The 46,510-nt window shown below is 67.5% G+C and carries 49 protein-coding genes; 18 read left to right on the forward strand and 31 right to left on the reverse strand.

Annotation, left to right across the window (positions count from 1 at the left end):
- From ACEU5R_RS19855 to nhaA, 4 genes are all read right to left on the reverse strand, one after another.
- On the reverse strand, positions 1-232 hold a 232-nt coding region (locus tag ACEU5R_RS19855), incomplete at its 3' end, for a hypothetical protein (RefSeq protein WP_392411352.1).
- 3 nt (positions 233-235) lie between these two features.
- Entirely contained in the window at positions 236-1,024 is a 789-nt protein-coding gene (locus ACEU5R_RS19860) for a PH domain-containing protein (RefSeq protein WP_392411353.1), read from the reverse strand.
- 126 nt (positions 1,025-1,150) lie between these two features.
- Positions 1,151-1,540: a DUF488 domain-containing protein gene (locus ACEU5R_RS19865; protein WP_392411354.1), complete on the reverse strand. Its 390-nt coding sequence runs from the start codon at positions 1,538-1,540 to the stop codon at positions 1,151-1,153.
- Positions 1,541-1,602: 62 nt separating this feature from the next.
- Positions 1,603-2,841, reverse strand: coding sequence for a Na+/H+ antiporter NhaA (gene nhaA, locus ACEU5R_RS19870; RefSeq protein WP_392411355.1), 1,239 nt, complete (start codon positions 2,839-2,841; stop codon positions 1,603-1,605).
- Positions 2,842-3,846: 1,005 nt separating this feature from the next.
- On the opposite strand from nhaA, the gene ACEU5R_RS19875 reads away from it, so the two are divergent.
- A complete protein-coding gene (locus tag ACEU5R_RS19875) occupies positions 3,847-4,953 on the forward strand; it encodes a glycosyltransferase (RefSeq protein WP_392411380.1) in 1,107 nt (368 codons plus the stop codon).
- Between the two features lie 24 nt (positions 4,954-4,977).
- Here ACEU5R_RS19875 and ACEU5R_RS19880 read toward each other — a convergent pair whose 3' ends face one another.
- From ACEU5R_RS19880 to ACEU5R_RS19895, 4 genes are all read right to left on the reverse strand, one after another.
- Positions 4,978-5,442, reverse strand: a complete 465-nt coding sequence (locus ACEU5R_RS19880) for an HIT family protein (protein ID WP_392411356.1) — start codon at positions 5,440-5,442, stop codon at positions 4,978-4,980.
- Positions 5,443-5,491: 49 nt separating this feature from the next.
- A complete protein-coding gene (locus tag ACEU5R_RS19885) occupies positions 5,492-5,941 on the reverse strand; it encodes a GNAT family N-acetyltransferase (protein WP_103271544.1) in 450 nt (149 codons plus the stop codon).
- Between the two features lie 22 nt (positions 5,942-5,963).
- A complete protein-coding gene (gene pap, locus ACEU5R_RS19890) occupies positions 5,964-7,430 on the reverse strand; it encodes a polyphosphate:AMP phosphotransferase (protein WP_392411357.1) in 1,467 nt (488 codons plus the stop codon).
- A gap of 122 nt (positions 7,431-7,552) precedes the next feature.
- Positions 7,553-8,416 (reverse strand): MBL fold metallo-hydrolase, encoded by an 864-nt coding sequence (locus ACEU5R_RS19895; protein ID WP_392411358.1) that lies wholly within the window; start codon positions 8,414-8,416, stop codon positions 7,553-7,555.
- 151 nt (positions 8,417-8,567) lie between these two features.
- Between ACEU5R_RS19895 and ACEU5R_RS19900 the strand changes: the two genes are divergently transcribed.
- The 5 genes from ACEU5R_RS19900 to ACEU5R_RS19920 are packed head-to-tail and all read left to right on the forward strand — an operon-like array spanning position 8,568 to position 11,870.
- Positions 8,568-8,918, forward strand: coding sequence for a helix-turn-helix transcriptional regulator (locus tag ACEU5R_RS19900; protein ID WP_212313607.1), 351 nt, complete (start codon positions 8,568-8,570; stop codon positions 8,916-8,918).
- A complete protein-coding gene (locus ACEU5R_RS19905) occupies positions 8,915-9,346 on the forward strand; it encodes a YeeE/YedE family protein (protein ID WP_392411359.1) in 432 nt (143 codons plus the stop codon). Before ACEU5R_RS19900 ends, ACEU5R_RS19905 begins: the two co-directional genes overlap by 4 nt.
- Before the next feature lies 1 nt (position 9,347).
- Positions 9,348-9,767, forward strand: coding sequence for a DUF6691 family protein (locus ACEU5R_RS19910; RefSeq protein WP_392411360.1), 420 nt, complete (start codon positions 9,348-9,350; stop codon positions 9,765-9,767).
- 34 nt (positions 9,768-9,801) lie between these two features.
- Complete coding sequence (locus ACEU5R_RS19915; protein ID WP_392411361.1) at positions 9,802-11,040, forward strand: FAD/NAD(P)-binding oxidoreductase; 1,239 nt, start codon at positions 9,802-9,804, stop codon at positions 11,038-11,040.
- A gap of 14 nt (positions 11,041-11,054) precedes the next feature.
- The gene (locus tag ACEU5R_RS19920; protein WP_392411362.1) at positions 11,055-11,870 is read left to right on the forward strand and encodes a sulfite exporter TauE/SafE family protein; all 816 of its coding nucleotides are present in this window, start codon (positions 11,055-11,057) and stop codon (positions 11,868-11,870) included.
- A gap of 35 nt (positions 11,871-11,905) precedes the next feature.
- On the opposite strand, the gene ACEU5R_RS19925 is transcribed toward ACEU5R_RS19920, so the two are convergent.
- The 7 genes from ACEU5R_RS19925 to ACEU5R_RS19955 all read right to left on the reverse strand — a co-directional run bounded on the left by ACEU5R_RS19925 (position 11,906) and on the right by ACEU5R_RS19955 (position 20,704).
- Positions 11,906-13,174: a phenylacetate--CoA ligase family protein gene (locus ACEU5R_RS19925; RefSeq protein ID WP_392411363.1), complete on the reverse strand. Its 1,269-nt coding sequence runs from the start codon at positions 13,172-13,174 to the stop codon at positions 11,906-11,908.
- 86 nt (positions 13,175-13,260) lie between these two features.
- Positions 13,261-14,106 carry an ABC transporter ATP-binding protein gene (locus ACEU5R_RS19930; protein WP_103271535.1) on the reverse strand — a complete coding sequence of 282 codons (846 nt, stop codon included), beginning with the start codon at positions 14,104-14,106 and terminating at the stop codon, positions 13,261-13,263.
- A 278-nt stretch (positions 14,107-14,384) separates the two neighbouring features.
- Positions 14,385-15,725, reverse strand: coding sequence for an ABC transporter substrate-binding protein (locus ACEU5R_RS19935; protein ID WP_392411364.1), 1,341 nt, complete (start codon positions 15,723-15,725; stop codon positions 14,385-14,387).
- Positions 15,726-15,889: 164 nt separating this feature from the next.
- Complete coding sequence (locus ACEU5R_RS19940; RefSeq protein WP_212313599.1) at positions 15,890-16,954, reverse strand: branched-chain amino acid ABC transporter permease; 1,065 nt, start codon at positions 16,952-16,954, stop codon at positions 15,890-15,892.
- A gap of 24 nt (positions 16,955-16,978) precedes the next feature.
- Positions 16,979-17,908 carry a branched-chain amino acid ABC transporter permease gene (locus ACEU5R_RS19945; RefSeq protein WP_103271532.1) on the reverse strand — a complete coding sequence of 310 codons (930 nt, stop codon included), beginning with the start codon at positions 17,906-17,908 and terminating at the stop codon, positions 16,979-16,981.
- Between the two features lie 10 nt (positions 17,909-17,918).
- Entirely contained in the window at positions 17,919-18,716 is a 798-nt protein-coding gene (locus ACEU5R_RS19950) for an ABC transporter ATP-binding protein (protein ID WP_212313598.1), read from the reverse strand.
- Positions 18,717-18,727: 11 nt separating this feature from the next.
- Positions 18,728-20,704: an AMP-dependent synthetase/ligase gene (locus tag ACEU5R_RS19955; RefSeq protein ID WP_392411365.1), complete on the reverse strand. Its 1,977-nt coding sequence runs from the start codon at positions 20,702-20,704 to the stop codon at positions 18,728-18,730.
- Positions 20,705-20,868: 164 nt separating this feature from the next.
- Here ACEU5R_RS19955 and ACEU5R_RS19960 point away from each other — a divergent pair, with 164 nt between their 5' ends.
- The 3 genes from ACEU5R_RS19960 to ACEU5R_RS19970 all read left to right on the forward strand — a co-directional run bounded on the left by ACEU5R_RS19960 (position 20,869) and on the right by ACEU5R_RS19970 (position 22,821).
- Entirely contained in the window at positions 20,869-21,576 is a 708-nt protein-coding gene (locus ACEU5R_RS19960) for a Crp/Fnr family transcriptional regulator (RefSeq protein WP_392411366.1), read from the forward strand.
- Between the two features lie 147 nt (positions 21,577-21,723).
- Complete coding sequence (locus tag ACEU5R_RS19965) at positions 21,724-22,200, forward strand: MarR family winged helix-turn-helix transcriptional regulator (protein ID WP_392411367.1); 477 nt, start codon at positions 21,724-21,726, stop codon at positions 22,198-22,200.
- Positions 22,201-22,395: 195 nt separating this feature from the next.
- On the forward strand, positions 22,396-22,821 hold the full coding sequence (locus tag ACEU5R_RS19970) for an organic hydroperoxide resistance protein (RefSeq protein ID WP_392411368.1): 426 nt from the start codon (positions 22,396-22,398) through the stop codon (positions 22,819-22,821).
- A gap of 289 nt (positions 22,822-23,110) precedes the next feature.
- Here the strand turns inward: ACEU5R_RS19970 and ACEU5R_RS19975 are convergent, their stop codons facing one another.
- From ACEU5R_RS19975 to ACEU5R_RS20000, 6 genes are all read right to left on the reverse strand, one after another.
- Complete coding sequence (locus ACEU5R_RS19975; RefSeq protein WP_392411369.1) at positions 23,111-23,833, reverse strand: ABC transporter ATP-binding protein; 723 nt, start codon at positions 23,831-23,833, stop codon at positions 23,111-23,113.
- A 19-nt stretch (positions 23,834-23,852) separates the two neighbouring features.
- Positions 23,853-25,775 carry an ATP-binding cassette domain-containing protein gene (locus tag ACEU5R_RS19980; RefSeq protein WP_103271526.1) on the reverse strand — a complete coding sequence of 641 codons (1,923 nt, stop codon included), beginning with the start codon at positions 25,773-25,775 and terminating at the stop codon, positions 23,853-23,855.
- A gap of 5 nt (positions 25,776-25,780) precedes the next feature.
- A complete protein-coding gene (locus ACEU5R_RS19985) occupies positions 25,781-26,653 on the reverse strand; it encodes a branched-chain amino acid ABC transporter permease (protein ID WP_103271525.1) in 873 nt (290 codons plus the stop codon).
- 335 nt (positions 26,654-26,988) lie between these two features.
- Complete coding sequence (locus ACEU5R_RS19990; protein WP_103271524.1) at positions 26,989-28,152, reverse strand: ABC transporter substrate-binding protein; 1,164 nt, start codon at positions 28,150-28,152, stop codon at positions 26,989-26,991.
- Positions 28,153-28,532: 380 nt separating this feature from the next.
- Positions 28,533-28,850, reverse strand: coding sequence for an antibiotic biosynthesis monooxygenase family protein (locus ACEU5R_RS19995; RefSeq protein ID WP_392411370.1), 318 nt, complete (start codon positions 28,848-28,850; stop codon positions 28,533-28,535).
- Positions 28,851-28,926: 76 nt separating this feature from the next.
- Positions 28,927-29,559, reverse strand: a complete 633-nt coding sequence (locus ACEU5R_RS20000) for a LysE/ArgO family amino acid transporter (protein WP_103271522.1) — start codon at positions 29,557-29,559, stop codon at positions 28,927-28,929.
- A gap of 132 nt (positions 29,560-29,691) precedes the next feature.
- Between ACEU5R_RS20000 and ACEU5R_RS20005 the strand changes: the two genes are divergently transcribed.
- Genes ACEU5R_RS20005 through ACEU5R_RS20015 form a run of 3 tightly spaced genes read left to right on the forward strand, consistent with a single transcriptional unit; the run spans position 29,692 to position 31,300 of the window.
- Positions 29,692-29,853 carry a hypothetical protein gene (locus ACEU5R_RS20005; protein ID WP_158658297.1) on the forward strand — a complete coding sequence of 54 codons (162 nt, stop codon included), beginning with the start codon at positions 29,692-29,694 and terminating at the stop codon, positions 29,851-29,853.
- A gap of 36 nt (positions 29,854-29,889) precedes the next feature.
- The gene (locus ACEU5R_RS20010) at positions 29,890-30,789 is read left to right on the forward strand and encodes a LysR family transcriptional regulator ArgP (RefSeq protein ID WP_103271521.1); all 900 of its coding nucleotides are present in this window, start codon (positions 29,890-29,892) and stop codon (positions 30,787-30,789) included.
- Positions 30,790-30,808: 19 nt separating this feature from the next.
- Positions 30,809-31,300 (forward strand): copper chaperone PCu(A)C, encoded by a 492-nt coding sequence (locus tag ACEU5R_RS20015; protein WP_103271520.1) that lies wholly within the window; start codon positions 30,809-30,811, stop codon positions 31,298-31,300.
- 259 nt (positions 31,301-31,559) lie between these two features.
- On the opposite strand, the gene gdhA is transcribed toward ACEU5R_RS20015, so the two are convergent.
- Together gdhA and ACEU5R_RS20025 are read right to left on the reverse strand one after the other, a co-directional pair.
- Positions 31,560-32,906, reverse strand: a complete 1,347-nt coding sequence (gdhA, locus tag ACEU5R_RS20020; RefSeq protein WP_103271519.1) for an NADP-specific glutamate dehydrogenase — start codon at positions 32,904-32,906, stop codon at positions 31,560-31,562.
- A 486-nt stretch (positions 32,907-33,392) separates the two neighbouring features.
- The gene (locus ACEU5R_RS20025) at positions 33,393-34,181 is read right to left on the reverse strand and encodes an exodeoxyribonuclease III (RefSeq protein WP_392411371.1); all 789 of its coding nucleotides are present in this window, start codon (positions 34,179-34,181) and stop codon (positions 33,393-33,395) included.
- 166 nt (positions 34,182-34,347) lie between these two features.
- Here ACEU5R_RS20025 and pyrE point away from each other — a divergent pair, with 166 nt between their 5' ends.
- On the forward strand, positions 34,348-35,031 hold the full coding sequence (gene pyrE, locus ACEU5R_RS20030; RefSeq protein WP_392411372.1) for an orotate phosphoribosyltransferase: 684 nt from the start codon (positions 34,348-34,350) through the stop codon (positions 35,029-35,031).
- On the opposite strand, the gene ACEU5R_RS20035 is transcribed toward pyrE, so the two are convergent.
- The 6 genes from ACEU5R_RS20035 to gatC form a co-directional block, all read right to left on the reverse strand.
- Complete coding sequence (locus ACEU5R_RS20035) at positions 35,004-35,540, reverse strand: type II toxin-antitoxin system VapC family toxin (RefSeq protein WP_392411373.1); 537 nt, start codon at positions 35,538-35,540, stop codon at positions 35,004-35,006. The genes pyrE and ACEU5R_RS20035 overlap by 28 nt on opposite strands.
- Positions 35,537-35,785, reverse strand: a complete 249-nt coding sequence (locus tag ACEU5R_RS20040) for a hypothetical protein (protein WP_103271515.1) — start codon at positions 35,783-35,785, stop codon at positions 35,537-35,539. Before ACEU5R_RS20040 ends, ACEU5R_RS20035 begins: the two co-directional genes overlap by 4 nt.
- A 23-nt stretch (positions 35,786-35,808) precedes the next feature.
- Positions 35,809-35,976, reverse strand: coding sequence for a hypothetical protein (locus ACEU5R_RS20045; protein WP_392411374.1), 168 nt, complete (start codon positions 35,974-35,976; stop codon positions 35,809-35,811).
- A 187-nt stretch (positions 35,977-36,163) separates the two neighbouring features.
- Positions 36,164-37,621, reverse strand: a complete 1,458-nt coding sequence (gene gatB / locus ACEU5R_RS20050) for an Asp-tRNA(Asn)/Glu-tRNA(Gln) amidotransferase subunit GatB (RefSeq protein WP_392411375.1) — start codon at positions 37,619-37,621, stop codon at positions 36,164-36,166.
- A 1-nt stretch (position 37,622) separates the two neighbouring features.
- Positions 37,623-39,161 (reverse strand): Asp-tRNA(Asn)/Glu-tRNA(Gln) amidotransferase subunit GatA, encoded by a 1,539-nt coding sequence (gene gatA / locus ACEU5R_RS20055; protein WP_392411376.1) that lies wholly within the window; start codon positions 39,159-39,161, stop codon positions 37,623-37,625.
- A gap of 3 nt (positions 39,162-39,164) precedes the next feature.
- Positions 39,165-39,473 carry an Asp-tRNA(Asn)/Glu-tRNA(Gln) amidotransferase subunit GatC gene (gene gatC / locus ACEU5R_RS20060; protein ID WP_103271511.1) on the reverse strand — a complete coding sequence of 103 codons (309 nt, stop codon included), beginning with the start codon at positions 39,471-39,473 and terminating at the stop codon, positions 39,165-39,167.
- Positions 39,474-39,700: 227 nt separating this feature from the next.
- Between gatC and ACEU5R_RS20065 the strand changes: the two genes are divergently transcribed.
- The 5 genes from ACEU5R_RS20065 to rodA all read left to right on the forward strand — a co-directional run bounded on the left by ACEU5R_RS20065 (position 39,701) and on the right by rodA (position 45,344).
- Positions 39,701-40,744, forward strand: coding sequence for a rod shape-determining protein (locus ACEU5R_RS20065; RefSeq protein ID WP_006216320.1), 1,044 nt, complete (start codon positions 39,701-39,703; stop codon positions 40,742-40,744).
- Between the two features lie 84 nt (positions 40,745-40,828).
- Positions 40,829-41,713: a rod shape-determining protein MreC gene (gene mreC / locus ACEU5R_RS20070; protein ID WP_103271510.1), complete on the forward strand. Its 885-nt coding sequence runs from the start codon at positions 40,829-40,831 to the stop codon at positions 41,711-41,713.
- A complete protein-coding gene (gene mreD, locus ACEU5R_RS20075) occupies positions 41,700-42,263 on the forward strand; it encodes a rod shape-determining protein MreD (protein WP_392411377.1) in 564 nt (187 codons plus the stop codon). Before mreC ends, mreD begins: the two co-directional genes overlap by 14 nt.
- Before the next feature lie 19 nt (positions 42,264-42,282).
- The gene (gene mrdA, locus ACEU5R_RS20080; protein ID WP_103271508.1) at positions 42,283-44,211 is read left to right on the forward strand and encodes a penicillin-binding protein 2; all 1,929 of its coding nucleotides are present in this window, start codon (positions 42,283-42,285) and stop codon (positions 44,209-44,211) included.
- Positions 44,208-45,344: a rod shape-determining protein RodA gene (gene rodA / locus ACEU5R_RS20085; RefSeq protein ID WP_103271507.1), complete on the forward strand. Its 1,137-nt coding sequence runs from the start codon at positions 44,208-44,210 to the stop codon at positions 45,342-45,344. Before mrdA ends, rodA begins: the two co-directional genes overlap by 4 nt.
- A gap of 130 nt (positions 45,345-45,474) precedes the next feature.
- On the opposite strand, the gene ACEU5R_RS20090 is transcribed toward rodA, so the two are convergent.
- Positions 45,475-46,038 (reverse strand): DUF2975 domain-containing protein, encoded by a 564-nt coding sequence (locus tag ACEU5R_RS20090; RefSeq protein ID WP_392411378.1) that lies wholly within the window; start codon positions 46,036-46,038, stop codon positions 45,475-45,477.
- Between the two features lie 264 nt (positions 46,039-46,302).
- Positions 46,303-46,510: hypothetical protein (locus ACEU5R_RS20095; RefSeq protein WP_392411379.1), on the reverse strand; the 208-nt coding region annotated here is incomplete at its 5' end.

Genomic DNA, 46,510 nt, shown 5'->3' on the forward strand with positions numbered 1-46,510 from the left:
GCACCTGGCAAGTGTGCGAGTTTTGCCAACTCAGGGTGATGGCGAGCAGTAGCACTGCACCCAGCACAGCGCCGATCGCGCCTAGCCAGCCAAAGGTGAGGCCGATGTACAGCAGCGGGATGCCGAAGACGAAGCTCATCCACCAGAGCAGCAGGAATTTCAGCGCGACGCCCATCCAGAAATAGGCTAGTACGAGCAGGCCGATGGCGAGAATGACGATGAGCAGTTTCATCGATCAGGCGCCCAGAATGCGCGTTTTCTGAGCCGCGAATTCCTTGTCGGTCAGGACGCCTCGGTCGCGCAAGGCAGACAGCCGTTCCAGCTTGCTGATGATCTCGTCATCGCTGCGTACCTGAGAAGCCGGACTTGCCGGCGTCACGGGTGAGGCCGAAGCCTGGGGCGCGTGTGCTGCTTCGGGTATCCCGGCGGCAACGGAGATCGTGTCGTGGGCGCGGGATGCGCCAGCCACTTCCGCAGCCTCGATGATGTCCTCCTCGGCGGCGGCGGGGGCGGCGGGTGGCGCGAGCGCAAGGGGCGCGTCGGACGCCGCGTCGCTGTCGGGTAGCGGGGGCGGCACGAGGTAGACCGGCACGGGGTTGTTGGCTGGCTTGCGCGCGTCCACGGCCTGCTGCACGCGGTTGGTGAACGGCACGATCGATTTCTTCCAGACGTTGGTGATCTGGTAGGTGCCGGAGCTGTCCCGGATGTGGATGTCGCCGAACAGCCAGCGGGTGGTGAAGGAGACGGAGCTGACTTTGTCCAGGTCTATGACGGCCTGGCGCAGCCCATAGACCATGCCCTTGTCCAGGAAAATGATGCGCCGGTCGGTCAGGGTGATGAGCCAGGTGTCGTTGTTCATCAAGCCCGTGGCGAAGGCCAGCACTTGTTCGCCATCCTGCAGGATGTGCGGTACGTGGTCCAGTTCCTTTTTGGAGAGGAACTGGGTCTCGCGCATTTCCGTGGCGATATCGTTGTAGCGCGCCCTGAGTTGTTCTGGCGTAGCGGTCTTGAAGTCGAAGTCCATCGATGCTCTGCGGGGTTGCGGTGCGGGGCTCAAGCCGCGCCTATCTTACGTTAAGGATGTGAAAGATTGCGCCCGCAGGCATAGCGGCGCGAGTGCGCCCGAAGAGTGGCGCTGGCGGAGCGGGTATCAGGCCGCGCGCCCGCCGCCCTTGCGCGCATGCGCCAGCAGCGCTTCGCGCAGCGCCACGGCCTGGTTGTGTTCAGTATTGCGCGCGCCATAGAGCAAGGTCAGCGGCCTCTTGCCGGCGGCTTGCAGCAGCGCGCTCATGCGGGCCTGTTGTTCGGGCGCGGCCAGTTCCGCGTTGTAGCGCTGGCGGAATTCGTCCCAGCGTTCGTCGACGTGGCCGAACCATTTGCACAGTTCGGTGGACGGGGCGATGTCGCGCGCCCACTCGTCCAGGCCCAGGTCGGCGCGGCGCAGGCCGCGCGGCCACATGCGGTCGACCAGGGCCTTGTAGGCTTCGTCCGGGCCGGTGCCTTCGTAGATGCGTTGGAGGGAGATCGCGGGCGCTTTCATGGCCGCTCCTGGGTGGGCGTTGCGGCCAGTCTACCGCAACGCCTGGAGTGCCCGTGATGACGCTAGCGGGCCTGAGCGGTGACGGCGGATGTCGCCGCCGGCGCCGCGCCGCCGCTCGCGCGCAGCAGCGCGAAACCGACGATGGCCGAGGCCAGCGAGCCGGTCAGCACGCCGAGCTTGGTGGCGTCCACGGCGGCCGGATCGGTGAAGGCCAGCGCGCCGATGAACAGGCTCATGGTGAAGCCGATGCCGCACAGCAGCGCCACGCCGTACAGCTGCGCGTAACTGGCGTGGCGCGGCAGGGTCGCCACGCCGGCCTTGATGGCCAGCCAGGCGAAGCCGAACACGCCCAGCTGCTTGCCCAGGAACAGCCCCAGCGCCACGCCCAGCGGCACCGGCTGCGCCAGGCTGTCCAGGCCCATGCCGGCGAAGGACACGCCGGCGTTGGCGAAGCCGAAGATCGGCACGATCAGCAGCGCCACGGGTTTGTGCAGCGCGTGTTCCAGCGCGTGCAGCGGCGAGTGCGCGGCGGGCGCGCCCTGGTTTTGCGGGCGCAGCGGGATGGCCAGGGCCAGCGCCACGCCGGCCAGCGTGGCGTGCACGCCGGATTTCAGCACGAAGTACCACAGCACCGCGCCCAGCAACAGGTAGGGCGTCAGCCGCAACACGCCTGCGCGGTTCAGGCAGAACAGGATGGCCAGCAGCGCGGCGGCCATGCCCAGCGCGAACAGGTTCAGCTGCGACGTATAGAACAGCGCGATGATGATGATGGCGCCCAGGTCGTCCAGGATGGCCAGCGCGGTCAGGAAGATCTTGAGCGAGGTCGGCACGCGGCTGCCCAGCAGCGCCAGGATGCCCAGTGCGAAGGCGATGTCGGTGGCGGCGGGAATGGCCCAGCCGCGCAGCGTGCCGGGGCTGCCCAGGTTGATCAGCACATAGATGAGGGCGGGCATGATCATGCCGCCCAGCGCGGCGATGCCGGGCAGCACGATGCGCGAGGCGCCGCGCAACTGGCCGTCCAGCACTTCACGCTTGATCTCCAGGCCGACCAGCAGGAAGAACACGGCCATCAGGCCGTCGTTGATCCAGTGCAGCACGGATTCCTTGAGGACGACGGGGCCCAGGCTGAAGCCGAGCTTGGCGCCCAGCGCGTCGAAGTAGGCTGGCGCGAGCCCGCTGTTGGCGACGAGCAGCGCCAGCAGGGCGGCGAGCATCAGGACGTAGCCGCCGAGGGCTTCGGATTTCAGGAACGCCTGCAGGAACGAGGCGGACCGCGGGGCGGGAGGGGCCGGATGGCTCACGTGGACTCCTTTACTACCTTTCGGTGAGTGCGCGGCGAACGGCGACGGCGAGGGGCGGCGGCTCCATGCCGTGGTTCGGGTTGAGGATGGCTTGCCGGGCGGATCCGCCGCCTGGGCGGGCGGCAGCCGGAAGGCGCCGGGATCCCTGGCAAAGCTTACTTGGCGCGGCGGGCGCCGGGAATGCGCGTGGTCTGGCGGGACGGCGCGCGAGGCGTCCGGCGCGGGCCGGACGGGTTGCGCCCGCAGTCGGATCGCGGGCGCACGAAAGCTGAATTCTACCTGAAAGATGAAGAATTTGTTCCACAAGATCATGCATGTTCCGTGAAATTTGTGCGAACAGGGCGCTAATTTAATTACGGGTCTCCCGCTACCATCGCCAGCGTTTCCTCTGGGCGCACGCGGCAGGCGGCGGCGCATTCGCCGCGCCTGTCCACGCCGCCCTGGCTTTTTTCAGGACCGCCGCCGATGTCATCCTCCTCCCGCAACCCGCATGCCACCCAGGCGTCAAGGACGCCGCTGCTGGCCCGCCTGCCGGCGATCCAGACGCTCAGCTACCAGCGGCCGGGGGCGCGAGGCGCGCCGCTGCTGGTGGATGCCGGCCCGGAAGTGTTGAGCACAAATGTCGGTTCCGGCGCCGGTCGGGCGCTGTCCGAACTGCCGGGCGGCTATCGCTTGGATACCTTGCTGCCCGGTCCGCGCCTGCAGGCCTGGGCCCGGGGCGGGGCGGGGTTCAGCCTGTCGCGCGACGGCCAGGTCCAGGTGGGATGGGGACGCCGGCTGGCCGCCACGGAGTTCGAGGCGCTGGGCGACGGCCAGCCGGGGCTGGCGATGCTGGAGCCGGAAGAGATCCGTTATCTGGAGGCTTATCTGTTGTGGCAGGGACGACGCTGGAGCGACGCGGAGGACGGGATCGACGCCGGTCCTGGCGAGGCGAGCGCGTTCGATCCGTTCAGCAGCCAGGCGCGGACTCGCGCTTGCGTGGCCGAATCCGCCGGCCTTTCCGGCCTGCGCATCCTGCACACCGAGGCGGCCACCTCGTTCGGCGGGCAGGAGTTCTGCATCTACAAGGAGATGGTGGCGATGCGCGAGCGCGGCCATCACCTGGAGGCCGTGTGCCAGCCGCAGGCCGAGCTGGGCGGCCGGCTGCGCGAGGCGGGCTTCAAGGTCCACAACCTGCTGATGGACGGGCCGGTGAATTTCCTGCGCGGCGTGTCGGCGCTGCGGCGGGTGCTGCGCGGCGGGCGCTTCGATGTGCTGAACACGCACAGCCGGCGCGACACCGTGCTGGCGTCCATCGGCGCGCGGCTAGCCGGCACGCCGCTGATCGTGCGCACGCGCCACCTGGCCAAGCCGATCCACTCGCTGTACGCCTATACCTGGCTGGCGCACCGCGTGATCGCCGTCAGCCGCTATGTGCGCGGCCAGTTGCTGGAAGGCGGCGCGCGGCCCGAGGCGGTCGAGGTGATCCATTCGCCGGTGTCCCTGCCACCGGACCGGCCGGGCGCCTGCCTGCGCCGCGAGTTGTCGATTCCGCCGGAGGCCAAGGTGGTGGGCTGCGTGGCGGTGATGCGGGCGGAAAAAGGGCATGAGGATCTGATCGAGGCCTTCAGCCGGGTGTCTCGCCGCCATGCCGACGCGCATCTGGTGTTGGTGGGCGATGGCATGCCGCTGGCGGAGCAGTTGCGCGAGCGCGTGCGCGCGCTGGGGCAGGCGCTGGCGCGGCGCATCCATTTCGCGGGACGGCGCAAGGATGTGGGCACGGCGTTGCGGGCCTTCGACGTGTTCGCGCTGCCGACACGGCGCGAGGCCTTCGGCACGGTGTTCGTGGAGGCCGCCGCGATGGGGCTGCCGGTGATCGGCACGCAGGTGGGCGGCGTGCCCGAAACCATGATGCCGGGCCGCAGCGGCCTGCTGGTGCCGCCGAATGATCCGGGCGCGCTGGCGCAGGCGCTGGACCTGCTGCTGGGCGACGCGGCGCTGCGCCGCCGCATGGGCGAGGCGGGCCGGGCGCGCGTGCGCGACCTGGGCCTGTTCACGCCGGCGCGCGTGGCGCAGGACGTGGAAAACGTCTACCACCGCTGGCTGAGCGAGCGGCGCGGGACGGCGGCGTAGCGTCGCGCTGACGCTACCCCTGGTTCAATGCCAGAGCAGCGCGTTCATGGCCTCGACCAGGCGGTCGCGGTAGCGCGGCAGCTGCGCCTGCGTGCGCGCCAGCCGGCCCTTCAACTCGGCGGGCTCGGCGCCCTTGGCGATGCGGGCCGGGGCCCAGATCGGGTCGGGGAAATGGCGGTCGCCGCGCCAGCGCGGGATCACGTGCCAGTGCAGGTGCGGCACCATGTTGCCCAGCGAGGCCAGGTTGATCTTGTCGGGCGACAGGATGGCCTGCTGGGTTTCCTCGACCACGTACACGGCCTTCATCAGCAGCTCGCGGCCGTGCGCCGACAGGCTGGTCATCTCGGCCAGGTGGCCGTTCCAGATCACGCGGGTGAAGCCGGGGTAGTCGGGGTCGTTGACCTCGATGACGCGCAGGTGCGGGCCGCGCCACAGCAGCGTGCCGCCGTCTTCCTGGCACAGCGGACAGTCGGGATCGCGGGCGCTCACGGGGCTTTCCTCCGGATCGTGGCCGGGATGCGTGGGATGCGAATGCGGGTCACGGCAGCACCTTGCGATATTGGATGAAGCCGGAACGGTCGGCGATGCGGTCGTACAGCTGCATGGCGGTGGCGTTGGTCTCGTGGGTCAGCCAGTACACGCGCGCGGCATTGTTGGCGGCGGCCTGGGCGTAGACGTGTTCGATCAGCTTGCGGCCCGCGCCGGTGCCGCGCGCCTCGGGCGTTACGTACAGGTCCTGCAGATAGCAATAGTCGCCGGCGGTCCAGGTGGAGCGGTGGAAGATCCAGTGGACCATGCCGATGGCCTTGCCGCCGTCGTAGGCCAGCGCCACGTGCATGGGCTCGGCCGGGTCGAGCAGGCGATCCCAGGTGTTGCGCGTGACGGCGTCGGCGATGTCGACGCGGTAGAAGTCCTGGTAGCCCTTCCACAGCGGCAGCCAGACATCGAAGTCGGCGGCGGTGGCGGGGCGGATTTCCGTGGTGCTCATGGGCAATGCCTCCGGTTGCGGATCAGCGTGGGTTTTCCAGTGCCTCGACGATGTGGCGCAGCACCTGCAGGCGGGCGTAGCGCTTGTCGTTGGCCGATACCAGGTGCCAGGGCGCGTGGGCCACGTCGGTGCGCGTCAGCATCTCGTTGGTGGCGGCGGCGTATTCCTTCCACTTGTCGCGGTTGCGCCAGTCGTCGGGCGTGATCTTGAAGTTCTTGAACGGTGATTTCTCGCGTTCCTTGAAGCGTTCGAGCTGCACGTCGGGCGTGACCGCCAGCCAGAATTTCAGCACCAGCGCGCCGCTGCCCGACAGCTGTTCCTCGAAGTCGTTGATCTCGGCATAGGCGCGCCGCCAGTCGGCGGGGCGGGCCAGCTTCTCGACGCGCTCGACCAGCACGCGACCGTACCAGGAGCGGTCGAAGATGGCGATGCGGCCCCGGCGCGGCAGCTGGCGCCAGAAGCGCCACAGATAGGGGCGCGAGAGTTCATAGCTGTTGGGCGCGGCGACGGGCGTGATGTCGAACTGGCGCGCGTCCAGCGCATGCGTGACGCGGCGGATCGCGCCGCCCTTGCCGGCGGCGTCCTGGCCCTCGAACACCAGCACCAGCGAGCGGTCCTGGAATCTCTTCGAACGCGCGGCGCGGGCCAGCCGGCCCTGCAGCAGGCCGAGTTCGGACTCGTAGTCCTCGCGGTCGATGCGGGCCTCGTAGTCGAGCTGGCCGAGCCGGTCGACGATGCGCGCCGGCCCCGAATGCGCCACGAAGCCGGGCGGGATGCGCGGCACGCTGCGCTGGCGCATGGCGGCCAGCACGGCCTCGGCGGTGCGCGCGGCGCGCATCTGCTCGTCGGCGCTGGGGATCACCACCCAGGGCGCGTGGCCGCAGTCGGTGTGGTTGATGACGATCTGGCCGCCGTTGCGCAGACGGTTGTACTTCTTGAAGACCTTCAGGTCGGCGGGGGCGACTTGCCACGAGGTCTCGGGGCTGCTCAGAAGGCGCTCGGCGCGCGCCTTTTGCGCGTCGGCGGACAGGTGGAACCACAGTTTGACGATCTGCACGCCCTCGGCGGTCAGCATGGCCTCGAAGCGGCGGATGGCGGCGGACAGGGCTTCGATGGTGTCCTGGTTGGGCCGCTTGCGCGAGGTTTCGCGCAGCAGCTGCGCGTACCAGGAACCGAACACGATGCCGGTGCTGCCCTTGGCGGGCAGGTCCTTCCAGTAGCGCCACAGCCAGGGGCGTTCCAGCTCCTCGCCTTCGGGCGGGCCGTAGGCCAGCGTCTTGATGTGGCGCGGGTCCATCCACTCGTTGAGCAGGTTGACCGTGGCGCCCTTGCCGGCGCCGTCGATGCCGGCGACCACCACCAGCAGGGATTTTTCCGCCTTCTGCAGGCGCTGGTACTGCGCGTTCAGCAGGGCGACGCGCAGGCGCGCCTCGATGGGCTTGAAGGCTTCTTTGGACAGGCTGGGGTCGGCTTCGGCTTCGGCGAACATGGCTGGAGTCCGCGGCGGGCGGACAGAGGCGTATCGATCAGGCGATCTTGCGGGATATCCCCGCCGCACGCAAGTGCGCGCGACGCCGGATCCGGGCCGCGCGCCTGCCGTGGGCGCCGGCCTCAGAGCGTGTCGACCGGGATCTTCAGATAGCGCACGCCATTGTCTTCGGCCGGCGGGAAATGGCCGGCGCGGATGTTGACCTGGATGGCCGGCAGGATCAGCGTGGGCATGCCCAGCGTGGCGTCGCGCCGGGTGCGCATGGCGACGAATTCGTCCTCGCTGATGCCGTCGCGCACGTGGATGTTGGCCTGGCGCTGCTCGGCCACCGTGGTCTGCCAGCGCGCCTCGCGCCCCGCCGGCGGATAGTCGTGGCACATGTACAGGCGCGTGACGGCGGGCAGGTCCAGCAGCCGCCGGATGGAGCGGTACAGCTGGCGCGCGTCGCCGCCGGGGAAGTCGCAGCGCGCCGTGCCCACGTCCGGCATGAACAGCGTGTCGCCGACGAAGGCGGCGTCGCCCACCAGGTAGGCCATGTCGGCCGGCGTGTGGCCGGGCACGTGGATGGCGGTGGCCTCCAGCGCGCCAATGCGGAAGGTCTCGCCGTCGGCGAACAGGCGGCCGAACTGCGAGCCGTCCAGCGCGAAGCCCGGCTCCAGGTTGAAGATGCGCTTGAACACGCCCTGCACGGCGCGGATGGCGCCGCCGATGGCGATGACGCCGCCCAGCTGCTTCTGCAGGTAGGGGGCGGCCGAGAGATGGTCGGCGTGGGCGTGGGTCTCCAGCAGCCAGTCGGTCCGCAGGCCATGCTGGCGCACGTACTCGATCACGCGGTCGGCGCCGGCGGTGCTGGTGCGGCCGGACTTGGGGTCGTAGTCCAGCACCGAATCGATGATGGCACAGGCGCCGCCCGGCGCGTCTTCATGGACCACATAGGTGACGGTGGCGGTGACCGGATCGAAGAAGGCCTGGATGATGGCGGGCATGGCGGACGCTCGGATGGGCCGCGCGGGCGGACCGGAATGGGAACGAAGCGCCGGGGCGGCGCTTCAATTTACATTTTTCAATAATATTGTTTGATATTTTATCGGTCAATATAATGATCAAACCCTGCGCTACCGATAGCCCCTCCGTCAAATGAATGCCTCCCTGACCCAATGCGAAGTCGCCGTGCTGCGCGAATCCGCCTCCCAGGCCTGCGCGCTGCTCAAGGCGCTGGCCAACGAAGACCGGCTGCTGCTGCTGTGCCAGCTGGTCGGCCATGAACGCAACGTGGGCGAACTGGAGGCGCTGACCGGCATTCGCCAGCCCACCCTGTCGCAACAGCTGGGCGTGCTGCGCGACGAAGGCCTGGTGGCGACGCGCCGCGACGGCAAATACGTCTACTACCAGATGGCCAGCTTCGAGGTCAGCCAGGTGATGAAGACCTTGTCCAGCCTGTATTGCGGCAAGGCCATGGATGCCCTGCATCAGATGCCCCAATCATGAATCTGGACTGGAGTGCCTTCACGCCGGGACCGGCCGCGGCCGGCGGCCTGCTGATCGGCGCGGCGGCCGTGCTGCTGATGCTGGGGGCTGGGCGCATCGCCGGCATCAGCGGCATCGTCGGCAATTTGCTGCCGCCCGCGCCGGGCGGCGGCTGGCGGCTCGCGTTCCTGCTGGGCCTGTGCGCGTCACCCTGGTTCTATCAACTGTACGCGGCCTTGCCGCCTGCCACGATCGAGGCCGGGCCGCTGCGCCTGGTCGTCGCCGGCCTGCTGGTCGGGCTGGGCACGCGCTATGCCTCGGGCTGCACCAGCGGCCACGGCGTTTGCGGGCTGTCGCGCGGTTCGCGTCGCTCGCTGGCGGCCACCGCGCTGTTCATGGGGGCGGGCTTCGCCGTCGTCTACGTGCTGCGCCACGTGCTGGGCGCCTGACATGAAAATCGCCAGCGCCCTGCTCGCGGGATTGCTGTTCGGCCTGGGGCTGATCGTGTCCGGCATGGCCGACCCGGCCAAGGTGCTGGGCTTTCTGGACCTGGCCGGCGCCTGGGATCCGTCGCTGGCCTTCGTGATGGCCGGCGCGGTGCTGGCCGCGAGTCTCGGCTATGCATGGCTGCGGCGGCGCGGCCGCGCGCTGGACGGCGGACCGCTGCACTGGCCGCCGCCCGCGCGCGTGGATGTTCGGCTGGCCGTCGGCAGCCTGGTGTTCGGCGCGGGCTGGGGGCTGGCCGGCTTCTGTCCCGGGCCGGCGCTGGTCAACGCCGCCGCCGGCCTGCCGCAGGCGCTGATCTTCGTGGCGGCCATGGTGGCCGGCATGGCGTTATTCTCGGCCCTCGACTATCTGAAAAAACGCTAAGACGGCCGCGAGCCGGCCGCGCAGGAGACAAACAATGCAGAAGACGGAGACGGCGCAGCGCGATTTCGATGTGGTGGTGGTGGGAGGCGGATCGGCGGGCATCGGCGTGACGGCCAGCCTGCTGCGGCGCCGCCCCGGCCTGCGCATCGCGGTGATCGAGCCCAGCGACAATCACTACTACCAGCCGGCGTGGACGCTGGTCGGCGGCGGCGCCTTCGATGTCGCCAAGACCGTGCGTCCGACGCAGGCCGTGATGCCCGCGCGCGCGACCTGGCTGCGCGCCGCCGTGGCCGGCTTCGAGCCCGAGTCCGACACCGTGCGCCTGGCCGACGGCCGCGCCGTCAGCTATCGCCAGCTGATCGTGTGCCCGGGACTGCGGCTGGCCTGGGACAAGGTCGAGGGCCTGTCCGACACGCTGGGCAAGCACGGCGTCAGCTCCAACTATCGCTATGACCTGGCGCCCTATACCTGGGAGCTGGTGCGCGGCTTCCAGGGCGGCCAGGCGCTGTTCACCCAGCCCGCCATGCCGATCAAATGCGCCGGCGCGCCGCAGAAGGCCATGTACCTGGCCTGCGACCACTGGCTGCGCAACGGCGTGCTGGGCCGCGCCCAGGTCCAGTTCGACCTGGCCGGCGCGGCGCTGTTCGGCGTGCCGACCTTCGTGCAGCCGCTGATGCGCTATGTCGAGCGCTACGGCATCGCGCTGAACTTCAATTCCACGCTGGTGGCGGTGGACGGCCCGGCGCGCAAGGCCTGGTTCGACGTGAAGAACGCCGAGGGCCAGGTCAGCCGCGTGGAAAAGAACTTCGACATGCTGCACGCGGTGCCGCCGCAATTGCCGCATGACTTCGTGCGCAACAGCCCGCTGGCCGACGCCGCCGGCTGGTGCGAGGTGGATCCGGCCACGCTGCGCCATCCGCGCTACGCCAACGTCTTCGGCCTGGGCGACACCATCAGCGCCAGCAACGCCAAGACGGCGGCCGCCGCGCGCAAGCAGATCGTGGCGGTGGCCGAGAACCTGATCGCCTGCATGGACGGCTACGCCATGCCGGTGAAGTACGACGGCTATGGCTCCTGCCCGCTGACGGTCGAGCGCGGCCGCATCGTGCTGGCCGAGTTCGGCTACGGCGGCAAGCTGCTGCCCACCTTCCCGCTGGATCCGACCGTGCCGCGCAAGAGCGCGTGGTTCCTCAAGGCCACGCTGCTGCCGTGGATCTACTGGAACGGCATGCTCAAGGGCCGCGAGTGGCTGGCCCGGCCGCTGGGCAACTGAAGGGCGGGGCAAGCATGGAAGCAGTATTGGCCGCCAGCGCGGCGCTGGGCGCCTGCGTGGGCCTGATCCTGGGCTTGACCGGCGCCGGCGGCGCCATCATGGCGGTGCCGTTGCTGGTGTTCGGCCTGCATCTGCAAGTGGCGCAGGCCGCGCCGATCGCGCTGCTGGCGGTGGGCCTGGCTGCCGCGCTGGGCGCGGCGCTGGGGCTGCGCGCGGGCAAGGTGCGCTATCGCGCGGCGGGCTTCATCGCGGCCACCGGCATCGTGGTGTCGCCGCTGGGCCTGTGGGCCGCGCGACGGCTGCCGAACGCGCCGCTGGCCGTGATCTTCGCGGGCGTGCTGGGCTGGGTGGCCTGGCGCATGTGGCGCGGCGGCCAGCCCGCCACGGCGGCAGCGCCCGCGCATTGCCCGCCCTGCCTGCTCAACGCCGACACCGGCCGCTTGCGCTGGACCGCGCCTTGCGCGCGGGCGCTGGGCGGCACCGGCGTGACGGCGGGCTTCCTGTCGGGCCTGCTGGGCGTGGGGGGCGGCTTCGTGATCGTGCCGGCGCTGCGCCGCGCCACCGACCTGCCCATGCAGGCCATCGTGGCCACGTCGCTGGCGGTGATCGCGCTGGTGTCGGCCAGCGGCGTGATCGCGGCGGCGGCCGGCGGGCACCTGGAATGGCGCATCGCGCTGCCCTTCACGCTGGCGGCCGTCGCCGGCATGCTGGCCGGGCGCGCGGTGGCCGATCGTTTTCCGCCGAGGCGGTTGCAGCAGAGCTTCGCGCTGTTCGCCGCCGTGGTGGCGGCGGCCATGCTGGTCAAGGGGCTGAGCGGGCTGGCGGGCTGAGGCGTCCGGGGGACGGCCGCGCCCGCCGCGCGCGTCTATTCGTAGGTCCGCACGTCGTCGATGACCTTGCCGTCGTTGGGCAGGCCGCCCACGTCCACCCATTCCACGTCGCCGCGCAGCTTGGTCAGGTCGCGCAGCGAGTCGGCGATGCGCTTGGCCAGGTCCTCGCCGCGCACGCGCGACTCGGTCTTGAGCACCATGCGGTCGGCGCCGGTGGTGCCGCTGATGACCAGGCGCGCGCGCAGGATTTCCGGATGGCGGCGCAGCACATCGGCCACCTGCGAGGGATGCACGAACATGCCGCGCACCTTGGTGGTCTGGTCGGCGCGGCCCATCCAGCCTCGGATGCGGGTGTTGGTGCGGCCGCAGGGCGACACGCCGGGCAGCACCGCCGACAGGTCCCCCGTTCCGAAGCGCACCAGCGGATAGTCCGGGTTCAGCGTGGTCACCACCACTTCGCCGACCTCGCCGTCGGGCACGGGCTCGCCGGTGCCGGGACGCACGATCTCGACGATGATGTCCTCGCCCAGCACCAGCCCCTGGCGCGCCGGCGTCTCGAACGCGATCATGCCCAGGTCGGCGCTGCCGTAGGCCTGGTAGCCCTCGATGCCGCGCGCGGCCAGCCAGTCGCGCAGCGACGGCGGGAAGGCCTCGCCCGAGACCAGCGCGCGCCGCAGCGAGTCCAGCCGCACGCCGAGTTCGTCGGCCTTTTCCAGGATGATCTTCAGGAAGCTGGGCGTGCCGGTATAGCCGCTGGGCGCCAGGTCGGCGATGGCGCGCACCTGCTGCTCGGTCTGGCCGGTGCCGCCGGGAAAGACGGTGCAGCCCACGGCGTGCGCGGCGGTTTCCATCATGGAGCCGGCCGGCGTGAAGTGATAGGAAAAGCAGTTGTAGGCCAGCTCGCCGGCGCGGAAACCCGCCGCGTACAGCGCGCGGGCGAAGCGCCAGTAGTCGGCGCGCGCGCTTTCCGGTTCATAGATCGGGCCGGGCGAGGCGAACACGCGCAACGCCTCGCCCCAGCCGATGGCCGAGAAGCCGCCAAAGGCCTTCACCGGCCCGGCGGGCGCGGCGGCGTCGTCGCGGCTGTGTTGCTGGCGCTCCAGCAGCTCGTGCTTGCGCAGCACCGGCAGCCGGGCCAGCGCCGCGCGCGAATCGACCGTGGCGGGATCGACGCCGCGCAGCTGCTCGGCAATGGCCGGCGAGCGCGCCATCGCGTGGGCGATGGCGCCGGGCAGGGCGGCCATCAGCTCGCGCTCGCGTTGCTCGGGCGCTCGTGTTTCCAGGACATCGAAAAACTCGGACATGGGATCGCACCCTCTCGTGTTCCGTACTGCGGTGTCGTTGCCGGCGGCGCCGGGACGCGCCCGGCAGCCGCCTTGTGGGGGTATCGCTAGGCCAGCCAGCGCTTGCGGCGGCGATAGAACTTGTTGTCGCGGAAGCTCTTGCGCTCGCCGCTGGAAATGCCCAGGTAGAACTCCTTGACGTCCTCGTTCTGCGCCAGGTCGGCGGCGGCGCCATCCATCATGACGCGGCCGTTTTCCAGGATGTAGCCGTAGTCGGCGTAGCGCAGCGCGATATTGGTGTTCTGCTCGGCCAGCAGGAAGCTGACGCGCTCGCGCTGGTTCAGGTCGCGCACGATCTCGAAGATCTCTTCCACGATCTGCGGCGCAAGCCCCATGGACGGCTCGTCCAGCAGGATCATGTTGGGATTGGCCATCAGCGCGCGGCCGATGGCGGTCATCTGCTGCTCGCCGCCCGAGGTGTAGCCGGCCTGGCTGGCGCGGCGCTGCTTCAGGCGCGGGAAATACTGGTACACCCGCTCCAGCGCGGCGGCGGTGTCGCCACGGCTCATGCTGCGCGTATAGGCGCCGGTGAGCAGGTTCTCTTCGATGGTCAGGTGGGCGAAGCAGTGCCGGCCCTCCATCACCTGCACCACGCCGCGCTTGACCAGCTCGGCGGGCGACAGCTTCTCGATGCGCTGGTCGCGGTACTGGATATGACCCTTGGTCACATCGCCGCGCTCGCCCTTGAGCAGGTTCGAAATGGCGCGCAGGGTCGTGGTCTTGCCCGCCCCGTTTGCGCCCAGCAGCGCCACGATGCGGCCTTCCGGCACCTGCAGGGACACGCCCTTGAGCACCAGGATGACGTGGTTGTAGATCACCTCGATGCCGTTCACGTCGAGCAGCACCTTGGGCGTGTCCGCGGCGGCGGCGTTGGCAGTATTGGCGGCGGTCATGATCGTTCCTGCTGCGTGGTGGCGGCCGCCCCGCGTGGGGTCGGCCGCCGGTTCATACGAAAGCTGCAAAGTCGTTGTGTACACATCCGGCCGCATGCGGCCGGAATCAATACAGGCACTGCGAAACTGGCAAGCTGTCCGAAGGCAGGCCCCCTATGGAGACAACCCGGCACGTTCAACAGGTGCTCCACAATCGGGGCCGCCGCGGATCCGGCTTCGCCGGTCCGCGCCCGCGGCGCCCCCTTGGGGGGAGGCGCCGCAGGCGCTTCGGGGGGGATTTACCCTTCACACTTTCTCGGGGTGATGTTCTTTTCCTTGGCGTACTTCGCCGCGGCTTCCGTCACCATCGGGTCCAGGATGGTCTTGTCGGCCTGGTACCAGTCCGAGACCACCTTGAACTTCGCGCCGTCCCACTGCACGATGCGGGCCCAGTCATCACCCTTGTGATTGGCGCACGAGGTCTTGACCGGACGCATGATCTGGCCGAAGCCCAGCTGGTTCAGCCGTTCCTGGGTCAGGTTCAGGTTCTCGAAGCCCCAGCGCACCTGGTCCGGCGTGAGCGCCTTGCCCTTGCCGAACTTTTCCTGCGCGGTGCGGATCGCCTCGACCTGCATCATCGAGATCATCATGCCGCGCGTGTGGGCGATGGTGCCCAGCGTGGTGTTGCCCGACTTGTCGGAGCCCTGGCCCTTGTCGTAGACGTGCTTCTTCAGATCGTCATAGACCTTGTCGTGTTCGGCGCCGCTGTTGTGGATGGTGATGGCGTTGTAGCCCTTGGCGACTTCGCCCAGGTCCTTCACGTCGCCCTCCGAGCCGGCCCACCAGATCGCGTACATCTTGTCGCGCGGATAGCCGCTGGCCTGGGCTTCGCGGATGGCGGTCGGCGTCATGATGCCGGCGCTCCACAGCAGCACGTAGGCGGGACGCGCCTGGCGGATCTGCAGCCAGGTGGACTTCTGTTCCACGCCCGGCGCGGTCACCGGATACAGCAGCAGCTCGAAGCCTTCCTTGGCCGCGCGCTTCTGCAAGAGCGGAATCGGTTCCTTGCCATACGGCGAGTCGTGGTAGACCAGGGCGATCTTCTTGCCCTTGAGCTTGGCCATGCCGCCTTCTTTCTTGGCGATGTCCTGGATCATCACGTCGGCGGCGGTCCAGTAGGTGCCCAGCAGCGGGAAGTTCCACTCGAACACGCTGCCGTCGACCGACTGCGACAGGCCGTAGCCCATGGTCTCGACCGGCACCTTGTCGACGATGGCCTTGTCGCTGACCGCGAAGGTGATGCCGGTGGATTGCGTATCGAAGCCCGATGCGCCCGTGCCCTTGCTCTTCAGGCGTTCATAGCATTCGACGCCACGGTCGGTCGCGTAGGCGGTCTCGCACTCTTCGTACGTGATCTTGACGCCGTTGACGCCGCCGTCGCGTTCATTGACCAGCTTCAGGTAGTCCAGCTTGCCGTCGGCCCAGGGGATGCCCAGGGGCGCGAAGGAACCCGTGCGGTACACCAGCAGCGGAACGAACTGCTCTTCCGCCGCCATCGCGGGGGTGGCCACGGCGCCGACGGCGCCGGCCGCGGCCATCACGGCCGCCGCCAACTTCAGGTTAAGACGCTTCATCTCCATTTACCTCCTGCGTGGTGCTTGGGGCGTAGACCCTGGGACACCGGGATTGGCCCGGTCTGGAGCCGGGTATTCAGGCTGCCTCGGCGCGGGCTCATGGCGCCGCGCCGGGCAATGATCAATACAGACGTAATGCGATACCTGCGATGTCGCAGCGGAGCCCGCCCCTAGTGGGGGAAGGGCCAGATGCGCAATTTCTCCTTGCCGATGCTCCACAGCCGCGCCAGCCCGTGCGGCTCGGCGATGAGGAAGAACACGATCAGCGCCCCGAACACCATGTGCTCGACGTGGGCGGCGGTGTCCACCGACAGCGGCAGGCCCAGCATGTGCGGGATGTTGCTCAGCGCCACCGGCACCAGCACGATGAAGGCCGCGCCGAAGAAGCTGCCGATGATCGAGCCCAGGCCGCCGATGATGACCATGAACAGCAGCTGGAACGAGCGGCTCAGGTCGAAGGCCAGCGGTTCCCAGGAGCCCAGGTGGATGTAGCCCCACAGCGCGCCGGCCACGCCGACGATGAAGGAGCTGACGGCGAAGGCGGTGAGCTTGGCGTACATCGGCCGGATGCCGATGACGGAAGCGGCCACGTCCATGTCGCGGATCGCCATCCACTGGCGGCCGATGGCGCCGCGCACCAGGTTCTTGGCCAGCAGGCTGAACACCGCCACCAGGATCAGCACGAACAGGTACTTTTCCATGGCGCTCTGCACCGGCAGGCCGAAGGCGGTCAGCTGCGGCACCGAGACGTTGCCCGAGGACGAGTAGTTGGTGAAGAACGGGATGCGCAGGAAGGCCCAGTCCACGAAGAACTGCGCCGCCAGCGTGGCCACCGCCAGGTACAGGCCGCGTATGCGCAGGCTGGGAATGCCGAAGATCACGCCCACGATGGTGGCGAAGCAGCCGCCCAGCAGGATCTGCACGATCAGCGGCATGCCGGGAAAGCGCACGCCGAAGTTCCAGGCCGCGTAGGCGCCCACCGCCATGAAGGCGCCGGTGCCCAGCGAGATCTGGCCGCAGTAGCCCACCAGGATGTTCAGGCCCACGGCGGCCAGCGACAGGATCAGGAAGGGAATGAGGATGGCGCGCAGCAGGTAGTCGCTGGCCAGCGCCGGGACAGCGATGAAGGCGACCGCCAGCAGCAGCCCGATGAAGATGCGGTCCTGGCGGATCGGGAAGATCTGCTGGTCGGCGCGATAGCTGGTCTTGAATTGGCCGTTTTCGCGGTAGAACATGGTTTTGTATCCTCTGCCAGTCGGCTAGACGCGGTCGATGATCTTCTCGCCGAACAGCCCTTGCGGACGGAACAGCAGGAACACCAGCGCCAGCACATAGGCGAACCAGATCTCGATGCCGCCGCCCACCAGCGACCCCAGGTAGACCTCGGACAGCTTCTCGCCCACGCCGATGATCAGGCCGCCCAGGATGGCGCCCGGCACGGACGTCAGGCCGCCCAGGATCACCACCGGCAGCGCCCGCAGCGCGGCCGTGGACAGCGTGAACTGCACGCCGAACTTCGAGCCCCAGATGATGCCGGCCACCAGCGCCACCAGGCCGGCCACGCTCCACACGATGACCCAGATGCGGTTCAGCGGGATGCCGATGGACTGCGCGGCCTGGTGGTCGTCGGCCACCGCGCGCAGCGCGCGGCCGGTGGAGGTGAATTGGAAGAACAGCGCCAGCGCGGCCACCAGCAGCGCGGCGATGACCGCCGCCGTCAGATCCTCAAGGTTGATCAGCAGGCCGCCCTCGAACATCGAGTCCAGGATCATCAGCGGATCCTTCGGCATGCCCACGTTGATCGAATACACCGAGCTGCCGAAGGTGATCTGGCCCAGGCCGTCCAGGAAGTAGCTGATGCCCAGCGTGGCCATCAGCAGCGTGGTGGCTTCCTGGTTGACCAGGTGGCGCAGCACGAAGCGCTCGATGGCGACGGCCAGCAGGAACATCACCGCCGCGCTGGCGATGAAGGCCAGCACGTTGGCCAGGATCATGTTGTCAAAGCCCAGCCAGCGCGGGAACCACTCCGAGAAGCGGGCCATCGACAGCGCGGCCACCAGCACCATCGCGCCCTGCGCGAAGTTGAAGACGCCGGACGCCTTGAAGATCAGCACGAAGCCCAGGCCGATCAGCGCGTACAGCATGCCGCTCATCAGGCCGCCGAATAAGGTCTCTAGAAAAAATCCCATGATTTCCGCCTCAGTGCGACACGCCCAGATAGGCTCTGATTACATCTTCGTTGGCCCGGACCTCATCCGGCTTGCCGTCGCCGATCTTCTTGCCGTAGTCCAGCACCACGACGCGGTCGGAGATGTCCATGACCACGCCCATGTCGTGCTCGATCAGCACGATGGTGGTGCCGAACTCGTCGTTGACGTCGAGGATGAAGCGGCTCATGTCCTGCTTTTCCTCGATGTTCATGCCGGCCATCGGCTCGTCCAGCAGCAGCAGGCGCGGCTCCATCGCCAGCGCGCGGCCCAGATCCACCCGCTTTTGCAGGCCGTAGGGCAGGCGGCCCACCGGCGTCTTGCGGTAGGCCTGGATCTCCAGGAAGTCGATGATGTTCTCGACGAACTCGCGGTGCTGGATTTCCTCGCGCTCGGCCCGGCCCAGGCGGAAGGCCTGGGACAGCAGCCCGCACTTCATGCGCAGGTTGCGGCCGGTCATGATGTTGTCCAGCACGCTCATGCCCTTGAACAGCGCCAGGTTCTGGAAGGTGCGGGCGATGCCCATCTCGGCGGCGCGGCGCGGGTTCATGCGCGAGAAGCGCTCGCCCCGGAACGAGATGCCGCCCTGCTGCGGCGTGTAGACGCCGTTGATGACGTTGAGCATCGAGCTCTTGCCGGCGCCGTTGGGTCCGATGATGGCGCGGATCTCGTGCTCGCGCACATTGAAGGAGATGTCCGTCAGCGCTTTCACGCCGCCGAAGGACAGGGAAATGTTCTGCATGTCCAGCATCACGTCGCCGATGCGCTGGTCGCGGTCGATGTCGCTCATGTTTCTGACCTTCAGGCGGCTCGGGCGGTGACGGGGGGGAATTTCTTGACCGGACGGATCTTCAGGTCGGCCGATATCCTGCCGACGCGCCCGTCCTCGAATTTCACTTCGGTCTCGATGAACTGCGACGGCTTGCCGTCGAACAGCGCGTCGATCAGCACGCCGTACTTCTGCGCGATGAAGGCGCGGCGCACCTTGCGAGTGCGGGTCAGTTCGTCGTCGTCCGGGTCCAGCTCCTTGTGCAGGATCAGGAAGCGGCTGACCTGCGAGGCGCACAGCTTGGGATCGCTGGCCAGGTCGGCGTTGACCTGCTCGACGCAGTCGGCGATCAATTGGTAGACCTCGTCCTTGCTGGCCAGGTCGGTGTAGCCGGCGTAGGGCATGCCGCGACGCTCGGCCCAGTTGCCCACGGCTTCCAGGTCGATGTTGATGAAGGCGCAGACGTCCTCGCGGCCGGCGCCGAAGGCCACGGCTTCCTTGATGTGCGGGAAGAACTTGAGCTTGTTCTCGATGTACTTGGGCGCGAACAGGCTGCCGTCGGCGAGCTTGCCCACGTCCTTGGCGCGGTCGATGATCTTGAGCTGGCCGTCGGTGTCCAGGTAGCCGGCGTCGCCGGTGCGGAACCAGCCGTCGCTGCTGTGCGCTTCCTCGGTGGCGGCGCTGTTGCGGTAGTACTCCTTGAACAGGCCGGGGCTCTTGACCAGGATCTCGCCGTTGTCGGCCACGCGGATCTCCACGCCGGCCACGGGCGGGCCGACGGTGTCGTCGCGCACCTGGCCGTCGGGCTGCACGCAGACGAACACGGAGGTCTCGGTGGAACCGTACAGCTGCTTCAGGTTGATGCCGATGGAGCGGTAGAACACGAACAGGTCCGGGCCGATGGCCTCGCCCGCCGTGTAGGCCACGCGCACGCGGCTCATGCCCAGCGCGTTGCGCAGCGGGCCGTAGATCAGCGCGTTGCCCAGCGCGTAGCGCAGCCGGTCCCACAGGCCGACGGATTCGCCGTCCAGAATCCGGGTGCCGACGCGGCGCGCCAGCTTCATGCAGGCATGGAACAGCTTGCGCTTGACGACGCCGGCGTCTTCCATGCGGATCATCACATGCGTCAGCAGCCCTTCCAGCACGCGCGGCGGCGCGAAGTAATAGGTGGGGCCGATGTCGCGCATGTCGATGGAGACGGTGTCGGGCGACTCGGGATGGTTGACCGTGAAGCCCGTGACCAGCAGCTGCGTGTACGAGAACATGTTCTGGCCGATCCAGGCCGGCGGCAGGTAGGCCAGCACGTCTTCGCGGTCGGTCAGCTGCTCCATTTCGGACACGGCGCGGGCGCGGTCGATCAGAGCGTGGTGCGTGAGCACCACGCCCTTGGGCTTGCCGGTGGTGCCGGACGTGTAGAACATGGCCGCCGGATCATGCGGCTTGACGGCCGCGACGGCGCGGGCGAAGAAGTCGGGGTGCTGCGCGGCGTATTCCTGGCCCAGCGCTTCCAGCTGCTCGTAGGACATCAGCATGGGGTCGGCGTAGTGGCGCAGGCCGCGCGGATCGTCGTACACCACGCGCTGCAATGCCGGGCACTGTTCGCGCACCTCCAGCATCTTGTCGACCTGTTCCTGGTCCTCGACCACGGCGACGCTGACTTCGGCGTCCTGCAGCACATAGACCATTTCCTGCGCGACGGCGTCCTGGTACAGCGGCACCGGAATCGCGCCCAGCGATTGCGCGGCCATCATGGCCATGTAGAGTCGCGGGCGGTTCTCGCCGATGACGGCCACGTGCATGCCGGGCCGGATGCCGGAAGCGGCCAGGCCGTGCGCGACCTGGCGCACGTGCTCGGCGACCTGCGACCAGGTCAGCGTCTGCCAGATGCCGAGGTCTTTTTCCCGTATCGCGGGCCGCGTCCCGCGTTGCTGTGCATGCGCGAGCAGCAGCGCCGGGAAAGTGTCCGACGCGGCCGGCATCGATGCGGATGCGGGCGAAGAATGTGCCACGTTGTCTCCTCCGGTTTGGGCGCAAGGGCCGGATGCCGAGTAGGCGACCGGGGCAGAGCGCTTGACCAGTTGGTTTTAGATTTACGGCAGGAGTTAAGGTATAAGGTTGGGTTGCCGCCAACTGTCACCATCGCGACATTCAAGGAACTTTTAGGGTATTCCCGATGCAGCTATCCGACTCCCTGCAACTCGCCGCGGCCTGGTTCCGCGTGCTCGACGACGAGCAGAAGTCGCGGGTCGAGCGGGACCTTACCGTGCAGCAGGCGAGCGCCGGATCGATCATAGAGCGCAAGGGCGAACTCGCCCAGGCCTGGATCGGCGTGCTGGGCGGCCTGGTGAAAGTGTCGGTGGGCAATGCCGAGGGCAAGGTCGCCTCGCTGACCGGCGTGCCGGCCGGCGGCTGGATCGGCGAGGGCTCGCTGCTCAAGCGCGAAGTCCGCAAATATGACATCGTCGCGCTGCGCGATTCGGTGGTGGCGCGACTGCCGGCGGCGACGTTCGACTGGCTGTTGGACACCAGCATCCCGTTCAACCGTTATCTGCTGCATCAATTGAACGAGCGCGTGGCGCAGTTCATCGGCAAGGCCGAGTACGACCGCTTGCTGGATCCGGACGCGCGCGTGGCGCGTTGCCTGGCCGAGCTGTTCAACCCGCTGCTGTACCCGGGCATGGGCATGCGGCTGGCCATCACCCAGGAAGAGGTCGGCTATCTGGCGCGCGTGTCGCGCCAGCGCGCCAACCAGGCCTTGCGCAAGCTGGAAGAGGCGGGGCTGCTGAGCGTGGAATATGGTGCGGTGCGGGTGTTGGACCTGGATGGCCTGAAGCAGTACGGGTCGGACCGCGAGGCGGTCGAGGGCGAGACGGCGGCGTGAGGCGACGGCGCCGGCTGGCGGTGGCAGGCTGAAGCGGCTTCGGGGTTGGTTGCGGGCGAGGCCCGCGCCGCGATGCGCCGGGCGATGAAAAGGAAAATGACGCGGACGGGTGTTGACATTAAATAGCGCGCTATTTAATATTGCGCCATGAAATCCCGATCCAAGTCCCTCGCCAAGCCGGCCAAAGGCGCGTTCAACCCGTTGCTGCTCGACAGCCAGCTGTGTTTCGCGCTGTATTCGACCTCGCTGGCGATGAACAAGGTCTATCGCAAGCTGCTCGGCGGGCTGGACCTGACCTATCCCCAGTACCTGGTCATGCTGGTGCTGTGGGAAGGCGACGGGATCACGGTCACGGACATCGGCGAACGCCTGTTCCTGGATTCGGCCACGCTGACGCCGCTGCTCAAGCGATTGGAAGCGGCGGGGCTGGTCAGCCGCAACCGCGCCCAGGCCGACGAGCGCCAGGTGATCGTGGCGTTGACGCGCCAGGGCCGCGAGCTGCGCGAGCGCGCCGAGGCCGTGCCGCATGCCATCGCCGCCGCCGCGCAATGCTCGCTGGACGAGGCGCAGGACACGATGCGGGCGCTGCACGGCCTGCGCGAGAAGCTGGTCGCCAGCCTGTGATGACGTTGCAGTGAAAGGGAGGTACAACAGGTGTTCGATTTCGTTTTATAAGTAGTGCACGATATAGTCGTTTACTACTGATTTGATCGCGCCAGGCCGCCAGAACGGGCCGGCGCCTTGCGGTCCAGGCAGTGCTCCGCCGATGTGGAATCCTTCCCCGGCGGCTTCGTTTTCCACTTGAACAGGGAATCCATCATGTCCATCGAAAAAGTCCTCTACCGTGCCAGCGCCACCGCCACCGGAGGCCGCGAAGGCCGTGGCGTCAGCGACGATGGCGCGCTCGACGTCAAGCTGACCACCCCGCGCGAGCTGGGCGGCGCCGGCAACGCCGGCACCAACCCCGAGCAGCTGTTCGCCGTGGGCTACTCGGCCTGCTTCCTGGGCGCGATGAAGTTCGTCGGCGGCCGCGACAAGATCGCCATTCCGTCGGACGTGTCGGTCAACGGCGTCGTGGGCATCGGCGCCATCCCGACCGGCTTCGGCATCGAAGTCGAGCTGAAGATCTCGCTGCCGGGCATGGACCGCGCCCAGGCCGAAAAACTGGTGGCCGCCGCCCACATCGTCTGCCCGTACTCGAACGCCACGCGCGGCAACATCGACGTGACGCTCACGATCGTCTAAGCGCCGCAACCACGAAAAGAGGGCGGATCCCGCAAGGGATCCGCCCTTTGCACGCGTAGCATGCACGTCAGCGCAAATAGATGCGCTTCAATAAAGCAGACACGCCCCAATCCGGCAAGCCCGTCCCAAGCGAGGCCACGCGGAGCCGGCTTTGCCGGTCCGCAGTGGCGCCCCCTTGAGGGGGGAGCGCGCAGCGCTCGGGGGTGGGGCTGTCCTTACGCGGAGCCGGCTTCGCCGGTCCGCAGTGGCGCCCCCCTGGGGGGGAAGCGCGCAGCGCTTCGGGGTGGGCTCAATGCCCTCCGCCGAGATAGGCCGCAACCACGGCCGGATCGTGCTTGAGCTTGTCCGCCGAGCCGTGCACCGAGATGCGCCCGTTCTCCAGCACATACCCGTAATCGGCCACGTTGAGCGCGGCGGCGGCGAACTGTTCCACCAGCAGCATGGTCACGCCCTCGTCCTTCAGGCGCGCGATGATGCGGAACACTTCCTCCACCAGGATGGGTGCCAGGCCCATGGACGGCTCGTCCAGCAGCACCAGCTCCGGGTTCAGCATGACGGCGCGGGCCATGGCCAGCATCTGCTGTTCGCCGCCGGACAGCGTGCCCGCCAGCTGCTCGCGCCGTTCCTTCAGGCGCGGGAACAGGTCCATGGCGCGGCCCAGGTCGGCCTGCACGTCGCCCTTGGGGCGGCTGCCGGTCAGGCGCGGAAAGGCGCCCAGCAGCAGGTTGTCGGTGACCGACAGCGTCGGGAACACGCGCCGGCCTTCCGGCGAGTGCGCCAGCCCCAGCCGCGCGATGCGGTGCGATTCCAGCCCGTCGATGCGCTTGCCGCCCAGCGTGACCTCGCCCGCGGTGGGGCGGATCATGCCGGACAGGGCGCGCATGGTGGTGGTCTTGCCGGCGCCGTTGGAGCCGATCAGCGTGACCACCTTGGCCTTGGGCACTTCCATGCTGATGCCGTGCAGCACCTTGACCTTGCCGTAGCCCGCTTCCAGATTCTTGATCGATAGCATCTCGTGTGTCCCCTTGGCGTCAAGCGGTCGCGCCGCCCAGATACGCCTCGATGACCTTGGCGTTGCTCTGCACTTCATTGGGCAGGCCCTCGGCGATCTTCTGGCCGAAGTCCAGCACGGACACGGTGTCGCACACGCCCATGACCACGTCCATGTGGTGCTCGATCAGGATCAGCGTGACGCCGTGGTCGCGGACCTTGCGGATGATGGCCAGCAGCTCGACGATGTCGGGCGCGGTCAGGCCGGCGGCCGGCTCGTCCAGCAGCAGCAGCTGCGGGTCCAGCGCGAGCGCGCGGGCGATTTCCAGCAGGCGCTGCTTGCCGTAGGGCAGGTTGCGCGCTTCCTCGCTGGCCAGGTCCTCCAGGCCGACGAATCCCAGCAGCGCCTGGGCGCGGGCCCGCGCGCGCTGTTCCTCGCGCTTCCAGCCGGGCGTGCGCAGCGCGATGCCGGCCAGCCCGGTGTTGAAGGTATGGTGCAGGCCCACCAGCACGTTTTCCAGCGCCGTCATCTCGCCGAACAGCTGCACGTTCTGGAAGGTGCGGGCCACGCCGGAGGCGGCGATGTCGGCCGGCGCCAGGCCCACCAGCGACTTGCCGGAGAAGTCCACCGAGCCGGCCGTCGGCACGTAGATGCCGGTCAGCACGTTCATCATGGTGCTCTTGCCCGAGCCGTTGGGGCCGATCAGGCCGTGGATGGTGCCGCGCTTGACGGTCAGGTCCACCTGGTTCAGCGCCTTCAGGCCGCCGAACTGCATCAGCACGCCCTTGGCCGCGAGCAGGGTCTCGCCGTTGCCGCGCGCGGCATCCGGCACGGCGTCCTGTTGCTTGACTAGGTCCTTCTTGACGGACAGCGCCGCGCGGCGGCCGGAGAAGAACAGGTTGCGCACGAAGCCGACGATGCCGTCGGGCAGGTAATAGACCACGAACAGGATCATGGCGCCGAAGATGGTCAGGCGCCAGTCGGTGACCGCGTCCAGCCAGTACGAGAACACCGCCAGCGCGATGGTGCCGATGACCGGCACGGCCAGCTTGCGCGCCTCGGTGCGGCCGCGCGCGACGGCCATGGCGCCGCCGACCGTCACCACGACGGCCACGCCCAGCGCGATCAGCCGGAAGGTGGCGATGTCGTCCAGCATCTTGGGCAGCAGCACGATGATGGCCGCGCCCAGCAGCGCGCCGGTGCGGCTCTTGCGCCCGCCCATGATGATGGCCAGCAGGAACAGGATGGTGAGTTCGAAGTTGTAGGTGTTGGGCGAGATGTACTGCTCGGAGTACGAGTACAGCGCCCCGGCCAGACCGGCGAAGCCGGCGCTGATGACGAAGGCGAATACCTTGTGCCGGTAGACCGACACGCCCATGCAGTCCGACGCGATCGGGCTGTCGCGCAGCGCCTCGAACGAGCGTCCCAGGTGCGACTTGAGGATGCGGTGCACCACGATCAGCGACAGCACCAGCAGCGCGGCGACCAGCCAGAAGTACTCGCTCTTGTTCAGCACGTGGCCGCCGATGGACGGCTTGGGGATCTTGATGCCCAGCGGTCCTTCGGTCAGGAAGGTCATTTCGTTGATGAGGATCTGGATGATGGTGCCGAAGGCCAGCGTCACCATCGCCAGGTACGGGCCGGTGACGCGCAGCGCCGGCAACGCCAGCACCGCGCCGAAGGCCGCCGCGATCAGGATGGCGGCCGGCAGCGTCAGCCAGATGGGCAGCTGCAGATGGAAGAACAGCACGCCGGCCACGTAGGAGCCGATGCCGAACAGGCCGGCATGGCCCAGCGAGACCTGGCCGGTGTAGCCCACCACGATATCGAGCCCGAACAGCAGGATCGCGTAGATCATGATGGTTTCGATCAGGTGCAGGTAATAGGTGTTGGTCACGCCCAGCGGCACGGCGGCCAGGCAGGCGACGGCGACGACGGACAGCAGCAGATGCAGGGGTTTCATCGTCGTCACACCTTCTTGATCGCGGTCTTGCCGAACAGGCCGGCGGGTTTGAAGGTCAGCACGAGCAACAGCAGCACCAGTCCAGGCACGTCCTTGTATCCAGTCGAAAGATAGAAGCCGGTGGTGGTCTCGGCGATGCCCAGGATCAGGCCGCCCACCACCACGCCCATGCCGCTGGACAGGCCGCCGATGATGGCGACCGCGAAGGCCTTCAGGCCCAGCACCGCGCCCATGGTCGCGCCGGTCAGCGTCAGCGGCGCCACCAGCACGCCGGCGAAGGCCGCCGTCAGCGACGACAGCGCGTAGGAAAACGTGATCACCATGCCGGTGTTGATGCCCATCAGGCCGGCGGCGTCGCGGTCATTGGACGTGGCGACGAAGGCCTTGCCGTAGATGGATTTGCGGTTGAACACTTCCACCAGCAGCATCATGGCCAGCGCGCCGAACACCACCAGCAGCTCCATGGGCAGCACGTTGGCGCCCAGCACCTGGATCGGCGCCTCGGGCAGCGGCGAGGGAAAGCGCAGGTCGTCGCGGCCCCAGACGTTCTCGGCCACGTTCTTGAAGATGATGCCCAGCGCGATGGTGGCCATGATCCAGCCGAATTCCGACCGCGTCTTGATGGCCGGCCGCACGCCGACCCGCTCGACCAGCGCGCCCTGCGCGAAGCCGAAGATGCAGACGATGGGGATCATGACCCAGTAATTCACGCCCAGGCCCACCAGCGTGAGGCCGACCAGCGCGCCCAGCATCAGGGCTTCGCCCTGACCGAAATTGAGCGTGCCCGACGTGGCGAAGGTGAGCTGGTATCCGAACGCGATGACGGCATAGATCATGCCCAGCGCGATACCGCTATAGATAAGCTGTAGAAGAATCATGGTGTGTCTTCGTGGCGCCGGCGTGCCGTGCCAGATCCCTTGGCCGGAACGCGGTTCTCTGTTGTCCAAGGCGCTGCGCGCCACCTGCATCACATACAACGGCATCAGCCGGCCGCACCGTGGCGAAGCTCCCTCAAGGGGCAGGGCCATGGCACGGCAAGGCTGCTTCAAGCAAGACGACCCGGAATACGCTGTGCCGCTTCGCGACGTTGCCTACGACGCACGGAGCCGCAACATGGCAAAGCCGCTCCCCGATCGGGGCCGCGCGGAGCCGGCTTTGCCGGGCCGCAGCGGCGCCCTTGAGGGAAGAAGCGCGTAGCGCTTCTCGGGTGGGCCTAATTAGCCTTGACCACGCGCCCGCCCTTGACCTCGCCGATCACCACTTCCTTGGCCGTGATCGCATCGTGGTTGTCGTGGCTGAACGGTTTGTTGTAGGTCATCACCACGCCTTCGACCGGCGTTTGCAGGTTTTCCAGCGCTTCGCGGATCTTCGGGCCGTCGGTGGAGTTGGCCTGCTTGATGGCCGCGGCCAGCAGGAAGATCGAGTCATAGCCCTGGGCCGCCGACACCGGCGAGTCGATGCGGTTGTTCTTGGGCTTGAACTTGGCCAGATAGGCGTCGATGAATGCCTTGCGCTTGGGCGTGTCCGGGTCCTGGATGAAGGTCTGCGGCATGCGCGCGCCTTCGCCGTTGGCGCCGGAGTTGTCGATGTAGTTGGCCATGGACAGCGTCCAGCTGCCGATGATGGGCACCTTCCAGCCCAGCTTGGCCATGCCGTTGGCGATCTGCGCCAGCTCGGGGCCGATGCCGTAGGTCAGCACGGCCTCGGCGCCGGCTTCCTTGGACTTGAGCAGCTGGGCCGTCATGTCCACGTCCTTGATGTTGAACTTCTCCACGGCCACCGGCTTGATGCCCTTGGCGGCCAGGGCCTTTTCCAGGTCCTCGCGGCCGAGCTGGCCATAGTTGGTGGAGTCGGCCAGGATCGCCACTTTCTTGAAGCCGCGGCGGGTGATGGCTTCCTCGACGATCATCGGCGCCTGGATGCTGTCGTGGGCCGCGTTGCGGAACACGTAGTTGTCCGGGTACTCGGGCGCCTTGAACTGGTGCGTGATGACGCTGCCCGTGGCCACGTTGTTGAACACCGGGATCTTGGCGTCCTGGTAGAAGCGCTGCGAGGCCAGGGCCACGCCGGTATTGATGTAGCCGACGGTGGCGGTGACCTGTTCCTTGTTGATCAGCTCCTGGGCGATCTGTACGCCGCGCTCGTTCTTGGCCTCGTCGTCGCGCTCCACCGCGACCAGCTGGCGGCCCAGCACGCCGCCGCTCTTGTTGATTTCCTCGATCGCCAGGCGCACGCCGTCGCGCATGCTCACGCCCATCGAGGAGGAGCCCCCGGTGTAGGGGCCGGCCACGCCGATCTTGATGGGATCGGCGGCGTGGGACGCGGCCGACAGGGCAAATGCAAGGGTTCCTGCCAGCAGCTTCAAACGAAAGTCCATGAGTGTCTCCGTTGTAATTGGTGGAACTGCGTCGAAAACCTGTTGCCGGCGCCTGGATGCAACGTGCGGCGCGCATGCTTGTGTTGCGTGGTGTGACTGTCTGCTTAATCTCTTACGCGAATCTGACTCGGCGGCGCACTTCCGTGGAAATCCCTAGGGAGGGTTTTTACGGGAATTGGGTAGCGGCCCGGCACTCGGCCGGCAGACCTAGGGAAAACGCCTGGGTGGCCGGGCCCCGGCGGACGCGGGGATCAGCGGCCGGGCGTGCGGCCAGGGAGAGCGGCTGGGGGGCGGCAGGCGCACGGTTTCGGAAGGGAGGGCCGCGCATGCTCGTCCGCGAACCGGACGGGCATCGGGCCCGGGAGGGGCAACGCGGTCGATTACGGGTGGGCGGGGGCGGGCAGGCGGTCGTCGCCGTATTGCCGGATCACCTGCGCGATGACGACGCGGTAGCCGTCCAGCCAGCGGGACTGGGCGGCCTTGGCTTGCTGGTGCAGCGGGTGCCGGATCAGCGCCTGCAGCGCGTCCAGTGATTCCCAGTAATAGACATTGCTGATCAGTCCGCGCGCCGGGTCTTCCCAGGATTCCTCGCCCAGGTAGCCGGGCAGGGCGCGCGCGGCTTCGGCGATCCGGCCGTCCAGCAGGTGGAAATCCTCGTCGTACTGCTTCTTGGCGAAGATGAAGGTGGCGGTGTACATGGCGGCGCTCCTGGGCACGGGGCGGAGAGAAAGGCGGCGGTGGGGCAGGTCCACCGCCACGCGGGTATCGGGCGGCTCAGATGCCCTTGAGCGCCAGGCTGACCGCCAGCGCGGCCATGATCACGGCGATGATGCCGTCCAGCACGCGCCAGGCCGAGGCGCTGGCGAAGAACGGGGCGAACAGCCGCGAGCCGATGCTGAGCACGGCCAGCCACAGCAGGCTGGCGGTGAGGGCGCCGGCGGCGAAGGCCATGCGGGCGTCGTCGAAGCCGTGCGCCAGCGAGCCGACCACCACCATGTCCAGCCAGAAATGCGGGTTCAGCAGCGAGAAGCCCAGCGCGCCCAGCATGGCCGCGCGGCGCGAGGGCACGGCCTCGCGCGCCGCCGCCAGGCCGCCGTTCGCGCTCCAGGCGCGGCGGGCCGATTGCAGCGCGTACCAGGACAGGAAGGCCACGCCGAACCACAGCACGGCCGTGGTCAGCCAGGGGAACCAGGTGGTCAGGGCCTGCAGGCCGGACACGCTGGCGAAGATGAAGACGGCGTCGATCAGCGCGCAGATGGCGACCACGCTGGCCAGGTGCGCGCGCATCAGGCCCTGGCGCAGGATGAACGCGCTTTGCGCGCCCACGACGGCGAACAGGCCCAGCCCGGTGGCCGTGCCGCTGGCCCAGGCGGTGAAGAAGAGGGGGGATGACAGGGTGGCGAACATGATGCGGATACCTTTGCTGCTGCGCCTGTGCCGGCGCTCGATGGCTACAAATCCCAGGCGCGCGCGAGGCGTTCGGCGCCCGGTCGTTTCCGGTGGTCTCCGGAGACGGCGGGCGCGCGCGTGGTGCGCGGCATGGGTGTTTTCATCGTCAAGCCGGCCCGTTCCGGCGGCGGCAAGCGCATGCCGGAATGGCTTTTTCGTCCTGGGGAGGCTGGCGATGAAGCGGGGCGTCGGCGCGCGCAGGCGTGCCGGCATGATGAATTGTCGCTTGCCGGCCACGTGAAATACAGCTAATTTTCCTTCATTATCTTAAGCAAAACTAATGCAGTCATGAAGATCGATCACGGCAATCTGCGGGCCCTGGCGGCGGTGGTGCGCGAAGGCAGTTTCGAGCGCGCCGCGCTGGCGCTGAGCGTGACGCCGTCGGCGGTGTCGCAGCGGATCAAGGCGCTGGAAGACCGCATGGGCCGGCTGCTGGTGCAGCGCACGGTGCCCGCCGCCGCCACCGCCGACGGCCGGGTGCTGGTGCAGCTGGCCGAACAGACCGCGCTGCTGGAACACGACGCGCTCAACCGCCTGGGCGTGGCCGAGGACGACGTGCCGCACGCCAGCATCCCCATCGCCGTCAACCACGACAGCCTGGAAACCTGGTTCGTCGAGGCGGCGCTGCAGTTTTCGGCGCGCACCCGCGCCACGCTGGACATGCAGTCCGAGGACCAGGATCACACGGCCGCGCTGCTGCGCAACGGCGCCGTGCTGGGCGCGGTGACCACGCTGGCCGATCCGGTGCAGGGCTGCCGCATCCACGCGCTCGGCAGCATGCGCTACGTGGCGACCTGCTCGCCGGACTTCCACAAGCGCTATTTCTCGCAGGGCGTGAACGCCCAGACGCTGGCGCAGGCGCCGGTGCTGGTGTTCAACCGCAAGGACGCGCTGCAGGCCCGCTTCGCGCACAAGATCTCGGATCCCGCGCCCTGGCAGCCGCCGGTCTGGTGGGTGCCGTCCACCCGCGCCTTCGTGCAGGCCACGCTGGGCGGGCTGGGCTGGACCATGAATCCGCTGCCGCTGGTGCAGGAGCACCTTGACGCAGGTCATCTGATGCTGCTGCGGGGCCGCGCCTGGGAGGACGTGCCGCTGTACTGGCAGCATTGGCGGGTAAACTCCGAGGCGATGGAAGCCCTGACCGATTCGGTCCTGTCCGCCGCGCGCAGCCTAGTGCGGCGGCGCTAATCTCCCGGAGGACATACGCATGAAACTACGCAAGTTCGCAGTCATCGCCGCCATGGGCCTGTGCGCGGCCGGTTCCGCCTGGGCCAAGGACTACCAGGCCGGCCAGGTCGAGATCGACGACCTGTGGGTGCGCGCCTCAGCGCCGGGCCAGTCCAATGGCGCGGGCTACATGGAGATCGACAACAAGGCCACGGCCGCCGACCGCCTGTTGTCGGTCAGTTCAAGCGCCGCCGAGCGCGTCGAGCTGCATACCGTGGAAACCAAGGACGGCGTGGCCAAGATGCGCCAGGTCGAGGGCGGCATCGCGCTGCCCGCCGGCGGCGAGGTCAAGCTGGCCCCGGGCGGCTATCACGTCATGTTCCTCAAGCTGAAAGCCCCCTTCGCCGAAGGCGCTGCGGTGCCCGCCACGCTCAAGTTCGAGAAGGCCGGCGAGGTCGCCGTCCAGTTCAAGGTCAAGCCCGCCGCGCACAACCCCGGCATGAGCCACGACCACAGCTCGATGAAGCACTGAGGGACCCGCCCCAATTCGGCAAGTCCTCCCCGACCGGGGCCACGCGGAGCCGGCTTTGCCGGTCCGCAGTGGCGCCCTTGAGGGAAGAAGCGCGCAGCGCTTCCGGGGTGGGTTCTATGCTCCGGTCCGCAGTGGCGCCCTTGAGGGAAGAAGCGCGCAGCGCTTCCGGGGTGGGCTCTATGCTCCGGTCCGCAGTGGCGCCCCCTTGAGGGGGGCCCGCCTAGGGGGAAGCGCCGGAGGCGCTTCGGGGGTGGTCCCTCTAGTACAGCCCTTGCTGACGCATCGCGTCGGCCACCTTGACGAAGCCGGCGATGTTGGCGCCGTCCAGGTAGTTCACGTACTCGCGCTCGCTGTGGCCGTGGCGCACGCAGTTCTCGTGGATGTCGCGCATGATGGCGTGCAGGCGGGCGTCCACTTCCTCGCGGGTCCAGGCCAGGCGGGCCGCGTTCTGGCTCATTTCCAGGCCCGACACGGCCACGCCGCCGGCGTTGCTGGCCTTGCCCGGCGCGTACAGCACGCGCGCGGCGATGAAGGCCTTGGCCGCTTCCAGCGTGGCGGGCATGTTCGCGCCCTCGGCCACGCACAGCACGCCGTTCTTGATCAGCATCTGGGCGTCGGCCAGTTCCAGCTCGTTCTGCGTGGCGCAGGGCAGGGCCACGTCGACCGGCACGTGCCAGGGACGCTTGCCGGCTTCGTACTTCAGGCCGAACTGGCTGGCGTAGGCGTCCAGGCGACCGCGCAGGTCGTTCTTGATGTGCATCAGGGCCAGCAGCTTCTCGTGCGTGAAGCCGGCCTCGTCGACCACCGTGCCGTTGGAGTCGGACACCGTCACGACCTTGGCGCCCAGCGCCATGGCCTTCTCGATGGCGTATTGCGCCACATTGCCCGAGCCGGACACCGACACGCGCAGGCCGTCGAACGAGCGGCCGATGCGCTTGAGCATTTCCTCGGCGAAGTACACGGTGCCGTAGCCGGTGGCTTCGGGGCGGATCAGGCTGCCGCCGAAGGTCAGGCCCTTGCCGGTGAACACGCTGGCGGTGGAGTTGGACAGCTTCTTCATCATGCCGGCCATGAAGCCGACTTCACGCGCGCCCACGCCGATGTCGCCGGCCGGCACGTCGGTGTCCGGGCCCAGGTGGCGGTACAGCTCGATCATCAGGGCCTGGCAGAAGCGCATGACTTCCGCGTCGGACTTGCCCTTGGGGTCGAAGTCCGAGCCGCCCTTGCCGCCGCCCATGGGCAGCGTGGTCAGCGCGTTCTTCAGCGTCTGTTCGAACGCCAGGAACTTCAGGATCGACAGGTTCACCGAGGGATGGAAGCGCATGCCGCCCTTGAAGGGGCCGATGGCCGAGCTGTGCTGGATGCGGAAAGCGCGGTTGACGCGGGCCTGGCCCTGGTCATCGGTCCAGCACACGCGGAACTGGATCACGCGCTCGGGCTCCACCAGACGCTCGAGGATGGCGTGCTCGGCGTAGTGCGGGTGCTTTTCGATGAACGGCCACAGGCTCAGCATCACCTCCTGGACGGCTTGCATGAATTCCGGCTGTTGCGGATCGCGCGCGGCGACGCCGCGCAGGAAGTCGTCCAGACTCTGCACTTTCAACATGATCTCCTTGGGGGCTGCTTCAAAAGGGTGCGAGGTGCGCCGTCATGGGGCGCTCGGGCTTGTTTTGGTGCGTGCTCGCACCGCCCTGGTGCGAAGAATTGTAGGGGCAAATTGTTGCCCTGCGCAAAGCCTGGGTGTGTTCCATCCCCTTGATATGGAAGGGAAATATTGCACCAATAAATAGGGACGCATATAGGCTGGAACTGGGTTGGCCCCAGGTGCGGCTTCCCAGGGAAGGCGTAGGTCTTTGTATTTTCTTGATATTTATTATGTCCCCGTTTTATTGGAAAAATCTCCCGAGCGGCTGCAAGGGGTTTCCATAGGGGAAAGACACCGAAATCAGACGTGGCGAGGGGAGATTCGCCGATGATTTTCCATCTATTTGTCCCCTATTTATTTTTGACGGATATCAGCCGGGGTGGCTGCATGCCGGACGGGCGCAAACCCGTCCGGAGCGACGCCGAGGCCGGTTCCGGCCCGGCAGGGTCAGAGCTTGACGTCGTAGTCGATGGTGAGCGGCGCGTGGTCGGAGAAGCGCTCGTCCTTGTAGATCGACGCGGCGCGGGCGCGGGCCGCGATGCCGGGCGTGGCGATCTGGTAATCGATGCGCCACCCCACGTTCTTGGCCCAGGCCTGGCCGCGGTTGCTCCACCAGGTGTATTGCTCGGCGCGGTCGTCCAGCGTGCGGAATACGTCGACGAAGCCGCGCTTGTCGAAGACCTCGGTCAGCCAGGCCCGTTCCTCGGGCAGGAAACCGGAGTTCTTCAGGTTGCCCTTCCAGTTCTTCAGGTCGATTTCCTTGTGGGCGATATTCCAGTCGCCGCAGACCACGAACTCGCGGCCGCTTTTCTTGTGTTCCTTCATCAGGCCGTCCAGCCACGGGCCGAAGCGGTCCAGGAAGCGGTACTTGGCCTGTTGGCGCTCGTCGCCGCTGGAACCGGACGGCAGGTAGGCGCTGATGACCGACAGGTCTTTCCAGTCGGCGCGGATGATGCGGCCCTCGGGATCGAATTCCTCGCAGTCCAGGCCGATGTTGACGCGCTCGGCGGCGTTGCGCAGGTACAGGCCCACGCCGCTGTAGCCCTTCTTCTCGGCATGATGGAAATGGCCGGTGTAGCCGGGCGGGTGGCGCAGGTCGTCGGTCAGGTCGGCGTCCGCGATCTTGATTTCCTGCAGGCACAGGATGTCGGCGCCGTGCTTTTCCATCCAGGGCTGCAGGCCCTTGCGGAAGGCAGAACGGATGCCGTTGAGGTTTAGCGACGTGATGCGCAGCAAAGCGGTACTCCCAATAAGGCGGCGGCCCCCGCATGGGGCCGGACCATGCCTGGAATTTAACCGACGTCTGGCGCGTGCGCCGATCCGCGCCCGGACTGCCGGCGATCTCCCGCGGTCCGCGCAGCGGATAAAATGCCGGCGTTCGCCACCTATCTGGAATGCCCGCATGCCTGCCGCCCAAACGTCCACCGCCCTCGATTTCGTCCGTTTCGCCCTGAATGAAGGCGTGCTGCGCTTCGGCAGCTTCAAGGTGAAATCGGGACGCATCAGCCCGTACTTCTTCAACGCCGGCCTGTTCAATTCGGGCGCTTCCGTCGGCAAGCTGGCCAGCTTCTATGCCCAGGCGCTGCTGGACTCGGGCGTGGGCTTCGACATGCTGTTCGGCCCCGCCTACAAGGGGATCCCGCTGGCCACCGCCACCGCCGTGGCCCTGGCCGGCCACCCGGCCATGCAGGGCAAGAGCGACGTGCCGTTCGCCTACAACCGCAAGGAAGCCAAGGACCATGGCGAGGGCGGCACGCTGGTCGGCGCGCCGCTCAAGGGCCAGGTCGTGATCATTGATGACGTGATCACCGCCGGCACTTCGGTGCGCGAATCGGTGGAGATCATCCGCGCCGCCGGCGCCGAGCCGGCCGCCGTGCTGATCGCCATGGACCGCATGGAACGCGCCGGCCCGGACGACGCGCTGTCGGCGCACTCGGCCGTGCAGGACGTGGCCAAGACCTATGGCATTCCGGTGGTGTCGATTGCGTCGCTGGCGGACATCCTGGCCTTGCTGCAGGACGACGCGGCGTTCGCCGAGCACCGCGAGGCGGTGCTGGCTTATCGGACCAAGTACGGAGTGAAGTAAGGCGGGGCGGTTGGCCGCTCCGTGTCGGTGTCGGCGGAAGCTTCGGGGTTGCTTCCGTAGGCTGCCCAAGGCTCAGCCATGCCGTGGGGTTGGCCGAACACGGCTACGCCGCAGGCCCGGGCTGCATCCGAGAGCTTGCGATCGAAGGTTGCTAGATCGCTGCCGGAACGAATCGTCAATTCGACATAGGCTGCGTCATACGCGGTCAAGCCGTGGTTTTGTGCCAGTTTGTGAATGGCCGTCGCGCGTTCTGCAGTCGGTGGCGTGTCGGCCAGCAGGGCTAGTCGATCCATCTGCCGTACGAACTTCGCAATCTTCGCCGAGGCCAGCTGTCCAGCGCGTTCCAGACGAAGCATGCCATTGGCAACTTCGATATGCCAATGGGCAGGCACGCGTATCTCGAAGTTGTCGATGGATGCCAGCAGATGCTGGGCAACCATCGCCTCTTGCGCCGCGGCGCGCGTGTACAGGCCGCTCAGTGCAACGGAGGCGTCCAGCACCAACTTCACCTGCGGTCCTCTTCCATCCAGGCGCGCATTTGCTCGCTGTCGAAGTTCGGTGCGACGGGAATGCTCCTGAGCGCCAGCAGAGCCTCGTACATGTCTTCGGACATATTGGGGTTGGCGGGCTGGATGTAGGCTTGGGCAATGCCGTCTTTCTTGATGACGATGCGCGCGCCTTCATGCGCCAGGCGGATCAATGTATCGAGCCGTTCGCCGACTTTTTCCTGAGGGACTTCGAGATAGCGGGACATTTCGGGACTCCTGTTCCAGTGCTTCATACGTGTATGCCCTTGACGATGTACCACCAGGTGGCTTTGTCGGTGTAGGGGCTCCTGGGGAAGTTCTTGAGATCCTCGATCGCCTGATGCGCCTCTTCGGTCAGCAGGGGATTGACCTCGCAAATGCGGGCATGCGCCTGGCCGTCTGCGTAATGACCACGCAAGCGCCATCCCGGGCCGCCTGGATCATTTCATCAAGGCGTGCGGCAACCTGCTCCAGCGGGACGGACAGATAGGGCATCGTCATGGCCCGGGTCTTCAAGCGAATATCGACCCGTCCATTCTTGGCCAACAAAAAGGCCGCGGCAATATGCCGCGGCCCTGAGTTGGTCTGATAAAGCGCTGACCCTGTCAGCCGTCCAGCTTCTGCTTGAGCAGGTCGTTGACCTGTTGCGGGTTGGCCTTGCCGCGGGCGGCCTTCATGATCTGGCCGACCAGGGAATTGAACGCCTTCTGCTTGCCGGCGCGGTATTCCTCGACGATGGCCGCGTTGGCCGCCAGCACCTCGTCGATCATGGCGCCGATGGCGCCCGTGTCGCTGATCTGCTTGAGGCCGCGCGCTTCGATGATGGCGTCGGGCTGGCCGCCGTTCTCGCCGGCCCACATGGCGCCGAACACTTCGCGGGCGATCTTGTTGGAGATGGTGCCGTCGATGATGCGGTTGATCAGCGCGGCCAGGGCCGGCGCCTGCACCGGGGCGTCGGCGATGTCCTTTTCTTCCTTGTTGAGCGTGGCGGCGACCTCGCCCATGATCCAGTTGGCGGCCAGCTTGGCCTGGCCGGCGGGCAGCGCCTGCGCCACGGCCTCGAAGTAGGCGGCCAGGCCGCGGCTGGCGCTGAGCTGGGCGGCGTCGTAGGCGGTCAGGCCGTAGTCGGATTCGAAGCGGGCGCGCAGCGCGGCGGGCAACTCGGGCATGGCGGCGCGGACCTCGTCGACCCAGGCGCGCGAGATCACCAGCGGCGGCAGATCGGGGTCGGGGAAGTAGCGGTAGTCGTGCGCGTCTTCCTTGCCCCGCATGCTGACGGTGACGTCGCGGTCGGAGTCGTACAGCATGGTTTCCTGCACCACCGTGCCGCCGTCCTCGATCAGCTCGATCTGGCGGCGCGCCTCGTACTGGATGGCGCGTTCCAGGAAGCGGAACGAGTTGACGTTCTTGATCTCGGTGCGGGTGCCGAATTCCTTCTGGCCGACCGGACGCACGGACACGTTGGCGTCGCAGCGGAACGAGCCTTCCTGCATGTTGCCGTCGCAGATGCCCAGCCACACGACCAGGCTGTGCAGCGCGCGGGCGTAGGCCACGGCCTCGGCGGCCGAGCGCATTTCCGGCTCGGTCACGATCTCCAGCAGCGGCGTGCCGGCGCGGTTCAGATCGATGCCGCTGGCGGGGGCGCCGTTGGCCAGGAGGAAGGCGTCGTGCAGCGACTTGCCGGCGTCCTCTTCCAGGTGCGCGCGGGTCAGGTTGACGGTCTTTTCCTCTTCGCCGACGAAGAAGGAGAGCGAGCCGCCCACCACCACCGGCAGCTCGTACTGGCTGATCTGGTAGCCCTTGGGCAGGTCGGGGTAGAAGTAGTTCTTGCGCGCGAACACCGAGCGCGGCGCGATCTCGGCGCCCACGGCCAGGCCGAAGCGGATGGCGCGCTCGGCGGCGCCGCGGTTCATGACCGGCAGGCTGCCCGGCAGCGCCAGGTCGACCACGTTGGCCTGGGTGTTGGCGGCCGCGCCGTAGCGGGTGCTGCTGCCCGAAAAGATCTTGGAGTCGGTGGAAAGCTGCGTGTGCGTTTCCAGGCCGATGACGATTTCCCAGTTCATGTTAGGCGTCCTGGAGTGCTGGCGTTTTTTTGTGCCAGTCGGTGACTTGTTGATAGCGGTCGGCGATGGCCAGGAGGCGACCTTCGTCGAAGTAGTTGCCGATGATCTGCAGGCCGACGGGGCGGTTGCCCGCCGCGCCGCCAAAGCCGCAGGGGATGGACATCGCCGGCAGGCCGGCCAGGCTCACGCCCAGCGTGTAGACGTCGGCCAGCCAGTCGGAGGTGGGATCGTCGCGGTTGTCGCCGATGTTCTTGGCGACCGTCGGCGTCACCGGGCCCATGATCACGTCGCACTGGTCGGCATAGGCGCGCTGGAAATCCTGCGCGATCATGCGGCGCAGACGCTGGGCCTGCAGGTAATAGGCGTCGTAGTAGCCGTGGGACAGCACGTAGGTGCCGATCAGGATGCGGCGCTTGACCTCGTCGCCGAAGCCTTCGGCGCGCGAGATGCTGATCATTTTTTCCAGACCGTCGTACTGGGCGGCGCGGTGGCCGTAGCGCACGCCGTCGTAGCGGGCCAGGTTGCTGGACGCTTCGGCGGGGGCGATGACGTAGTAGGCGGGGATGGCCAGCTCGGTGCGCGGCAGCGACACCGGCACGCGCACGGCGCCCAGGGTCTCGAACTGCGCCAGGGCGGCCTCCACGGCGGCGGCCACGTCCGGCGCCAGGCCGGCGCCGAAGTACTCGGCCGGCACGCCGATGCGCAGGCCCTTCAGGGGCTGGCTGCCGGCGGCGTCGAGGCGGGCCTGGGCGGCGTCGAAGTCGCGCCGCACGCGGCCCGGCTCGTTGACGGCGGCATCGCATTTTTCCAGGCTGGTGGCATCGCGCGGGTCGAAGCCGCTCATGACGTCCAGCAGCTCGAGCAGGTCGCGCGCGCTCTCGGCCAGCGGGCCGGCCTGGTCCAGGCTGGAGCCGAAGGCCACCATGCCGAAACGCGAGACGGTGCCGTAGGTGGGCTTGATGCCGCTGACGCCGCACAGGGCGGCGGGCTGGCGCACCGAGCCGCCGGTGTCGGTGCCGGTGGCGGCGGCCACCAGGCGGGCGGCCACGGCGGCGGCCGAGCCGCCCGACGAGCCGCCGGGCACGGCGTTCGTGTCCCAGGGGTTCCGGACAGGGCCGTAGGCGGAGTTCTCGTTGCCCGAGCCCATGGCGAACTCGTCGCAGTTCAGCTTGCCCAGCGACACGGCGCCGGCCGCCTGCAGGCGCTCGACCACGGTGGCGTCGAACGGGCTGACGTAGCCGTCCAGCATCTTGCTGCCGGCGGTGGTGCGCCAGCCGCGGGTGACGAAGGCGTCCTTGTGGGCGATGGGGATGCCGGCCAGGGCGCCGGCGGTGCCGGCGGCCAGGGCGGCGTCGGCGGCGCGGGCCTGGGCCAGCGTCAATTCGGCGTCAATATGTAAGAAGCTGTTCAGGCCGCTGGCGGCCTCGGCGGCGGCCAGCGCGCTTTGCGCCAGGTCGACGGCGCTGACCTGGCGCTGGGCGAGGGCCGCGCGCAGGCCGGCGATCCCCTCGAATTGGGTGTGCAGGGCGGGTTTCGTCATGGCTTACTCGATGACCTTGGGAACCAGGAACAGGCCGTCCTGGGCGTCCGGGGCGTTGGCCAGCAGTTCCTGGCGGCGGGTTTCCGAGCTGGGCTCGGTGACGGCGTCCTCGCGCAGGCGCAGGGTGATGTCCTCGTGGGCCGACAGCGGGTGGGCCAGCGGCTCGACGCCTTGCGTGTCGACAGACTGCAGCCGCTCGATCAGGTGGAGGATGCCGTTCAGTTCGGTCTGCGCGTGGGCGCGCTGTTCCGGGGTCAGTTCGATTCTGGCCAGCCGGGCTATGCGGGCCACATCTTTGTCGTTGAGCGCCATGGGGAGTTCGAAATTCGAATAACGGAAGGCCGGGGGAGGGCCGGGACAGTATGCATACGCCCAACCCGTTACAAAGCTTGAATAGCCTGCATTTATGCGCTATTTCCACGGAAATTATAAGTTATGATTCACGGTTTAATCGCCGTGACGACAGGCGGGTTCGAGTGTATCCGGACCGTGCGCCCCGCGGCCTGACCCAATTCCCCCCCAGAATTTGCTGAGCTCCCATGTTCGGATTCCTGCGCAGTTATTTTTCCAGCGATATGGCGATCGACCTCGGTACCGCCAATACGCTGATCTACGTCCGCGGCAAGGGCATCGTGCTCGATGAGCCCTCCGTGGTCGCGATCCGTCATGAAGGCGGTCCCCACGGCAAGAAGATCATCCAGGCCGTGGGCCACGAAGCCAAGCAGATGCTCGGCCGCGTCCCCGGCAACATCGAGGCCATCCGGCCCATGAAGGACGGCGTGATCGCCGACTTCACCGTGACCGAGCAGATGCTCAAGCAGTTCATCCGCATGGTGCACCCCCGCAACATGCTGGCGCCCAGCCCGCGCATCATCGTCTGCGTGCCCTGCGGCTCCACCCAGGTTGAACGCCGCGCCATCCGCGAATCCGCGCTGGGCGCGGGCGCCTCGCACGTGTTCCTGATCGAGGAACCCATGGCCGCCGCCATCGGCGCCGGCCTGGCCGTGTCCGACGCCAGCGGCTCCATGGTCGTCGACATCGGCGGCGGCACCACCGAAGTGGCGGTGATCTCGCTGGGTGGCATGGTCTACAAGGGCTCGGTCCGCGTCGGCGGCGACAAGTTCGACGAGGCCATCGTCAACTACATCCGCCGCAACTACGGCATGCTGATCGGCGAGCCCACCGCCGAACTCATCAAGAAGGAAATCGGCTCGGCCTTCCCCGGCTCCGAAGTCCGCGAGATCGAGGTCAAGGGCCGCAACCTGGCCGAAGGCGTGCCGCGCAGCTTCACGGTCTCGTCCAACGAGATCCTGGAATCGCTGACCGATCCGCTGAACCAGATCGTGTCCGCCGTGAAGATCGCCCTGGAACAGACGCCGCCCGAGCTGGGCGCCGACATCACCGACAAGGGCATCGCCCTGACCGGCGGCGGCGCGCTGCTGCGCGACCTGGACCGCCTGCTCCAAGAGGAAACCGGCCTGCCCGTGGTGGTGGCCGACGATCCCCTGACCTGCGTGGTGCGCGGTTGCGGCGAAGCGCTGGAACATCTTGAGAAACTCGGCGCCATCTTCATCAACGACTAATTCCTTCCGCCTGCCCGGAGCCCTGTTGTCTTGCGGCTCCGGCCGCGGCGGGGGCTCCGGGCGCGACCGCCCGGGCTGAGATTCATGCAACGACAAGGGACTCCTCCCCTATTCAGGCGCGGCCCGCCGGCAGAGGTGCGGCTGGTCGTCCTGGTCGTCCTGGCCGTGGCCTTGATCATCATGGATTCGCAGCTGCGCGTGCTGGAGCCGGTGCGCAGGGCGGTGTCCGTGGCCATCTATCCCTTCCAGCGCGCCGTCATGGCGCCGCGTGATCTGGTCCAGCAGGTCAATGAATGGGTCAACGCGGCCAACCTCATCCGCAGCGAAAATGAAGCCCTGCAGCGCCAGCGCATCGAGCTGGCCCAGGTGGCGTCTCACGGCGCGCAGTTGGCCGCCGAGAACGCGCAGCTGCGCCGCCTGCTGGGCGTGACCGACACGGTGGCGCAGTCGGCGGTGGTGGTCGAGGTGCTGTACGAGCCCACCAGCGCCTTCAACCAGCGCCTGGTCTTCAACAAGGGCAGCAAGGCCGGCCTGGCGCCGGGCATGCCCGTCATCGACGAAGGCGGCGTGGTCGGCCAGATCGTGCGCGTCACCCCGATGACGGCCGAAGCCGCCCTGGTGACCGACGAGCAGGTGTCCATCCCGGTGCAGCTGCTGCGCAACGGCCTGCGGCTGATCGCCTTCGGCGGGAACTCTCCTGGCAAGATGGAAGTCCGTTATCTGGCGGCCAACGCCGACATCAAGGAAGGCGATACCATAGTCACCAGCGGCGTGGGCGGGCTGTTCCCGGCCGGCCTGCCGGTGGCCAAGGTCACTTCGGTCGAGCGTGACACCGCCTCGGGCTTCGCGCGCGCCGTCTGCGAGCCGCTGGCCCATCCCGAACGCTATCGCCACTTCCTGGTCCTGCAGGTGGATGTGGCCCGCGCCGAATCCAACCGTCAGGAGGTCGATTCCGGTGGATCGGACTAACGCTACGTCACAGCCCCGGCGCCGCCTGGGCACGCCCAGCAACGTCCAGCCCGAGCGGCTGGACGGGCCGGCGCACGGCGTTTTCGTCTGGGCTTCCATCATCCTGGTGTGGCTGGTGTCGCTGCTGCCCTGGCGGCTGTGGCAGGGCGCGCCCGACGTGCTGATCCTGATCATCGCCTTCTGGTGCGCGCACGAGCCGCGCCGCGTCGGCCTGTTCACCGCCTTCACCTTCGGCCTGCTGATGGACGTGCACGACGCCGGCCTGCTGGGCGAGCACGCGCTGTCCTACACGCTGATCGCCTATGGCGCCGTCGCCCTGCAGCGCCGCCTGCAGCGCTTCGACCTGTGGAGCCAGGCCATGCACATGCTGCCGGTGTTCTTCGCCGCGCGGCTGCTGGTGCAGATCATCCACGCCTGGCTGGCGGGCAAGTGGCCGGGCTGGGACTGGGCCGTCAGCGCCGGCCTGACCGCCGCCCTGTGGCCCCTGGCCGGCTGGGTGCTGCACCTGCCCCAGCGCGGCGCCGACGACGCCGAGTCCTCGTCCGCCTGACGGCGGGCGGGCGCAATCGATGTTCGAGTTCAAGAAAACCGGCCAGCAGCAAAAGCAGCGCTTCCTGCTGCGCGCCTGGGTGGGCGGCGTGTTCGCGCTGCTGTGCTTCGGCGTGCTGATCGGCCGCTTCTGGTATCTGCAGGTGGATCGCTACGAGGGCCTGTCCGAACGCGCCGACCGCAACCGCATCGCGGTGGTGCCGATCCCGCCGCGCCGCGGCGAGATCCTGGACCGCAATGGCGAGGTGCTGGCGCGCAACTACCGCACCTACACGCTGGAAGTCGTGCCGGCCCACGCCGGCAATCTGACCGCCTTGTTCGAGCGGCTCAACGAAGTGGTGTACATCAGCCCGACCGACCAGCGCCGCTTCAAGCGCCGCGCGGCCGAGTCCAGCCGCTACGCCAGCCTGCAGCTGCGCAACAACCTGAATGAAACCGAGGCGGCCTGGTTCGCCGCCCATGCCTTCCAGTTTCCCGGCGTCGAACTGCGCGCCCGCTGGGTGCGCGAGTATCCGCAGGGCCTGTCGGCCGCCCACGTGGTTGGTTACATCGGCCGCATCGCCGACGGCGACATCGAGGATCTGGAGCGCGCCGGCCAGCTGGGCAACTACCGCGGCACCGACGTGATCGGCAAGAAGGGCATCGAGAAGACCTGGGAAGAAGCGCTGCATGGACGCACCGGCCTGGAAGAGGTCGAGGTGACGGCGGGCGGACGCCCCATGCGCACGCTGCGGCGCATCGACCCGGTGCCCGGCTCGGACATCATGCTGTCCATCGACATGGGCCTGCAGAAGGTGGCCGAACAGGCTTTCGAGGGGCAGCGCGGCGCGCTGGTGGCGCTGGATCCCGATACAGGCGAGGTGCTGGCCTTCGTGTCGCAGCCCTCGTTCGATCCCAATCTCTTCGTCGACGGCATCGACGTGGACAACTGGCGCATGCTGAACGAGTCACCCGACCATCCACTGATCAACCGCCCGCTGTACGGCACCTATCCTATCGGTTCGACCTACAAGCCCTTCGTCGGCCTGGCCGCGCTGGAACTGGGCAAGCGCCGCGCCACTGACCGCATTTCCGATCCCGGCTACTACGAGTTCGGCGGCCAGAAGTTCCGCAACGCCGGCGGCGCCGCCTATGGCATGACCGATATGCACAAGGCCATCGTGGTGTCGTCGGACACCTATTTCTATTCGCTGGGCCCCGAGATCGGCGTGAACGCGCTGCATGACTTCACCAAGCAGTTCGGCTTCGGCCAGATCACCGGCATCGACCTGGAAGGCGAGAAGCGCGGCGTGCTGCCGTCCACCGACTGGAAGCGCTCGGCCTACAAGGAAAAGGAACGCCAGCGCTGGTACGCGGGCGAGACCATCTCGGTCGCCGTGGGCCAGGGCTACAACTCGTTCACGCTGCTGCAGTTGGCGCAGGGCACGTCGACACTGGCCAACGACGGCCTGTACCGCCGTCCGCACCTGGTGCACGCGGTGCGCGATCCGCGCACGGGCCAGGCCAAGCCCACCGATTCGGTGCCCGACTATCGCATCCCCCTGAAGCAGGCCAACGTCGACGTGATCAAGAACGCGATGGCCGACGTGGTGCGCGCCGGCACGGCGCGGCGCGCGTTCGCCAACGCGCCCTACCAGGCGGCCGGCAAGACCGGCACGGCGCAGGTGTTCAGCCTGCGAGGCGCCCGCTACCGCGCCAGCGCCATCGACGAGCGCCTGCGCGACCACGCCCTGTTCATGGGCTTCGCGCCGCTGGAGCACCCGCGCATCGCCGTGGCGCTGATCGTCGAGAACGCCGGCTGGGGCGCCAGCGTGGCCGCGCCGGTGGCGCGCAAGGTGTTCGACTACTGGCTGGCCAAGGAACGCCGGGACAAGATCGTGCGGCCGGACCGCGCCGATCCGCTGGCCTCGGTCGAGTCCATCGCCTCTGATGTGGTGCGCAAGCCATGAAGCGTTTCGGCCTGATCCTCCTGCGCGTGTTCACGGCCTTCGACTGGCCGCTGCTCGCCATCCTGCTGATGTTCGCGGCGCTGGGCCTGACGGTCATGCATTCGGCCGTGGGCGGCACCGACTGGCGCTTCGCCGACCAGTCGCGCAATTTCGTCATCGCCTTCTTCGCCATGTGGATCATGGCGTTGATCCCGCCCAAGTGGCTGATGAAGCTGGCGCTGCCATTCTATGTGGTGGGCGTGGTGCTGCTGCTGGGCGTGGAGTTCTTCGGCGAGACCAGCAAGGGCGCGACCCGCTGGCTCAACCTGGGCGTGACCCGCATCCAGCCGTCCGAGATGATGAAGATCGGCGTGCCCATGATGCTGGCCTGGTATTTCCAGCGCCACGAGGGCGCGGTGCGCATCCGCGACTTCCTGGCCGCGGCCGCCATGCTGGCCGCGCCGTTCGGCCTGATCGTGCTGCAGCCCGACCTGGGCACGGCGTTGCTGGTGTTCGGCGCTGGCTTCTTCGTGATCTATTTCGCCGGCCTGTCGTTCAAGCTGCTGATCCCGGCCTTGCTGGCCGGCATCATCGGCATCGGCACCCTGATCTACTACGAAGACCAGCTGTGCGAGCCGGACGTGAGCTGGGTGGTGCTGCACGACTACCAGAAGCACCGTGTCTGCACGCTGCTCAATCCCAGCTCCGATCCGCTGGGCAAGGGCTTCCACACCATCCAGTCCATGATCGCGGTGGGCTCGGGCGGCGTGTACGGCAAGGGCTACATGAAGGGCACGCAGACCCACCTGGACTTCATTCCCGAGCGCACCACCGACTTCATCTTCGCCGTCTACGCCGAGGAATTCGGCCTGTACGGCGGCATCGCCATCCTGGTGCTGTATGCGCTGCTGATGGCGCGCGGGCTGACCATCGCCTCGCGCGCCTCGTCGCAGTTCGGGCGATTGCTGGCGGGGGCGATGACCATGATGCTGTTCATCTACGTGTTCGTGAACGTGGGCATGGTCACGGGCATCCTGCCCGTGGTGGGCGTGCCGCTGCCCTTCATGAGCTACGGCGGGACGGCGCTGTTCACCATGGGCATCGCGTTCGGCATCATGATGAGCATCAGCCGGCATCGGTCGGTGAAGTCCTAGTGTGCCGTCCCGCAGATAGGCCCGCACGAAATCCAACCCTGGCCGCCATGGCATCGTTGCAAATCCTCGCGAACCCTTAGGGGTATCGCTGCGGTTTGCGCCTGGCCATGACGTCTATGGATGAATTTCGTCATACGAACGCTTCGTTTTCTTCCGCCAATGACCGGCCGTGGTTGATCATCGCCGCCATCACCCACAGCATCCCCGCGAACGTCAGCGTCAGCCAATGGCCCGAAGACGCAATGGAGAAGAGCACCTGCTGAAAATGTGGGGAAAGCGCCAGCGTGAGCAGGGCGTGACCGACCAGGGCGGTGGCCGCTGACAATGCGGCCCAGATGGAAAACTTGCGCAGGGCCCGAATGGCGGAGGCGGCGAAGAACTCCCCCCTGGCGAACCGCTTGAAGCACGCGCGGGCTGTCCACAAGCCGATAACAAGAAAGATCATGGGCAGGACGTTCAAGATGCCGAGGGTCGCCAGCATCCAGGCGGAGAGTGGTTCCTGGCTTGGCAGGGGCAGGCGCGACGGGACCGGGGCGCCGGTCAGGGCCGCGAGCCCGATGGCGAGCAAGGGCATGAGCGGTATCGCGCAGGCAATTGCCAGGCAGGCATAGCCCAGGATGAGGCTGAGTTTCCTGATGCGTGCGAGTTCCGGCTTGTGATCAGGCGGGGATGAGGGGGAGTGGATCGTCGACATACTTACCTCCAAGTGGGTAAAAGTATTGTTATGCATTAAATATTTTCTGTAAAACGATAAGTTTTGAGAAAAATGCTCGATCTATTCCAGGATTTTTGAGACTCACAGGCATCGCATGCGGTCCGTCGCCGGCGCCGCGCTGTCCGCCATGGGCATCGCGTTTGACACCACGATGGACATCAGCCGGCATTCGCCTGCCAGATACTCGCGAGGGCGACGCCTGTGTTGGCCGCGGCGCCTAAGTCGCGCGGACTTCGTTCAATATCACCGCTCCTTTAAGGACACGATGAGCACGTCATCGACGGTCGGTTTCGAGTAAAGCAGGCGGATGAAAGGGTCGCATAGTGAGCGAACGACAGCTCGTGTGCGAACTGGGACAGTTTTATCCATGCGTGCGCCAGGCGTAAGAACCTCTGCCAGGAGGTTCGCGCCGAGGAAGCGCGCGTTTCCTCCTGGGGGCCCGATGATGAAA

This window comes from Achromobacter sp. 413638 (genome assembly GCF_043119405.1).
Lineage (GTDB): Bacteria > Pseudomonadota > Gammaproteobacteria > Burkholderiales > Burkholderiaceae_B > Achromobacter.

Coding starts and splice junctions, on each gene's coding strand:
- ACEU5R_RS19860 (WP_392411353.1), bottom strand. CDS start 1,024: ATGGACTTCGACTTCAAGACCGCTACGCCAGAACAACTCAGGGCGCGC.
- ACEU5R_RS19865 (WP_392411354.1), bottom strand. CDS start 1,540: ATGAAAGCGCCCGCGATCTCCCTCCAACGCATCTACGAAGGCACCGGC.
- ACEU5R_RS19885 (WP_103271544.1), bottom strand. CDS start 5,941: ATGAGCACCACGGAAATCCGCCCCGCCACCGCCGCCGACTTCGATGTC.
- pap (WP_392411357.1), bottom strand. CDS start 7,430: ATGTTCGCCGAAGCCGAAGCCGACCCCAGCCTGTCCAAAGAAGCCTTC.
- ACEU5R_RS19895 (WP_392411358.1), bottom strand. CDS start 8,416: ATGCCCGCCATCATCCAGGCCTTCTTCGATCCGGTCACCGCCACCGTC.
- ACEU5R_RS19900 (WP_212313607.1), top strand. CDS start 8,568: ATGAATGCCTCCCTGACCCAATGCGAAGTCGCCGTGCTGCGCGAATCC.
- ACEU5R_RS19905 (WP_392411359.1), top strand. CDS start 8,915: ATGAATCTGGACTGGAGTGCCTTCACGCCGGGACCGGCCGCGGCCGGC.
- ACEU5R_RS19910 (WP_392411360.1), top strand. CDS start 9,348: ATGAAAATCGCCAGCGCCCTGCTCGCGGGATTGCTGTTCGGCCTGGGG.
- ACEU5R_RS19915 (WP_392411361.1), top strand. CDS start 9,802: ATGCAGAAGACGGAGACGGCGCAGCGCGATTTCGATGTGGTGGTGGTG.
- ACEU5R_RS19920 (WP_392411362.1), top strand. CDS start 11,055: ATGGAAGCAGTATTGGCCGCCAGCGCGGCGCTGGGCGCCTGCGTGGGC.
- ACEU5R_RS19925 (WP_392411363.1), bottom strand. CDS start 13,174: ATGTCCGAGTTTTTCGATGTCCTGGAAACACGAGCGCCCGAGCAACGC.
- ACEU5R_RS19930 (WP_103271535.1), bottom strand. CDS start 14,106: ATGACCGCCGCCAATACTGCCAACGCCGCCGCCGCGGACACGCCCAAG.
- ACEU5R_RS19935 (WP_392411364.1), bottom strand. CDS start 15,725: ATGGAGATGAAGCGTCTTAACCTGAAGTTGGCGGCGGCCGTGATGGCC.
- ACEU5R_RS19940 (WP_212313599.1), bottom strand. CDS start 16,954: ATGTTCTACCGCGAAAACGGCCAATTCAAGACCAGCTATCGCGCCGAC.
- ACEU5R_RS19945 (WP_103271532.1), bottom strand. CDS start 17,908: ATGGGATTTTTTCTAGAGACCTTATTCGGCGGCCTGATGAGCGGCATG.
- ACEU5R_RS19950 (WP_212313598.1), bottom strand. CDS start 18,716: ATGAGCGACATCGACCGCGACCAGCGCATCGGCGACGTGATGCTGGAC.
- ACEU5R_RS19960 (WP_392411366.1), top strand. CDS start 20,869: ATGCAGCTATCCGACTCCCTGCAACTCGCCGCGGCCTGGTTCCGCGTG.
- ACEU5R_RS19965 (WP_392411367.1), top strand. CDS start 21,724: ATGAAATCCCGATCCAAGTCCCTCGCCAAGCCGGCCAAAGGCGCGTTC.
- ACEU5R_RS19970 (WP_392411368.1), top strand. CDS start 22,396: ATGTCCATCGAAAAAGTCCTCTACCGTGCCAGCGCCACCGCCACCGGA.
- ACEU5R_RS19975 (WP_392411369.1), bottom strand. CDS start 23,833: ATGCTATCGATCAAGAATCTGGAAGCGGGCTACGGCAAGGTCAAGGTG.
- ACEU5R_RS19980 (WP_103271526.1), bottom strand. CDS start 25,775: ATGAAACCCCTGCATCTGCTGCTGTCCGTCGTCGCCGTCGCCTGCCTG.
- ACEU5R_RS19985 (WP_103271525.1), bottom strand. CDS start 26,653: ATGATTCTTCTACAGCTTATCTATAGCGGTATCGCGCTGGGCATGATC.
- ACEU5R_RS19990 (WP_103271524.1), bottom strand. CDS start 28,152: ATGGACTTTCGTTTGAAGCTGCTGGCAGGAACCCTTGCATTTGCCCTG.
- ACEU5R_RS19995 (WP_392411370.1), bottom strand. CDS start 28,850: ATGTACACCGCCACCTTCATCTTCGCCAAGAAGCAGTACGACGAGGAT.
- ACEU5R_RS20000 (WP_103271522.1), bottom strand. CDS start 29,559: ATGTTCGCCACCCTGTCATCCCCCCTCTTCTTCACCGCCTGGGCCAGC.
- ACEU5R_RS20005 (WP_158658297.1), top strand. CDS start 29,692: ATGGGTGTTTTCATCGTCAAGCCGGCCCGTTCCGGCGGCGGCAAGCGC.
- ACEU5R_RS20010 (WP_103271521.1), top strand. CDS start 29,890: ATGAAGATCGATCACGGCAATCTGCGGGCCCTGGCGGCGGTGGTGCGC.
- ACEU5R_RS20015 (WP_103271520.1), top strand. CDS start 30,809: ATGAAACTACGCAAGTTCGCAGTCATCGCCGCCATGGGCCTGTGCGCG.
- gdhA (WP_103271519.1), bottom strand. CDS start 32,906: ATGTTGAAAGTGCAGAGTCTGGACGACTTCCTGCGCGGCGTCGCCGCG.
- pyrE (WP_392411372.1), top strand. CDS start 34,348: ATGCCTGCCGCCCAAACGTCCACCGCCCTCGATTTCGTCCGTTTCGCC.
- ACEU5R_RS20040 (WP_103271515.1), bottom strand. CDS start 35,785: ATGTCCCGCTATCTCGAAGTCCCTCAGGAAAAAGTCGGCGAACGGCTC.
- gatB (WP_392411375.1), bottom strand. CDS start 37,621: ATGAACTGGGAAATCGTCATCGGCCTGGAAACGCACACGCAGCTTTCC.
- gatA (WP_392411376.1), bottom strand. CDS start 39,161: ATGACGAAACCCGCCCTGCACACCCAATTCGAGGGGATCGCCGGCCTG.
- gatC (WP_103271511.1), bottom strand. CDS start 39,473: ATGGCGCTCAACGACAAAGATGTGGCCCGCATAGCCCGGCTGGCCAGA.
- ACEU5R_RS20065 (WP_006216320.1), top strand. CDS start 39,701: ATGTTCGGATTCCTGCGCAGTTATTTTTCCAGCGATATGGCGATCGAC.
- mreC (WP_103271510.1), top strand. CDS start 40,829: ATGCAACGACAAGGGACTCCTCCCCTATTCAGGCGCGGCCCGCCGGCA.
- mrdA (WP_103271508.1), top strand. CDS start 42,283: ATGTTCGAGTTCAAGAAAACCGGCCAGCAGCAAAAGCAGCGCTTCCTG.
- rodA (WP_103271507.1), top strand. CDS start 44,208: ATGAAGCGTTTCGGCCTGATCCTCCTGCGCGTGTTCACGGCCTTCGAC.
- ACEU5R_RS20090 (WP_392411378.1), bottom strand. CDS start 46,038: ATGTCGACGATCCACTCCCCCTCATCCCCGCCTGATCACAAGCCGGAA.